We start from the raw sequence: 42542 nt of genomic DNA, 5'->3' as shown, positions 1-42542 counted from the left end.
CCCTCGAACGCCTCCACCACCGACCCCGCCGACACCGGCCGAGCCGCCCCACTCCCACCCTCCACCACCCGCGAACGCTCAACCCCCGCCAACACATCCAACTCACTGAGCCTTAGCTGCGGATCCGCCGCAGCTTGGCCCAGGAGAGTCAGAAATGAGCGATGGGATGCCTGGATCCAGTCACGGTCGTACATCGTGGAGTTGGCTTCAAGGGATATCCGCATTCCGTCGTCCGCTGACCAGCCACTCACCATCACGCCGAAATCCTCGACGCGCCGACTCGACAGGTCTCGGACGATTCCCCGGTGCTCTCCGAACCGGAGAATCCCCCCAGCCATCGGCATGACATTCACCGAGGGGCCGAAATGCCATCGGTCACCGCTCGGCCAGTTGAGCTCGCGGCGCAGCCGCTCCCCTCGAAAACCCTGGTGATCGAGCAGGCTCTCAATCTCTCGCCCCGCATCCTGAGCCAGATCCAGAAAGGTCATGCCAGCGGTCACCGGCAGTCGGAACGGCAGTATGTTCGCCATGGTGCAGGGTGTCCGTCGCGCCTGGTCGCTCATGCGTCCGGCGACCGGGAGGCTCAGGACCGCCTCGTCCGACCCGGTCATGCGGGCCGTCAAGGCCGCTGCCGCCGCGACGACGATCCTGGGCCAGCTCACCTGCGCGCGGGCCGCGGTAGCACGCAGGGCCGCTACCGCGGAGGGGGGCAGATGACCTGCCTCACGCAGAATTCCGCCGGTTCCGCCAGTTCCGCCAGTTCCGCCACTTTCATCAGCTCCGTCAGCTCCGTCAGCTCCGCCGGTTCCATTGGCTTCATCGCCCGCGGCTGACCCATGACCGGGGATACCGGCCAGATCCGGCCGGTCCGCGAAGTGCTCGTGCCAGTACCGCCGGTCGTGCGCGTACTGTTCCGAGGCTCGATAGGCGGACTCCTGCTCCATCAGCTCGTGAAGTGACGCGTGTCCCGCGGGCGCGTAGGGCCGCCCGTGCAGAAGCGCCGTATAGATCGCTGCCACACGCCGCCCCACCAGCGAGCATCCGTAGGCGTCCATCAGCAGATGGTCATAGCTCTGGTACCAGATGTAGTGGTCGGGCGCCAGCCGGAAGAGCGCATAGGAGAAGAGCCGACCGGACTGGGTGCCGATCTCCCGTCGCGCGTCAGCTCGCATCCAGGCTTCGGCGACCGCCCTCGGGTCGCCTTCGGCACCGAGAGCACCGTGTTCGCTGAGTGCACGAAGGCCGTGGGGGTCCTGGAGATCTATGATCGGCAGATCCCATTCCAAGGCCGGAACGACGATCTGCGACACCTTGTCGCCGTCTTCCACGAATCGCATATGCAGGATCTCCGTCTCGGCGACGGCCTGCCTCAGCGCACGCTCGAACACGGAAGTGTCAATCGGCCCATGGATGTCGATGTACTGGCCGGCGCTGTACAGCCGGCGGGATCCTTCGAAACGTTGCGCCAGCCAGATTCCCTCTTGGGCATCGAACAGGGGCAGCGTGCTCACAGATTTGCCGTTCATTATTCCCCCTAGTCGAGCAATCCACATCGACTGTTTTCACCGGCTTCACCCGCACGGATACACATCAGGACCCTACTCATGCGGCTCCCCGATACCCACTGACTGGGGTATCGGATGAGTAGGCTGGAGAGAGTGCCGTTCTCAGATGAACGGCCGAATTGGTGAACGCACGGCCATGAGCATGGAAACGCATGGCTATTTCCATGCTAAGTGCGACAACGCAATCGACGCGACTGTCTGCCGTATGCGTTACCCGAAACGCGCTATCGCCGTCCAGTCGTGCGGGACTGACGCTTCCTCCGAAGCCGAAGGCCGCCGAGGGGCGAGGCATCGTGCGCGGCTGTCGCGGGGCCCGAAAGCTGCTCGTGCTGGCATGGCTCCGTGGTGAACCGGTCCGCCGTCCGCAGCGGGAAGGCGACCTCCACGACGAAACCGCCCTCCGGTCGGGCGTACACGCTCAAGGTCGCGTCATGGGCGGCGGCGATGGAGCGCACGATCGACAGTCCCAGACCGTGATGTCCGTCGCCGGCGGTACGACCGAGCCGCTGGAACGGCTCCAGCAACTGGCTCACCCGCTCCGCCGGAATCCTGGGGCCCGTGTTGGCCACCCGGACGACGGCGTGTCCCCCCTTGGCCCAGGTCGTGACCTCCACCCAGCCATCCGGCGCGTTGTACCCCATGGCGTTGTTCAGGAGGTTGGCCAGCAGCCGCTCGACCAGCGCACTGTCGCCCCAGATGCCCGCCGGCTCGATCGCCCGCTTCAGCCGCAGCCCCCGTCGCTCGGCCTCCTGGCGGCAGCCCAGCGCCAGCTGCCCGGCCAGCTCGTCCAGCTCCAGGGGCTCCCGGCGGTCCAGACCGCGTTCGCTGCTGGACAGGGTGAGCAGCGACTCCAGGAGCCGCGCCTGCTGCTCGCTGAGCACCAACAGCCGCTCGAAATTCGACCGGAACGAGTCCACGGTGGCGTCACGGTCGATCAGCGCCTCCTCCAGCAGCGCGTGTTCCACGGTCAGCGGTGTACGCAGCTCATGTGCGGCGTTGGCCACGAACCGCTTATGGGAATCGAGCGACTTCTCCAGCCGGCCGAGCAGCCCGTCGACGGTGTCCGCCAGATCCGTCAGCTCATCGCCCGGGCCCTTCATGGCCAGCCGCTCATGCACATTGTGCGCGGAGATCCGCTGAATGGTGGTGGTCATGGTGCGCAGCGGTCGCAGTACGCGCCCCGCGACCACCCACCCCAGTCCGATCGCGATCACCGACATGATCGCCAGCGCCGTCCCGGAGTCCATCAGCAGATCCTGTACTTCGGCCGCGCGAGCGCGCATCGCCCGCCGCTGCTCCTCCTGGGCGAAGCCGGGCGTACCGCTCGGGATCTGGGTGCCCGCGGACAGATGGACTCCGCTGTCCGGTGTCGGTCCGGCTGTCGGGCCTCTGACGATGACCTTGCTGTTACGGCTGCTCACCAGCAGATAGGTGATCGTCAGCAGGACGGCGCCCAACGCGACGAAGAGCGACCCGTACAGCAGGGTGAGCCGCATGCGCACCCGCCGGGGCATCAGACGGGACAGCCACCGCAGACAGAATCGGGCCGCACGGGCCGGGCTGGGCAGGCGCATCGGCATCTCACATCACGTCATCAGATCCGGTATCCGCCGCGGGGGACGGTCTCGATCACCGGCGGGGAGCCCAGCTTCGACCGCAGACGGTTGATCGTCGCCTTGACCGTCGTGGTGAACGGGTCGGCCGCCTCGTCCCACACCCGCTCCAGGAGCTCTTCGGCGGACACCACTCGGCCCTGGGCCGCCATCAGATACTCCAGCACCCCGAACTCCTTGGGGGTGAGCGCCAGCCGCTCCCCGGCCCGGGTGGCGATCCGCCGTGCCGGGTCCAGCCTCAGATCGGCGTGTTCCAGGACCGGTGGCACCGCCCGGTGGGAGCGGCGGGCGACCGCGCGGATGCGCGCCACCAGCTCGGCGTACGCGAAGGGCTTCGGCAGATAGTCGTCCGCGCCGATGCTGAGCCCCTCCACCCGGTCGGAGATCGTCCCCGACGCCGTCAGCATCAGCACCCGGGCGTGGATCGGCTCGGCCACCAGCGCTCCGCAGACTTCGTCGCCGTGGACTCCGGGGAGGTCGCGGTCGAGGACGACCACGTCGTAATCCACCACCGCGGTGCGCTCCAGCGCGCCCTCGCCGTCGTAGACGACATCGACCGCCATGCCTTCTCTGCGCAACACCCTGACCACGGAATCCGCCAACTCGGCGTGGTCTTCGACCACCAGTACCCTCACCGCTCACCCCCAACATGGCGTACTGCGGCCGGCATGAGCGGGCGACAGATTCGGATCGCGTCGACCAGAATGCCCTCGTCGGGGTCACTTGCTGGTCACAGCCCGCCACGGCCCTGTGTGAGGCTCGTACGGCCCCAGTCTACCGGCGTCGGTCGTGGATTCTCAGGGCCCTGGGCAGAACCGGATCGGTGCCGCGGATGCCGCCCATCCGGATCCGTAAGGGCCTCGGGTGTACGGGCTCTCTGCACGTACGTATGGGTTCCGGGGTCACCCGTGTCTCGGCGGCGGCGGACCGCCGGGGCCGGGACCACCGGGACCAGGGCCGGGACCGGAGGTGAGACCACCAGGGCCGGGACCGGGACCGGGACCGAGGAAGATGCCCGGGCCGCCCGGGCCGCCGCCGGGGAAGGGACCGCCCGGGCCTCCGGTCAGAACCGGGCCGGGGCCATGGAGCCCTGCGGCCGGCTCCGGACCGGGTTCCGGAGCGCCGCCGTTCCCGGACGGCCGGCGGGAGAACTGTGTGCGGTACAACTCCGCGTAGAGTCCGTCCTGTCGCAGCAGCTCCTCGTGGGTTCCGCGTTCCTGGACGCGGCCCTTGTCGATGACGAGGATCTGGTCGGCCTCCCGGATGGTGGACAGCCGGTGGGCGATCACCAGCGAGGTCCGCCCCTTCAGCGCGGTCTTCAGGGCCTGTTGGAGGGCGGCCTCGGATTCCGAGTCGAGGTGCGCCGTCGCCTCGTCCAGAACGACGATCGGCGGGGCCTTGAGGAGCAGCCGCGCCATGGCGAGGCGCTGTTTCTCGCCGCCGGACATCCGGTAGCCGCGGTCACCGACCACGGTGTCGAAGCCGTCGGGCAGTGATTCGATCAGGTCCCAGATCTGGGCCGCTCTGCAGGCGTCGATCAGTTCCCGCTCGGTGGCGCCGGGCCGTGCGTAGGTGAGATTGTCGCGGATGGTCGCATGGAAGAGATGGGCGTCCTGGGTGACCATGCCGACGGTGTCGTTCAGCGATGCCAGCGTCACGTCGCGAAGGTCGCGGCCGTCGATTCTGATGACGCCCTCTACCGGGTCGTAGAGCCGTGGCACCAGATGGGTGATGGTCGTCTTGCCCGCGCCGGACGGGCCGACCAGCGCGGTCAGCTTCCCGGCGGGCACGGTGAAGCTCAGATCCCGCAGGGTCCAGGTGTTCTGGGCACGCTCCGGCATGGGCAGGGCGATCGATTCCAGCGAGGCGAGCGAGACCTCAGCGGCTGCCGGATAGCGGAACGACACTCCCGCGAACTCGATCCCGGGCGCCGCCCCTCTCCCGTCCGCGGCGCTCGGAAGGGGCGCCGCGTCGGGCTTCTCCGAGATCAGCGGCTTGAGATCGAGAATCTCGAACAGTCGGTCGAAGCTGACGAGTGCGGTCAGCACACTCGTGTGGGCGCTGGAGAGCTGGTTGATCGGCCCCGTCAGGCGGGTGAGCAGCGTGGCGAGCGCCACCAGGGTGCCGATCTGGAAGGCGCCCTCGATGACGAGGCCGCCGCCGAGGCCGTACACCAGCGCGATGGCCAGGGAGCCCACGAGCGTCATCGTGAGGAAGAGCGACTTCCCGTAGACGGAGGTCAGGATGCCGAGGTCACGTCCCTTGCCCGCCAGCCGGGAGAACGTGCCCGTCTCCGTCGCCGGGCGGCCGTAGAGCTTGGCGAGCAGCGCCCCGGTGACATTGAACCGCTCGTTCATGAACGAGCCGATCTCGGCGTTCACCTGCATGTGTTCCCGCATGATCCGCTGTAGCCGTTTGCCGACGATCCGGCCCGGCAGGATGAAGAGCGGGATCACCACCACGGATATCAGGGTGACTGTCCAGGACAGATAGAACATCGCGGCCAGTACCAGTATCAGGGTGAGCCCGGCGGACACCACGGTGGACAGCAGGGAGGTCAGCGCCTGTTGCGCGCCGACGACGTCGGTGTTCAGCCTGCTGACGAGGGACCCGGTCTGCGCACGGGTGAAGAACGCGAGCGGCTGGCGCTGCACATGGTCGAAGATCCGGGTCCGCACGTCGTAGATGAGTCCCTCGCTGATGCGGCCGGAGTGCCATGCCTCCGCGAACCCCAGAAAGGTGCTCAGCAGGGCCAGTCCGGCGACCGCCACGGCGACCCACACGACCACCGAGGTGTCGCCGACGGCGATGCCGCTGTCGATGAGGTACTTGAACAGGAAGGGCGTGGCCACCACATTGCCGACGTTCAGCGTGGTGGCGACCAGGAGAAGAATGATGTTGCGTCGGTACGGTCTGGTGTAGGGGAGGATTCGCTTCGCCGTGCCGGGCTTTATCTGCTGCCTGGTCATCGACTCATCCGGCCCCGCCCCGCGCATTAACACTGGTCCCGGGCCGCTGATTATGGCCACGAAATCCTCCTGTTTCCTTGTCGTTGCCGGGCGGGACGGGTCTAACTGATGGCTTCGTACTTATCCATCTCCTCGATGAGGCTCTTGGGGCGCATGTCCGTCCAGTGCTCCTCGATGTACTCCAGGCAGGCTTTACGTGTGTCCTCTCCGAACACGACCTTCCAGCCGGCCGCGACCTCGGCGAAGGCGGGCCAGAGCGAATGCTGGTTCTCGTGGTTGACGAGCACCAGGAAGGATCCGTTTTCGTCGTCGAATGGGTTCGACATCTTCACTCCAATGGTTTTCGCGGGCAGGACGGTGTCACGCTAGCCGGGCGTATCAGGGCCGACAAGGCCGTCCAGGCGAGGTGTCGTACGGGACGGAATTCGCCCCGGCGGGCTGTTTGCCAGGTGCTCGGATTCTTGTGGGCGCGGCTTTTATAAGGACGTCCAACTGGACGAGCAAACCACTTGGTCGGGCATGGACGCGATGGGCACGGTCCGGTTCAGGCGGAGGATGTCACCGTCGTTCGCTTCGGAAGGGCCAGGCGCCGCCGGGCGGCAGGGGGAGCCGACCGGCGGCGCCGTGTCTTTCCTCTACGCGCTCTCGGCGACCTTGCGTTCCAGCCTCAGGGCGAACTCCGTCCACACTCCCCCGCATTCGCGGGCGAGCCGGGCGACGGTGGCTCGCACGTGCGGTGGCACATTGTCGATGATCTCCTCCCAGCCCTTCGCGCTGATCGTGTGGATGGTGAGCAGTCGCAGCAGGGTGCGCCCGGTGTTGCTGAACCGCAGCGCCGGATCGGCTTTGAGTCGTGCCATGATCTCGGCGCGGTGCCGCACCGTCGCCCGGTCGAGCAGCGTTCCCGCCTCTTCCGCGGCAGAGCCGTTCGGCCGCTCCGCGGGTCCGTTCGCATGCTCGGTCCGTTTCCTGGAGCGTGGCTTCGGCAACGGGTCCTCACCCCGGCGCAGGCGGTTTCTGACGTCGCGCGCCGTCTCCGGGGATATCGCTGCCGCGCGGGCTATCTGCCGCAGCGAGAGGCCGGGGTTCTCGCTGATGAGCTCGCTGGCCAGCCTGCGTCCTTCGACGGCGATGTTGATAGGGCGGACCCGGCCGTCCTGACCGGTCCTGCTGACCTCGGCGGCCGGCCCGCCCGGAGCGCGCCTGCGGATCTCCGCGACGGTCCCATGGGCGATGCCGGCGACCGAGGCGATCATCCGGTCCGACCACTGCGGGTGGGAGTCGATGATGCGTCGGGCGGCGTGCTTCCGCTCCGCCAGCGTCAGCGGCAGGCCGTGCGTGATGTTCGACTCCACGGCGAGCACAAAGGCTTCGGCCTCGTTGCCGTCGAAGAATCGGACCGCGACTTTGTCCAGCCCTCGGATTTCCGCTGCCCGCAATCTGTGCAGACCGTCGATGACACGCATCGTCGGACGGTGCACGATGATGGGCGGCAGCGGCGCCTGGGCCGCTGCGAGTGACTCCACATGGTCCGGGTCGGACCCGGAGATACGTGGCGAGTCGGCCGTCGAAAGAGAATTGATCTCGACTTCGACTACCAGGTTCTGATCAATTTGTGCATACCCGAGTTGCAATTCCAGTTCCCCCTGCGTCAGTGATGTGACCGGTGCGCGGGCATGCCCCATGACGTTGGCCGGCGCACGGTACGGCTCATACCGTGCCGCCGGACCCCGCCCAGCGATCCGCGGCCACTGGAAGGCCGCTCCACACCCGCTCGGCCGGATGTCCACCCATCCCCGCTTCTCGGCGCGGACTCCAGCACGCACTGGCTCATCCGCACCGTCCGGCCGCCGGTCGGGCCCGGTGCGGTCGCCAGCAGGAGCTCGATGTCCCGCCTTCGAAATCGACTCGCGAGACCGCGTCGCACACCCCGCCTCAACGGCCGGCTCACCGGCGATACGGTTCCGTACCGTCCTGAGTGCGCCCGGCATGAGGCCGAAGCCGCGTATCTCGTCGAATTTCAGAAGTCTGCCCTGTGCCGGTGTTATGAACTTTCCGCACCTGACCCCACGACACCACGATGCAGAAAATAAATAACAACCGCCGACCGAGCACCAACCCTAACAACGCATTTTATCGACAGGTACCCCTATCAACGGCATCACGCGTGATGAGGCACCCTTAGCGACCCCTATTCGCCGTCCCCTGACGGTCTCTCCGTCCGCCGGGTCACGGGTCGTCCGTCGAAGGGGAGTCACGCGAGCGGGGCGGGCCGGTGACGGAGTGCGGCGACCGGCCGGCGGAGCCCGGTCACACCACAGCACCGTGCCCGGACCGAGGTCACGGGATGGTCATGGACGCCGGTGTGACGCGGACCGTGGTGTGACCATCCGGCCCCTACCGTGCGATGTCCAATGTCCACTCCGACATCGCTCCGCACCAGGGACACCGCTGACATGGACGGCTTCAGCCGGCGACGGCACAACGGCCCGGCGGACCCACGCTTCCCCGCCCTCCGGGAGGACGGGGAAGGGTCCTGCTCGCGAGGCCGCCTGTCCCGCCTATCCCGCGCGGAGGTGGCCCCGGGCGGTTCCGCCGCGGCTCCCTGCGGGCCCCTGCGGACCCCTGGCGCCGAGCCCGTACATGGGCGCCAGGTCCGTACGGCGCCGGACGTCGAGCTTGCGGTACACCCGGGTCAGATGCTGCTCGACGGTGCTGACCGTGATGAACAGCTTGGCGGCGATCTGCCGGTTGGTGTGCCCCCGGGCGGCGAGCGTGGCCACGCGCAGTTCCGCGTCGCTGAGTTCATCGATCACGTGGGGGCGGGTGCCGGACAGCGGCCAGGGCCGTTCGGACGCGGAGCGCTGCCTGGTCCCCTCCTCGGCCGTGCCGGTGCCGACGCCGATATCGGCGTACGCGTCCGTGTCCGTGTCCGTACCCGTATCCGTATCCGTGTCCGTATCGGCTGAGGAGGTCTCATGGACCGGTGGGGGCACATCGTGGGCCGACGGCTCGATCCCGCACTCCCTCATCAGCCGCTGTGCCGTGCGTGCCAGTCTCCGGGCCCGGCTGCCGTCGCCGAGTTCGTGGTGGGCGCGGGCCAGTTCTTCGGTCGCCCGGGCCAGTTCGAACCGGTGACCGCGCTCCCCGTGGATCTCCATGGCCTCGCCGAGGAGCCTCGGCCGGTCCTGGGGCTCGGCCGTGGCCGCGAGCACGCGCAGCGTGACGCCGCGCGCCCAGGAACCGCCGGCGCGGAGCCGGGTCAGCTGCTCCTCCGCCAGACTCCGGGCGCGGCGCTCGTCGCCCAGCGACAGACAGACCCGGGCGGCGTCGCTCCGCCAGGGGATGAACTCGGGCAGGTCGAGACCGCACGCGGCCGTCAGCTCCCCGCACACCAGGAAGTCGTCGAGCGCGGCGTGCGGGCGGCCGGCGGCGAGGTGATGGTGGCCACGCGCCCAGAGATAGAGCGGTCCCCCGGAGGTATGGCGGGCCGCGTCCGGGATCGGGACGCTGAGCTGGGCGGCGGCATGGTCGAGTCGCCCCAGCGCGGTCTCGGCGCGGAGCAGAGCGGCGACCGGGGAGGCGACGGCCACTCCCCATCCTTCGGGAGCGATGAGGGTGAGCGCGGCACGGGCGGAGTCCGCCGCCGCGGCCAGCGCCCCCCGTCTGAACTCGACCAGCGCCTTGAGCAGCGCGAACAGCGACTGCCACATGGGGGCATGGCGCTCCGCGGCCTCCTGGCGGAGGGCATCGCACCAGAAGGCGGCCTTGTCCAGTTCGTCGGTGAGGACGAGGGAGGACAGTGCGGCCAGAATCTCCGTGAGCGAGCGGTCGTCCAGCCGGGCTCCCTGGAGAGCCCGCTCCGCCCGGACCACAACACTCTCGCCGCCGCTGTCACCGTCGTCGTTCCCCGTCGGGTCCAGGACCGTGGCCAGCAGGGCCAGCGCCCCCTGTTCGGTGCCGCGGGCGGCGGGGAGGAGCCGTCTCAGGGCGTCGATGACGCCGGGCGGCCCCGCAAGGCCGAGGGGCGTGCTCTGCCGTACGGAGTCGAACCGCTGGGGCTTCCGGGGCCCGTGGGGCTTGCCGGCACGCGTCACCGGCCCACGGAGCGATTCCGGTCCGGGTTCCCCGGCACCGGGTCCCGCCGCGGCGTCGAGTACGGCGAGGGCCTGGTCCACCTGGCCGAACCACAGGAGATGTCCGATCAGCGTCCTGGTGTCACGCATGCCGAGACGCCCCGCGCGTGCGGCGGCGGTGAGCTCGGGCAGATGCCCGTACCCCGCTGCCGGATTGACCCGCCAGCCCGCCTGGATGAGCGCCACCCTGATCGACAGGGCCTGGCGCTCGTCGGGGCAGCTGTCACGGGCGGCGCGCAGACAGTCGAGGGCCAGAGCCACCTCGTCGTCGGCCAGCGCCCGTTCGGCGGCCTCCAGCAGGGTGGGCAGCGTCCAGGGAGCGTCAATGGGATCCGCCGCGATCAGATGCCGCACCAGCACGGTCGCCGGCTCGCCGTGTTCGTGCAGCACTCGGGCGACCCGGGCTTCGAGCCGGGTGCGGTACGCCGGGTCCATGCTCCGCAGCACCGCGGTGCGCCCGGCCTCGTGGCGGAACCGGTCGGCGCTGAGCAGCCCCGTCTCGTTCAGGGCGTGCAGGCTCCGGTGGGCCTCCTCGGCGGTGGTTTCGAGTACGGCCGCGAGTGCCGCGCGCGATGCGTGCGGGCCGAGTACCGCCAGCGCCCACGCCGTGTGCCGGATCGCGACATCGCCGCGGTACAGGCAGGTGGTGACGGCCTGTTCGAAGGCGGGCCCCGGCACCGGCCGCCCATCGGTTTCATCCGGCTCGGCCGTTCCGTCCGGCCCGGTCGCGGGCCCGGCCCCGGCTGTGGCGCGGCCGGCCCGGCAGTCCTCCAGCAGCGCGCACATCAGCAGCGGGTTCCCGCCGCTCAGCCGGTGGAGGTCCGGGGCGAGCGAGCGCGCCCGCCGCCCCGACCGGCGGGCGGTGATCATCTCGGTCACGCCGCGGCGCGAGAGAAGGCCGAGCCTCATGTGGCGACAGCCCGGCAGCCGGAGCAACTCGACCCGAAAGCGGGGATTCTCGGACAGAAAGCTACTGCTTTCGCCGAGCACCACCAGAATGCGACCGGCCTCGATTCGGCGTGCTAAATACAGTACGCATTCCAGCGAATAGGCATCGACATGCTGCACCTCGTCGATGCACAGCACCATCGGCTTTTCCCTGGCCTTTGCGAGGAGAATCCCGCAGAGTCCGGCGAGTACATTCGCCACTGCCGCGGGCAGCGCGCCCTCGTCCCGTCGTACCGGCGTGGCCGCGGCCTCAGGGTCCTGTAGACCGGCCGCCAGTTCGACGTCCGCACCCGGCAGATCCGCACCCAGCAGCAGCTGCTCCATCACCCCAAGTGGCAGATCACGCTCGGCTCCTGAGCCTGTGGCCTGCAGAAACAGTGCCCCTGCGGCGACCACACGAGTCCCGAACGCCCGTAACAGCGCGGTCTTCCCACTCGCCGCCGGGCCACTGATCAAGGCCACTCCACCACGCCCCGCCATGCAGGCGTCGAGCATGCCGTTCAAGATCGATATTTCCGCGTTCCGTTCCATCAATTCCATGAGTCAGTTTCCCCCGTGCCCTGACAGGTGATCCTTCTCCCGGAGAGGATGGGTCCAGGCCAAAACCGCCCGGCCTGGCCACCGTACTCTGCTCGATACTGCCATACGTGAAAAGCATTCACCACGCAAACACGGTCACCAGTCCCTCACAATTCAGCCCGCCCATCGCTTGGTTGGATTTCTCCGATCCACCCCGGGGATAGCGAGGCGCCCTTCGGGCGGCCCATCCGCTGCGGGGCCGCCGCCGCATCTCGCCGTGATACTCCGGCGCGTACCGCTCCCACGTCCAAGGACGCGGCGGGAGGGACACGGCGGCGTCGGGCCGGGCCAGGGCAGGTGGCGCCGACAGCGCACCAGCGTGTACGCCGACAGGGCGAACAGCGGTCATACCCCCGGCGCCCCGGGGCTGACACCGTGACCACCGGTGCCTGGGCCGGATGCCACGGGGCCGCGATCGCGGGAGCGCGCGGTGTGTCGACCGCGCGCTCCATCAGCTGGTTGAGCCGGTCCGGCGGCAGCGGCGCCCCGACCAGGCGGTCGACGGGCGGCGGCGCCCCGCACCAGGACGCCGGATTCCGTACGGGGCTGTGCGTCATTCTCCTTATGCCAGACGGCGGGCGGGACCCTCCGGCGCAGTGAGCGGGGCGGACCGCCGCCGCGTGACGGCGGTCCGGGACGAGCCGTCACCCGGCCCGGATAGGGGTCGCTGGGTGCGAGCGGCCCGAGGATCCGGTCGCCGACCCAGAGGCTGTCGTAGCCATGTCCTCCAGGGCCCGGCTGAGGTCGGGGACGAGATCCGGATCGGCGAAGACACCGAACTGGGGAACAGCGAATCCGATACGCATCAGAAATCCTCAGATCTTCCTCGAAATGCGGTGGACTGCGCGCTCTGCACTGTGGCACGCCCGGAGCACCGCGGGACGTTCAGGGGGCATGCCCCGGATACGCCGGAAACCCGCCACGGGGTGATCTCGAATGCCTGACCGGTCGTCTCCGACTCCGCGACCGCGTCGGTCTGTTCACATCCCGTCAGTGGTGCCTGCGCCGCCGATGCGGCGGATACCCGGTGCGGGCGGGCAGTTCGCCGATCGCGTGGCGGATCGCGGTGAGGAAGGTCTGGATCAGGGGGTGCTCACCGGCTCCGGCGCGTATGGTCGCGAGCACGGTACGGGTGTGGCCGGCGGAGCCGTCGAGGAGAGGGCCGGGGGCGCGGTCGAGGAGGAGGCCGGGGGCGCGGTCGAACCACAGCATGTCGGGCAGGAAGGCCACCGCGTGGCCCTGCTCGACCAGCCGTGCGTGGACCAGCATGTCCGCGGACACATAGGCGACGTCCGGCTCGAAGTCGGCGGCGTGACAGATGGCCGTCGCCCATGCCCGGGCGGGTGTGCCGGCGGGTTCCATCACCCAGGGGCGCTCGGCCAGATCGGCGAGCGACCCCACAGGTGCGGGGGTCGCCAGCCGCATGGCGTCCTCGCACAGCAGATGGTGCTCGAACTCGGAGGCGCGGACCGGCCGTACGTGCCCGGGGAACGTCTCGGCGATCACAAGGTCGAAGTCCCGGGTGAGCAGACCGGGCAGCGAGGTGTCGGGCTCGGCCTGCGTGGCCTCCACCCTGATCCGGGCATGGTTCTCCCTCAGCCAGGTCAACGCGGTGGGCATCAGTGCGAGCATCGCGGTCTGGAAGGCCGCCACCCTGATCGTCCCGGATACCTCATACAGCGAGGCCGCGATCTCCGCCTCGGCGCGTTCCAGCTCCCGCAGCGCCTTCTCCGTGCGGGCGACGAGGATCTCAGCCTGCGGAGTCAGCCGGACCCCTCGGCCTTCCCGCTCCAGCAGCGGTGCGCCGACCTCGGACTCCAGCAGCGACAGCTGCTGGGAGACGGCCGAGGGGCTGTAGGACATGGCCGAGGCGACAGCGGCCAGCGTGCCGCGGTACTTCAGCTCCCGCAGGACCTCCAGGCGACGCAGGTTGTACACGCCCCTCACTCCATTCATCAGTTTCCGTGACCTGTCTCCTCCATAAACATTCACTTTACTGAAGGGACTCGCTTTGGGACCGTGAAGGCAGAGCAGCACCGCACAAGTGGGAGATAAAGACCATGGATATCGAAGCGCTCCGCCAGGACACGCCGGGCACCGCGAACCGGATTCACCTCAACAACGCGGGCGCGGGCCTGCTGTCACGGCAGACGCTCAAGGCCGTGACCTCCCACCTGGAGCTGGAGGCCGCGATCGGCGGCTACGAGGCCGCCGACCAGGAACGGGACCGCATCGACGCCGCCTACGGGCACATCGCCCGGCTGGTGGGCGGTCAGGCGGACGAGATCGCGCTGTTCGACAACTCCACCCACGCCTGGAACGCCGCGTTCTACTCCATGACGTTCAAGCCGGGCGATCGCATCCTCACCGGCCGGGCCGAGTACGGCAGCAGCGTCCTCGCCTACCTTCAGACGGCTCAGCGCACCGGAGCCGAGGTCGTCGTCGTCCCCAACGACGAGTCCGGCCAGCTCGACACCACCGCCCTGGCGAACCTGATCGACGACCGCACCAGGCTGGTGGGCATCGCCCACGTCCCCACCAGCGGCGGCCTGGTCAACCCGGCCGCCGAGATCGGACGCGTCACCCGCGCCGCCGGCGTTCCCTTCCTCCTCGACGCCACCCAGTCCGTCGGCCAGTTCCCCGTGGACGTCGCCGAACTCGGCTGCGACATGCTCACCGCCACCGGCCGCAAGTTCCTGCGCGGCCCGCGCGGCACGGGCTTCCTCTGGGTACGCCCCGAGGCACTCGCCTACCTGGAGCCGCATGTGGCCGAGATCGCCGCTGCCACCTGGGACGGCAGGCGCGGCTTCACCTGGCACGACGGCGCGCGGCGTTTCGAGACATGGGAGGTCTGCTACGCCAACGTGCTGGGGCTGAGCGCCGCCGTCCAGCAAGCCCTGGACCTCGGCATGGACGAGATCGGCCGGCGCACCCTCGCCCTCGGCGCCTGTCTGCGCGACCGGCTGGACGCCGTGCCCGGCATCACCACGTACGACCTCGGCCGGCAGCGGTGCGCGATCGTCACCTGCACGGTCGACGACATGGCCACGGCCGCTGTCGCGACCGCCCTCGCCGGGCACGGCGTCAACGTCAGCATCACCGACCCGGTGCAGACCCAGTTCGACACCGAGGACCGGGGCGTCCACCCGCTGGTACGGCTCTCGCCGCACTACTACAACACCGAGGCCGAGATCGACCGGGCCGTCGAGGTTCTCGCGGAACGCGCCAGGGCAATACAGGACAGTTCTTCTGCTTCTTCCCGCACAAGGCGTCGTTGACGAGCTGATTGACACGGACGTCGCGGTCGTCCAGGGCGAGGCTGGTGGATCGCAGCACGACGACCCCCGCTTGCCCTTGTCGACGAAGCCGTCGGCGTTCACCCTCGACGGCGAGTACCCGCCCACCAAGCCCTTCCGACCCCGTCGGCAGGACAGCCCTCCCCTCCGCGCGCCGAAGGGCGCCTCACCCCCGCGTGGCCAGGGCCAGCCCGGCCCAGGCCGTGGTGATCCGCCCCCGGTCCTGGCTGTGGTGGAACAGCCGCCGGCCGTCCGGGAAGTCGAACCAGAAGTAGAGCACCGGCTCACCCCGCCAGCGCCCTCCTCCCTCGTCGCGGCGGAGCAGCCAATGGAGCCCCCGCTCCCGCCGCCGCGGATCGCGCCCCAGCAGCGCGAGGGAGAGCACGGCCGCCGCCGTGGAGATGACGCCGCCCTCCCAGGAGCCGTCCGCGCGCTGCTCCGCCCCGATCCAGTCGGCCGCCCGCTTCAGCTCATGCTCATACGCGCCCGCCGGTCCGGACAGCAGCCTGGCGCAGTAGTACGTGGCGACGTACGGCGACGGATACCAGCGGCTGAGCCAGCTCCCGTTCTCCCGCTGCCGGGCGGCGACCGCCGCCCGGCAGGCCGCGATCTGCCGGGGATAGGCGTCCGCCGCGATGCGCTGGAGCGCCCAGCCGGCCTGCGCGGTGGCGTCGAGGCCGGGCCCCTCCCAGTACGCCGCCCGGCCCCGGGCCAGGGACGGCCGGCCGTGCCGGTGCTCCGACAGACTGCGGAAGGCCCCGGCCCCGGGATCGTAGAAGAGATCCACCAGACGCGCGGCGCTCGCCCGCAGCCGCCGCGCGGGCACACCCGCCGCCAGCAGCCCGTCCAGCACCAGACAGCTGTCCTCCGGGGTCACCCCGTACCCTCGGTCGTACTCCCAGAGCGAGTCCACCGCACGGTCCAGCAGTGCGGACGCGAGGGCGCCGTCGTCCGGCCGCGACTGGAGGACGAGTCCGTAGAACGCCACCGTTCCCTCGGCACGCGTTCTGACCAGCCGGGGCCGTTCGCCGCCTATCTCGTAGACGCTCGCCTCGGTCAGCGGTTCGGCGTCAGACACGGGGGCTCCTGTCGGGGAGATCGGGGAGAGGGGAGGCGTGGAGGTACGCGCGAACGTCGGCCGCCGCCTCCCGTCCGGAGGCGATCGCGGCGGTCATCCCGTACGGAAGCGGACAGCCGGACCGTACGTCGACGTAGTCACCGGCGAGGAAGACCCCGGGCAGCGGACGGCGGACGGCGGGATTCCATGACCGGTAGCTCTCCGGCGCGATGATGACCCCGGCGGCGGGCCAGCGCCGGACGCCGTGGGCGAGAACGCCGTCGCCGTCGCCATCGCCGTCGCCGTCCCAGAGGCCGAGGCCGCGCAGCAGACCGGCGGTGCGGTCGCGGAGCTCGTCATCGTCCAGGGCGGCGGCCGGGGCCGACTTGTGCGCCATGAAGTACGCCTGGAACACGGTTCCCGCCCCGGGCCCCATGTCCCGCTGGAGCACCATCGTGGCAGGCAGCTCGGGGGTGACGGCGTATGCCCAGGGCAGCCGGGGCCGGGCGCGGACGGCGAGCGCGCAGACGGTCGCCGGCCCGTAGCGCAGCGAGGCGAGGAAGGCGCGGGAGACCTCGGTCGGCGCGGCCCGCGCCAGGAGGTCGCGTGCCGTCAGGCCGGTGGTGGCCACCACCGCGGCCCTGGCGCGCACCGTCCGCGGTACTCCGGCGGCGTCACGGCAGTGGACGCGGACGAGGCCGCCGCGTCGGTCCACCCGCTCGGCGGCGGCGCCGTACACGATCGGCGTCCGCGCCGCGCCGTGCAGCTGCGCCCGTACCAGTTCCCCGTTGCCCGCCCGGCGGAATCCGGTGGAGTACGGGAGGAAGGCGTCCCGGGTCCGGCAGGGCAGGTACGCGGCCGGCGACCCCACATGGATCCGCTGGAAGAGCGCTTCGAGGACGGGCGGCGACGGCTTCTCCTGGCCGCAGGCGCTCAGACACCGCCGTGGGTCGGCCCCGAGGTGCGGACGGCCGGCGAGGACCAGCGCGAGCCGGGAGAACCCCGGCCGGACGGGGCCGGGGGTGAAACCGGACGGCGCGTCGGCGGCCCGGTACGGCAGGACGGCGCCGAGGTCGAAGACGTATCCGCCGTGGTGCTCGGTCAGGACCCGGCCGCCCGGGCGGTCCTCCCGTTCGAGGACCGCCACATCCAGGTCGCGGAGCGCGTGGGCCGCGCGCAGGCCCGCCAGCCCCGCGCCGACGACGACCGCATCGAGGATCCGGCCCTCGTCGAGCGCCGCGGCGCGGTGCGCCGTCATCCCGTCACCCGGTCGGCGGGCCAGGAGAGATGACGTACCGACAGATACGCTTTCGCCGAACAGCCGCCGTCCGGGCGGAGCGTGAGCTTGAGATGGTTCAGCCCCCGGGCGAGGACCTCGATCCGGCCGCCGGGCCCGGCGGCCGGCGACGGCTCGATCCTGTCGTGCCCGGCGAAGCCGAGGAGCGCGTCGCCCGCGGGCCGGGTGGACAGGCCCGTACGCACCAGCTCGTCGACCAGACGCGCCCACCGCGGCTCGCGCCCGGGCCGTCTCTTGGGGACGAACGACAGCTCCAGCCCCAGTGTGGGCCCCACCTCCTCGGTCAGATCGAGATCCACGTCGATCCGGTCGGTGGCCGCGCCGGCCCCGGCCACCAGCCGTCCGGCCCGCGCGGAGTCGCCGGGCCAGCCCGCCGCACGCGCATAGGGGACGATGTCCTGGTGACGGAGCCCGGTCACACAGATCCGCAGCGCCGAGGGCGTACGGGAGCTCATCAGACCGGCCTGGAAGATCCCGGCGCCGGCTGGCAGCGGGGCCAGACACCGGGCGAGACAGGCGCGGGTGCCGGGGGCGAGGCGCGAGCGGGTGAGCTCCTCCAGCCGCCCGGCCAGCAGATGTGCCGCCGGCTTCTGGTCCGCCCCCAGGACGCCGCGTGCCCCGAGGAAGGCGCTGGGCGTCCGGCAGACGGCGGCGCCTTCGAGATCGAACTCCAGCCACAGGTTGAGCACGGACCGGTGGTGCGGCGAGCCCGGACGGTCCCACTCCGCCGCGAACCGCCGCAGCGCCGCCCAGGTCCGCGCACCCGCGTCGTCCAGTGCGGGCGGAATGGGGGTCCGTGCCAGTGCCGCGCCCTCCCCCCGGGAGACGCAGGCCAGAAAGCCCAGCCGCTCCGCACCCGCCCCCAGCCCGCACTCCAGGCCGAAGAACCGGCTCGCCGCCTCGGGGAGCAGCCCGGCGGCGGTGCGGGCGGCCTGGTATGCCGGGCGGGGCAGCAGCGCGTCCGGCAGGTGGGGGGCGATCGCGGCGAGCCGACCGGCCAGGGTGGCGGCGGTACGCCCGGTCACCCCGCGGCCTCCGCGCGCCGGACCCGATCCCGACTCCGACTCCGGGTCCAGGTCCGGCTCCAGGTCCGGCTCCGACTCCAGGTCCCTGACGGTCTCATCGGCGGGGCTCCAGCCGGACGCGTATCCCGTGCCGGGGGCGCAGGGTGCCCAGCGGCACCGGCCGCACCCGGTGCGCGGGGTCCGCGACCAGCCGGAAGCGCTGCGCCAGCTTCGACAGCACGATCCGTGCCTCCAGATTCGCCAGCTCACGGCCTACGCAGTGGTCGCGCCCCAGCCCGAACGGCATCCACTCCCCCTGGGGGCGGCGGCGTATCCCGCGCGCGGCGGCGACCCGGTCCGGATCGAAGCGGTGCGGTCGCTCCCACACCTCGGGGTGGCGCTGCGCCACGAAGGCGAGCGGCGTCACCGCGGTCCCGGCCGGGATGGGATATCCGTCGATCTCGTCGTCCTCGACCGCCCACCGGGGGTTCCACCAGATCGGCGGGGTCAGCCGCAGCGTCTCGTCCCACACCGCCCCGGTGTACGGGAGCCGGTGTGCGTCGAAGGCGCCGCCCCCGCCCGCGCCACCGGCGAGGTCCGCCTCCTCACCGACTCTGGCCATGCTCGCCGGATGGGTGGAGAGGAAGTGCGCGGCCCAGGTCAGCGCCAGCGCGGTGGTCTCGTACCCGGCGAGGAAGAGCGTCATGGTCTCATCGCGGACCTGACGGGCGGTCATACGCTCTCCCGCGTCGTCCTCGCTCGCCGTCAGCATCGCGATCAGATCTCCGGGATCCCGCTCCCCGGCCCGTCTGCGTTCGGCGACGACCTGGGTGAGCAGGGCGTCCAGCCGCTGTATCGCCTGCTCGAACCGCCGGTCGCCGGGGCGGGGGGCCCAGCGCGGCAGCGGGCTCATCAGCGTCGCCAGGACGACGTAGGAGACGGCGTACTCCATGTCCGGGCAGATCCGGTCGACGGTGGCGTCGGGGATGCCCGAGCCGAAGACCGCCCGCACGGTCATCTTCATGGTCGTACGCGCCAGCAGCGGGCCGAGGGCCACCGGGGTTCCGGTGCGGGCGGCCCGTTCGAACAGCGGCATCTGCTCGTCGGCCGCCGTATCCAGCAGTCGGTGGACAGCCGCCAGCCGGTCATGGTGGAAGAGCGGCTGGACCCGCCGTCGCTGGGTCCGCCAGATCTCGCCCTGGCTGACCGCCAGACCGTTGCCGGTGACGCGGCGCATCTGCTCGAAGAGAGGGCCCTGTCGGTGATACGCGGCGGCGCGGTCGAGGTGGACATGGCGCAGCTGGCGGGGGTGGTTGAGCACCACGGTGCGCAGTCCGCCGATGTCGAGCCGGTAGACGTCGCCGTATCGCCGGCGTGCTTCGAGCAGATAGCCGAAGCCGTCGCGCAGCAGCTGCGGCAGGGGGCCGAGCCAGGGCAGTCCTGTAGCCCGGGGGATGCGGGGGTGCGGCCGTGGGCCCGGTTGCTCGGACCGCGCTGTCATCGCTGGGTCCCTCCGTATCGTCATCGTCGGGTGTACGGATGCCGGTGTGCGGGCCGTGGCTCGGCGGTGTGGTCGGTACGGACAGTGCGGTCGGCGCGGCCGGCGCGATCGGTATGGTCGGCGCAGACGGTACGGTCGGTACGGACGGATGCGCTGGTCCGCAGCCGGTCCGCAGCCGGTCCGGTCCGGTCAGAACGTCACGGGCAGTTCGGCGAGTTCACGGGTGAGCAGACCCTCCCGCCATCGGGCGGGCGCGTCGCCGGCCCGCAGACCGGGCAGCCGGCGCAGCAGGGCCGAGAAGGCCGCCCGTCCCTCGACCCGTGCCAGCATCGCCCCGAGACAGGTGTGGACGCCCGTGCCGAAGGCCGCGTGCCGCAGATCGCTCCGGGTGATGTCGAAGCGGTCCGGTGCGCTGAAGACTCTCTCGTCGCGGTTGGCGGACCCCAGTACCGGCATCACCCGGTCGCCCGGCAGCAGTGTTCTGCCGCCGAGGGTGAACGGCTCGCGGACATGCCCGATGCTCACGGTCTGGACCGGGCTCTCGTAGCGCAGCATCTCCTCGACGGCGGACTCCATCAGCCCGGGGCGCTCCCGTAGAAGCCTCAGTTGGCCGGGGTGGCTCAGCAGGGTGTGCACGCCGTTGCCGATGAGATTCGCGGTGGTCTCATGGCCCGCGAAGAGCAGCAGCATGAGGGTGCCGACGGCGTCGTCCTCGGTCAGGGCGCCCCGCCGGCGTGCGTCGAGCACCCGGCCGAGGGCGTCGTCGCGGCGCGGCCCCCGGCGGCGGTGGCCGAGCAGCTCGCGGAGATAGGCGTCGAAGGCGTCGATCGCGTCGCCGGCCTCCGTGTAGAGGGCGAGCGTGGGCCGCCGGTTCTCCAATTCGGAGAACGCCCGCGACCAGCGCAGAAGCGTCGGCCAGTCCTCCCTCGGCAGGCCGATGACCTCGCTGATGACCAGGAGCGGAAGCGGGAAGGCGAACGCCGTCATCAGATCGGCGCGGCCCAGCGGGACGATGCCGTCGAGGAGTTCGTCGGCGATTTCACCGGTCCGGGCGGCGAGTGCGCGGGCCGCGTCGGGCGCGAACACCTCGGCGACGGCGGCGCGCAGCCGCGCGTGGTCGGGGGCGTCGCGCTCGACCATCCAGTGGCTGAGCTTCTCGGAGTAGCGGAACAGACTGTCGGGCGCGGGCCCGGCACAGAGGCGGCGGTGGCGCGCGGCCCGGCTCAGTCCTCTGCTCCGGCGCACCTTCAGCACATCGGCGTGCCGGAACACGTACCAGACCCCCGGTTCCCCGGGGGCCGACCGCACACAGTGCACGGGGTCGGCGGCCCGGAACCGGGCGTACACGGGGTAGGGGTCGGTCCAGACGGCGGGGTCCCGCTGGTCGAAGGTCCCGATGCCGGGGGACGCTGGTACGGCGTTCATCGTGCGCTCCCGTCCGGACGGCCCATGGGTACGCGGCGGGCCGTGCGCCGCCGGAACGGCGCTCGGCCGTGACGGACCGGCGGTCCCGGCCCGGAAGCACGGTCCGTCACGGCCGCGCGCATCAGCGGGAGAGACCTGCGATTACCACCTGGCGTCCTCGTACATCATGTCTTCCGCCTGATCCACGTGGGCGGCCACGGACTCATCCGAGGGGCTCTCGGGTGTGTCGGCATCCCTCGGTTCGATGTCATCGCGCATGGCAGTGTCCTCTCCTGAGCGGAATGGAGAACTCGCGGTGAACTGAGCGCCGGCAGGAGTACTCCACTGCCGCGCATCCCTATTAGGAGTCCGATCCGGCTTTCCGTCAAGACGATACGGGTCAGCGCATTCGCCGGCCTCGGTCATCGGAATATCCCCGGGCCCCGGAGAGAGCTTCGCGTACGGCCATTCCGTGCACGGCAGTTCCGTGCACGACGAATCCGCCGGCGACAGGTCCGTGTGCGGCGGTTCCGTGGACAGCCGTACCGACCCGCCGTGTGCGGCGGTTCCGTGGACGGCGGTTCCACCCGCCGTGTGCGGCGGTTCGGGATCTGCCAGCCGTGCGCCGGCGAAGCGGCGGGAGGCCGGGCCGGACTCGCCGTATCTCGGCCAAACTCGGGAGGGCCACTTGTGCGGACCCGTGTTCCTGGCACCCTGTTGCTGAGCCGAGAACGCTGCACGGCACCTTCCCGCGCTGGAGAGACCGCCCCTTCGAGCCGAGGACGGACACCATCACCGATAAGCGTTCCACCACGCCCGGAATATCTCTCAGGACCGGAATCGCGGGCGGCGCTCTCCCTGTCCTGGGGCATATTCCGATGTTCCATCGCAAGCCGCTTGAATTCCTGTCCTCGCTGCCCGCATACGGCGATCTGGTCGGGATTCGGCTGGGCCGGCGGCGGGCCTATGTCCTCTGTCATCCGCATCTTGTCCAGCAAGTCCTCCTCGACGGGCGCTCTTTCGACAAAGGCGGTCCCTTCTACGAGAAGCTCCGCCCCCTCGGAGGGGACGGCCTCGGCACCTCCCCACGCGATGAGCACCGTGAGCAGCGGCGGCTGATGCAGCGGGCCTTCCAGCGCCATCGCATGGCCGAATACGCCACGGTCATGGGCGATGTGGTCGAAGAGCAGATGGATCGCTGGCACGACGGCCAGGAGGTGGATCTCCACGACGACCTGCATCAGATCACGGTGCAGGTGGTCGCCAGAAGCCTCTTCAGCCAGGGGATACCCCCCGCTGTGATCACCGAGATGCGGGCGTCGCTCGCGGTCTTCGTCCGGGGTTTCTACCGGAATATGATCGCGCCGTTCGGCATCCGGGAGAGGCTCCCGTTCCCGGCCACCCGCCGCTATCGAAGGGCGCTGCGGCATCTGCACTCGATCGCCGAGGACCTCATCGCCGAACGGCTTCGGGACGAGGCGGCGCACGACGATCTGCTCTCCACCTTGCTGGCCGCCCGGGACGGGGACGGCGCCGTGACCCCGCGCCTCATCCACGACCAGGTCGTCACCCTGCTCACCGCGGGAGGGGAGAGCAATGCCGCCGTGCTGTCCTGGGCCTTCCATCTGCTGAGCGCGCATCCGGAGGCGGAGCGGCGGGTGCACGCGGAAGTGGACTCCGTCCTCGGAGGGAGGCTCGCCCGGTGGGAGGACCTGCCGCGTCTGGAGCACACGGCCCGGGTGGTCACCGAGACGCTGCGCATCTACCCTCCCGGCTGGCTGCTCACCAGGACCGCGGTCCGGCGGGCTGAGATCGCCGGAACCGTCGTCGAGCCGGGGACGGCCATCCTGTTCAGCCCGTACATCATCCACCACCGCCCGGACCTCTTCGCGGAGCCGGAACGCTTCCTGCCGGACCGGTGGGCGGCCGGCGGCTCGACCGCGGGGCTCCCCCCGGGGGCCTGTGTCCCCTTCGGGGTGGGGGCACGCAAATGCATCGGGGACGACTTCGCCACCACGGAGGCCGTTCTCGCGCTGGCGTCGATCGCCGGGCGCTGGCGGCTGCGCTCGGTGCCGGGCGTGCCGGTGCGGCCCGCGGCCGAGCAGATCCTCCACCCGGAACGCATGCCGATGCGCCTCCACCGGCGCTCGCCCCAAAGCTAGGAAGTGCCCAACCCCGGTCCGCCCGTGTCCCATGTCACGGACCCGAATCGGACCGAAAACGGACCGGAATGTGAACGGTGCTGTCCGAACGCGCATGATCCCTCTACGCTGAGGAGCGCAGCTGGTTCGCCCTGTCCGCCAGACAGACGCGTCGTAAGAGGGAACCCGGTGGGAATCCGGGACTGCCCCGCAGCGGTGAGCGGGAACGACCGCCGTCATACGCACTGGATCCGGGAAACGGGTCTGGGAAGCGACGGCCAGTAGGTGTCTGCCTCGGCAGATGTGCCCGCGAGTCCGAAGACCTGCCCGCTGTCCGCGTACGACCGATCGTGCGCGGATATCCCGGTGACCTCGTGGGCGGGTCGGCGACTCATATCAGGCGGACGACCGCGCCCTGCGCGGCATCGGTCCGTCCGGTCCGTCACCCCTTCGCGCTCTCGTCCCGTCCCGGGATCTCAGGAGGCTTCTCGCGAAGGAGAGTTCCGTGACAGCGAAGTCCGCAGCCGCGGCAGCACGGTCCACCGTGTACGGCTACCCCCGCCAGGGACAGCACCGGGAACTGAAGAAGGCCATCGAGGGCTACTGGAAGGGCCGCGTCACCGCCGACGCCCTCCGGGAGACCGCCGCGGGCCTTCGCCGGACGAACTGGCGGCAGCTGGCCGACGCCGGTATCGACGAGGTGCCGACCGGCGATTTCTCGTACTACGACCACATGCTGGACACCAGTGTCATGGTCGGCGCCGTACCCGACCGGCACCGCGACGCCGTCGCGGCGGACGCGCTCGACGGCTACTTCGCCATGGCGCGCGGCACCCAGGACATCGCGCCGCTGGAGATGACCAAGTGGTTCGACACCAACTACCACTACCTGGTGCCCGAACTCGGCCCCGCCACCGTCTTCACGGCCGACCCGGCCAAGCAGGTCGCCGAGGTGGGAGAAGCGCTCGCTCTCGGGCTCACCGCCCGCCCGGTCCTCGTCGGCCCCCTCACCTATCTGCTGCTGGCCAAGCCCGCCCCCGGTGTCGCCGCCGACTTCGAGCCGCTGACGCTGCTGGACCGGCTGCTGCCCGTGTACGCGGAGATCGTCGCCGACCTGCGGGCCGCCGGCGCCGAGTGGGTGCAGCTCGACGAACCCGCCCTGGTCCAGGACCGCACCCCGGCCGAACTGAACGCCGCCGCCCGGGCCTACCGGGACCTCGGCGCACTCACGGACCGGCCCAAGCTGCTCGTCGCCTCCTACTTCGACCGCCTCGGCGAGGCCCTGCCCGTCCTGGCCAAGGCCCCCGTCGACGGCCTCGCCCTCGACTTCACCGAACGGGCCGCCGGCAATCTCGACGACCTCGCCGCCGTCGGCGGCCTGCGCGGCAAGCGTCTGGTCGCGGGCGTGGTCAACGGCCGCAACATCTGGATCAACGACTACGAGAAGTCCCTGACCACCCTCGGCACGCTGCTCGGCCTCGCCGACCAGGTCGATGTGGCCGCCTCCTGCTCCCTGCTGCACGTCCCTCTCGACGCCGCCGCCGAACGCGACGTCGACCCGCAGATCGCCCGCTGGCTCGCCTTCGCCCGGCAGAAGACGGCCGAGATCGTCACCCTCACCAAGGGGCTCGCCCAGGGCACCGGCGCCATCGCCGCCGAACTCGCCGCCAACCGCGCCGATCTGGCCTCCCGCGCCGGGTCCGCTCTCACCCACGACCCGGCGGTACGGGCCCGTACCGCCGCCGTCACCGACGCCGACGGCCGCCGCTCCCACCGCTACCCCGAGCGGACCGCCGCCCAGCGCGCCCGCCTCGCACTGCCCCTCCTGCCCACCACGACCATCGGCTCGTTCCCCCAGACGAACGAACTGCGTACCGCCCGCGCCGACCTGCGCGCCGGACGCATCGACACCGCCGGATACGAGGAGCGCATCAAGGGCGAGATCCGCGATGTCCTCGCCTTCCAGGAGAGTGCGGGGATCGATGTCCTGGTCCACGGCGAGCCCGAGCGCAACGACATGGTGCAGTACTTCGCCGAGCAGCTCACCGGCTATCTCGCGACCCAGCACGGCTGGGTCCAGTCGTACGGCACCCGCTATGTCCGGCCGCCGGTCCTGGCCGGGGACATCTCCCGCCCCGAGCCGATGACGGTCCGCTGGACCTCCTACGCCCAGTCGCTCACCGAACGGCCCGTCAAAGGCATGCTCACCGGCCCGGTCACGATGCTCGCCTGGTCCTTCGTCCGCGACGACCAGCCGCTCGGCGACACCGCCCGCCAGGTTGCCCTCGCCCTGCGCGACGAGGTGAACGACCTGGAGGCGGGCGGCGCCTCCGTCATCCAGGTCGACGAACCGGCCCTGCGCGAAACCCTTCCGCTGCGCGCCGCCGACCACGCCGACTACCTGGACTGGGCCACCGAGTCGTTCCGCCTCACCACCAGCGGCGTACGCCCGGACACCCAGATCCACACCCATATGTGCTACGCCGAGTTCGGTGACATCGTCCAGGCCATCGACGACCTCGACGCCGATGTCATCAGCCTGGAGGCGGCCCGCTCCCATATGCAGGTCGCCGCCGAGCTCGCCGTACACGGCTACCCGCGCGAGGCGGGACCCGGCGTCTACGACATCCACTCCCCGCGCGTCCCCAGCGCCGGGGAAGCGGTCGCCCTGCTGCGCAAGGGACTTGAGGCCATCCCCGCCGAACGCCTCTGGGTCAACCCCGACTGCGGACTCAAGACCCGCGGCTGGCCCGAGACCAGGGCCGCGCTGGAGAACCTGGTGACCGCCGCCCGGGAAGTCCGCTCAGGGCTGACGGCCGGGGGCGTCTGACCGTACCGGCCGGGGCGGGTACTCGCGTACGCGCCCCGGCCCGGGGAGCCGTCGGGCCGTGCCGGAGTGTGCCTGGCGCGGCCCGGGGTCGGACGTCGGCCGCGCGCGGCGGCTCGGGCACGACGTACGATCTCGCATGTGACCAGCAGAACCACCCCGGAGCAGCAGCTGCGCAACCTGGCGACGCTGCGCCGTGTCCGCGACCGGATCGACCGGGAGTACGCGCAGCCGCTGGATGTCGAGGCGCTCGCCCGCGGCGTACACATGTCGGCCGGACACCTCAGCCGGGAGTTCCGGGCCGCCTACGGCGAGTCACCGTACAGCTACCTGATGACGCGGCGCGTCGAGCGCGCGATGACGCTGCTGCGCCGTGGCGACCTCAGCGTCACCGAGGTCTGTTTCGCGGTCGGCTGCGCGTCGCTGGGCACCTTCAGCAGCCGCTTCACCGAACTCGTCGGCATGCCGCCCAGCGCCTACCGGCGCCTCGCGGCGAGCGCGACGGCGGGGATGCCGCCGTGCGTGGCGAAACAGGTCACCAGACCGGTCAGGAATCAAGAAGCACGATGACGGAGCCGCGGCTAGCGTGACGGGCATGGACCTCACCATTCACGCAAGCTTCCTCCCGCACGACGACCCGGAGGCCGCTCTGGCCTTCTACCGCGACACCCTCGGCTTCGAGGTCCGCAAAGACATCGGGTACCAGGGGATGCGCTGGATCACCGTCGGCCCCGCCGACCAGCCCGGCACGTCCATCGTCCTGACGCCGCCGGCCGCCGACCCCGGCGTCACCGACGACGAGCGCCGCACCGTCGTCGAGATGATGGCCAAGGGCACCTACGCCGGCATCCTCCTGGCGACCTCCGACCTCGACGGCGCCTTCGACCGGCTACAGGCCGGCGATGCCGAGATCGTCCAGGAGCCGACCGAGCAGCCGTACGGCATTCGCGACTGCGCGGTCCGCGATCCCGCGGGCAACCTGATCCGCATCCAGGAGCTGCGCTGAGTCACCCGGCGATCACAGCCATGACCCGCGCGGACGGCACAGTGGAGGGGCTCGCGCACAGCTCCGGTGACGGCCGCGCGGCGACCACCGTCACCGACCTCGACGGCCATGTCGCCGAGCTCCTTCACACCCGATGAGAGCCGGTCCCCGCTCCGGTGCCCGGCGTCGTCGCGACGCCGGGCACCGGCTCACCGACGACGCCGGTGCGCGGGCAGCCGGCACCCCGGCGGACGGTGTGCCCTACCTGGTACGGTTTCCCTTCGGCTGGGGCGGCGAGCCGCTGCCGGCGGCCGTGGCGACAGCCCGACCGGCAGGAACCCGACCGCCGCCCGGGCCGTTCGGCTGAGGTCGGACCGCATCCGCGACACGTCCGTGATCGAGGGCGAAGCCGAGGTCCTTGAGATCGACGCGCTGCCCCAGGCCCCAGGAGCGGGACGACCGGTCCGCCGCGCGCACCGGCCACACCGTACCGCTGGTCCCGCGATCTCCCGAGCCGCGTCCAGGTTCGGCACGAGGCGAGCGAGACGCCTGCCCGCGAGCCGATGCCCGACGGCCGCTGACCGCTGACCGCTGACCGCTGACCGCTGACCGCTGACCGATCTTGACGCCTCGGCCGAACCGCTGCCCATGTGGACAGCGGACCACTGCCGCGACCGCACCCGACGAACGAGAGCCATACGCACTGCCCGAAGCCGGGCAGATCACACCAGGCGACGCCGACGGAGGCCGCGAGAGCGGCCCCGCCAACAGATGGAGACACGATCAGCATGGCCCCGAGGACGGACACGCAGTCGCCCGAGCCGCGCGACGCCGACAGCCACGGTCTGATCCGCGTGCACGGCGCGCGCGTGAACAACCTCAAGGACGTCAGCGTCGACATCCCGAAGCACCGGCTGACGGTGTTCACCGGCGTCTCCGGCTCGGGCAAGAGCTCGCTGGTGTTCGACACGATCGCCGCGGAGTCTCAGCGGCTGATCAATGAGACGTACAGCGCCTTCGTGCAGGGCTTCATGCCGACGCTGGCACGCCCCGAGGTCGACGTGCTCGAAGGGCTGACGACCGCGATCATCGTCGACCAGCAGCGGATGGGGGCCGACGCCCGCTCCACGGTCGGCACCGCGACCGACGCCAACGCGATGCTGCGCATCCTCTTCAGCCGGCTCGGGCAGCCGCACATCGGCTCGCCCAACGCGTTCGCCTTCAACGTTCCCTCGGTCCGGGCGAGCGGTGCGATCACCGTCGAGCGCGGTGCCGGCAGCAAGACGGTGAAGCAGACCTTCACCCGCACCGGCGGCATGTGTCCGCGCTGCGAAGGCCGGGGCACCGTCTCCGACATCGACCTCACCCAGCTCTACGACGACTCCAAGTCGATCGCCGAGGGCGCGTTCACCATCCCCGGCTGGAAGTCGGACAGCTGGTGGACCGTGCGGACCTACGCCGAGTCGGGCTTCCTCGACCCCGACAAGCCGATCCGCGATTTCACCGAGAAGGAGATGCACGACTTCCTCCACCGGGAGCCGACCAAGGTGAAGGTCGAGGGGGTGAACCTCACCTACGAGGGGCTGATCCCCAAGATCCAGAAGTCGTTCCTGTCCAAGGACAAGGAGGCGCTGCAGCCGCACATCCGGGCGTTCGTGGACCGGGCGGTCGCCTTCACCGCCTGCCCCGAGTGCGGCGGCACCCGGCTCAGCGAGGCGGCCCGGTCGTCACGGATCGGCGGGATCAACATCGCCGACGCCTGCGCCATGCAGATCAGCGACCTGGCCGCCTGGGTCGGCGGCCTCGACGAGCCGGCGGTGTCGCCGCTGCTCGCGACCCTGCGGCAGACCCTCGACTCGTTTGTGAAGATCGGCCTCGGCTATCTCTCGCTCGACCGGCCGTCGGGCACGCTGTCGGGCGGCGAGGCGCAGCGCGTCAAGATGATCCGCCACCTCGGCTCCTCGCTCACCGATGTCACCTACGTCTTCGACGAGCCCACCACCGGCCTGCACCCCCATGACATCCAGCGGATGAACGAGCTGCTGCTGCGGCTGCGGGACAAGGGCAACACGGTGCTCGTCGTGGAGCACAAGCCGGAGACGATCGCGATCGCCGACCATGTCGTCGACCTCGGCCCGGGCGCGGGCGCGGATGGCGGCACCGTCTGCTTCGAGGGCACCGTCGAGGGGCTGCGGGCCGGCGGCACCCTCACCGGCCGCCATTTCGACGACCGGGCCGCGCTCAAGAAGACGGTGCGGAAGCCCACCGGCGCGCTGGAGATCCGCGGCGCGACGGCGCACAACCTGCGCGATGTCGACGTCGACATCCCGCTCGGGGTGCTCGCCGTCGTCACCGGCGTCGCCGGCTCCGGCAAGAGCTCGCTCGTGCACAGGTCGCTGCCCCAGCAGCCGGGAGTCGCCGACGCGGGTGTGGTCTCGATCGACCAGGGCGCGATCCGCGGCTCGCGGCGGAGCAACCCGGCGACGTACACCGGACTGCTCGACCCGATCCGCAAGGCGTTCGCGAAAGCCAACGGCGTGAAGCCGGCGCTGTTCAGCGCCAACTCCGAGGGCGCCTGTCTCGACTGCAAGGGCGCCGGCGTCGTCTACACCGACCTGGCGATGATGGCGGGGGTCGCCACCACCTGCGAGGAGTGCGAGGGGAAGCGGTTCCAGGCATCGGTGCTGGAGCACCGCCTCGGCGGCCGTGACATCAGCGAGGTGCTCGCGATGTCGGTGACGGAGGCCGAGGAGTTCTTCGGCGCCGGCGAGGCGCGCACGCCGGCCGCGCACCGCGTCCTCGGCCGGCTCGCCGACGTCGGGCTCGGCTATCTCAGCCTCGGCCAGCCGCTCACCACGCTCTCCGGCGGTGAGCGGCAGCGGCTCAAGCTGGCGACCCACATGGCCGAGAAGGGCGGCGTCTACGTCCTCGACGAGCCGACCACCGGTCTCCACCTCGCCGATGTCGAGCAGCTGCTCGGCCTGCTCGACCGGCTCGTCGACTCCGGTAAATCGGTCATCGTCGTCGAGCACCACCAGGCGGTCATGGCGCACGCCGACTGGATCATCGACCTCGGCCCCGGTGCGGGCCACGACGGCGGTCGCATCGTCTTCGAAGGCACGCCCGCCGACCTCGTAGCCGCCCGCTCGACCCTCACCGGAGAGCATCTCGCGGCCTACGTCGGCGCCTGACCGGGGCGGTGCCGCGACCGGGCGATCGCCTCGGTCGCGGCACCGGTCTAGGCTGGATATGGACTCGGGGCCGTTCCCAGCCGGGAGGCGGTTGATCATGGCTGGACTGGTGATCCGGAGTTTCGACTCCGCTGATGAGACAAGGCCATTCGAGGACGGCAAGGGCAAGCTGGATCTGCTCCGGACGGATGGCGGGCCGGTCGGCCGGGCAGTCTTCGAGCCCGGCTGGCGCTGGTCTGAGCACATCAAACCGCTGGCCGGCACCGCCAGCTGCCAGGAGGCCCACACCGGATATGTGGTGAGCGGCCGTATCAAGATCGTCATGGACGACGGCGAGAGCTCCGAGGCAGGCCCAGGCGACTTCCTCCAGATCGCACCCGGGCATGACGCCTGGGTGGTGGGAGAGGAACCCTGCGTGGCGGTGGACTGGACCGGATACGGCGACTACGCGAAGCCGTCGTCCTCATAGCAGCCCTGCCGGACAGCAGCCCTGCCCGGCCGTCCCGTGGAACCGCCCGGTGGGGCGAGAAGGCCGAGCCGCCGGTGTGGTGCGCTGCGGACGCCGTACCGGGGGCGCGTCGCGGGTACGCCCTCCTCAGTGCCGGAGGCCCGGAAGCGCACCCCCTTGACGGGACCTGGTCAGGCCCGCTGTTCCACGGGCCCCTCCGCCGTCCCAGCCCTGTCCGTCTCGTCGGGCAGCGGCTTGCGGTAGACGGAGACGAACTCGAAGCTTCTCGGGGTGACGGTTCCGCCGGTCCAGTCCTCGCCGTGGTAGACGCGTTCGAGACCGGCCATCCGGGCCATCAGATCGAGTTCCGAGGGCCAGATCCAGCGGACGTGGGACGGCATGAACGTCAGTCCGTCCCGGCCGAACCGCACGTCCTGGAAGGTCACCGTCTGCCGGGCGGGGTCGACGACGGTGGCGGAGACCGCCAGATGGTCGTCGCTCATGTCCCGGATCTTCAGCTCCTTGCCCCGGAGCCGTCGCACGAACACTTGGGGGTGCTGGGCCGAGACCGCCAGCCGCCCGCCGGGCAGCAGGGCCCGGGCGGCGTTCCGTACGCAGCGCAGCTGTTCCTCCTGGGTCTGGAGCAGGGTGAGCGCGCTGTGCACGGCGATCACGAGCGAGTAGCGGTCGACGGCGTCGAGTTCGGTCATATCGCCGACGAGCACCGACAGGGGCAGTCCGGCCGCCTTGCTCCGCAGCTTGGCGGCCATCGCCTCCGAGAAGTCGAGACCGTCGACGTGGACACCGGTCTCCGCGAGGGGGACGGCGATGCGTCCGGTGCCGACACCGAGCTCCAACACCGGTCCAGACCCCGCGAGTTCGGCGAGACCCGCGACGGTCGGGGCGGGGTCGACCGCGCCGAGGAAGCTGCTGTCGTAGCGGTCGGCCCAGTCGTCCCACAGCCTCTGCTCATTCTCCCGGGCCGTCCGGCCGGTGGAGTCTGTCATGTCGGTCGCTCCTCGTGAGGGGCCGGGTGGCCCGGGTGGTGGGTGTGCCGCGGGGTACGCCCGGTCAGCCCGGGCGCCCGTAGCGGGGACGGGGGATCACATGCCGCTCGCTGTTGCGGACGCCGGGGGCGACGACCTTGACCACGGCGAACTCGTCGCGCGTGCTGAGGTCCACCAGCAGCGGTTCGTTCCCGGTGACCTCAAGGCACCGGCCCGCCGCCCACGTCACTTCGGCGCCCAGGTCGTCGAAGTGGGGGTACGCGGGCCCCGGGGCGGGCAGTTCGGCGTACGGTATGGCCGTGGGGTCGGGGAGCGGTCGGCCGGGCGCTCCCCGCAGCACATGGGCGTAGACCGGCGCGAGGTCGTCCCGGCTGCCGCTGATCGCCGTGAGCCTGCTCTGCGCCGCTTCGGTGATCGCCCGCGACAGCGCCACACCCGGCGAGGAGTGGGCGCCCGATCCCCCGCACAGGACCGGGAAGTCCTCACTCCACACGAACGCCACGAAGCACGGCAGCCCCCATCGGTTGGGCACGGACGCCAGATCGACCTGGACGCCCCGGCTCAGCATCCGCTCGATCAGCGGGCCGCACACAGGGTCGTCGACAGTGCCGGGGAGCACGCTGATCCGGCCGTCGTCCGGTTCCTCGGTGAGCGTGCTGAGGGCGTCCCGCTCCACCGCCTCGTACAGGGCGTGCAGGGCGGCCTCGTCCCGGGTGTTGCCGGAGGCGAGTCCGTTGCTGACCGGGCGCAGGCCGCGGACGCTCCAGGCGTCCTCGGCGGGGAAGGCCAGCCGTACGGCGTCGGCCGGCACGGGCACGGCGGCGCCCGACAGCATGCCCCGGGCCTCGATCCAGTCGAGCGGGGTGTGGTCGCCGACGAGGCTTCCGCTGTGGTGGTCGAGGGCCCGCAACGGGTAGGGCAGGCCGAGTCCGGCAGCGGGATGGCCGCGCAGGACAGCGGGCGGGCAGGCGTACCCCGCATGCCACAGTTCGATCGCCTCCATCGCCGCGGAGATCCGGGCGAGCAGCAGATCGTGCCCCTTGCCCTGGGAGACCGCGAGGGTGCGGGAGAGCGGGCGGAAGGCGACGGCGACCGGGAGGCCGATGACGTCGAGGCCCGTCACATCGGCCACCCGGGAGATCCCGAAGCGGGGCAGCAGCGGGCGGATGGTGTCCCAGGTCTCCGTGGGCAGCCGGGCCCGGTGCGTACCCGTGACATAGACCTTCTTTCCGGAGACTTCGGGGGTTCCGGGGGTTCCGGGGAATCCGGGGAATCCGGGGGTTCCGGGGGCTCCCGGAGCGGGGGTCACGGGGTCTCCTTCGGCGTGCTGCGGCGGGTGGCGTACCAGCGGAGGAAGAACGGCCGGGCGGCCTCAGCGGCCTCGGCGACGGAGGCGAAGCCCCGGTCGCGGGCCGCGGCCGTCGTCTGCCGTTCACCGGCGTCGGGGCCCAGCCCCCACACGGCCGTCAGATGACCGCACAACACGGCCGGCTTGAGGCAGTCGACATGTCTGGCGTGGCCGCCGGCGGCGATCTTCTCGTTCACCGCCAGGCAGTGAGAGATCTCCCGGCCGCGGTCCTCGCCGACCAGACGGGCCCGCAGCCGCGGGTCATCGAGATCAACCGTGGGCCGGGCGGAGCGGACCATGATCGTGAGGACGGCCGCAGCGGGCGGAAGGGCCGCGATCTCGTCGTCGGTGAGCCAGCTCGACAGCTGCTCCTCGGTCAGCTGTTCGTACGTGAGTCCTTGCCGGGCAGCCGCGTCGAGAGCGGCAGGCTCCGTCGTGGGGTGCGGGTCCCCGGCGGTCCCGGCAGCGGTGCGGAGGACGTGCTCTCTCCAGCGGGCCGGGAATCCAGGGTCGTACAGACGGGCGTGGTCGAACCGGGCGGCGTGGCTGACGAACCGACCGTCCACCAGGGAGCCGGTGAACTGCCGCCGCCACTGCCGGAGATACGCCGTTCGCCAGCCCGAGGGCCACGCGCCGGAGGCGTGGCGAGTGCGCGGGCTGCTCGCGGCGGTGGCGCCGAGCCCACGCAGGGCGGTGACCGCGTCTTGGCGCTTGAGGTCGCACCGCTCCGGCTCGGCCTCCCGGAACAGCCGGATCCGCTCGGCGGCGCGGATCACGGCGGCATCGGCACCGCCGCCATCGCACTGCCGGTCGCCATCCCACCGCCCGCCGCCATCGCACTGCCGGTCGCCGCCCCACTGCCGGTCGTCGTCCCACCGCCCGCCGCCGCCCCACTGCCGGCCGTCCGCCGGCTGCCCGCCGGGTTCGCGCAGTTGCCGGATGACGGCATTCCAGGAGCGCCGGGTGTAGTGGAGCCCGGTGGCGACGGCGAGCAGCCGGTCGGCCGTGGCGCGGTCGCTCAACCCGGCGGCGACGGCGAGATCGAGCGTGTGACGGATGTTCACCAGCGCGTCGGTGAGCACTCGCCACTCGCTGTCGGCGGTATGGACGACCGCCACCTCGTCGTCGGCGTCGATGCGGCCGTCGCGGTACGCCTCGAAGACCCGGCCCACCCCGTCCATCCCCCACGGGTGCAGCTCCGCGGCGCGCAGAGCGCCCATGCTCGCCGTCCCGGTCACCGCGGTGCCACGGTCGATCACGTCAAGGATTTCCTTGTGCCGTACCGGCGGATGACTGTGGTAAAGCCCGTCGATAATCAGCGCGATATCTCCGCGGTCGATGCCCGCTCGAAAGAGGTCACCGTGCTTCACAGGGCCGTGGACAATGGCCGAGGGAACCAGTTCGGCGACCTCTCGACCACTTATCGTCGGACCCGCAAAAACATGTATGGCCACGTATCGCCCCGCCCGTCGTTCCACTCCGGCAAAAGGCCGCCACTTGCCGTACGGCGGCGGACAGTCCATGACTCCCCTGCTGGGGAGGGTTCGGGGCATGACGGAATCACATCGGAGAACGCAGCGTCAAGATCTTTCCGGGAGAGAGCGCCGGCGTCGATGGCGGTAGATAACACGCGGCATCGGCCATTTCAAGTGCGTGTATCCGGTAGACAGGATGTAACCAACTCCCGTCGCAAAAGCATCGGTTGACGCTGATCGACGATGCGTCTACGTTCCATGAAAGGGGCCGTCAGGGTGTGCTCGTGACCTGGGCTCTCAGTAATTGCCCACAGGCGGGCCGAATGGTTCCACCACGCCTGCCGTTTCTTTTACCGAGGAGAAAGAATGACGGAGAACGCCGAATTCTACGTGCCCGAGGACCTCTTCGAGGAGACCACCCCGAGCGCGGCCGCCCACATGGAGCACAGCGACGACTTCTGAGACCGCCTCCGTGGGGCCCGCCGCTGAAGCCGTCGTGACGACGGCTGCTCCGGACCCCCACCGGACCCCGCGTGCCCGGATCCGCTTCTCTGCGGATCCGGGCACGTCCGCGTCGCGCCGTCCCGGAGGCGCGTTATCGCGCGGTGATCATCTCGGTGCCGGGCCCCGGACCGCGATGGTCTACGCCGGGCCCGCAGGACCGGATCTCACCGTCCGGTCGAGGGGCGGCACTCCCCTGTACCTCATGTTCCTGGCGGCGTTCTCCGGAGAGCAGGTCGCGGAGTCCACGGTGAAATCACATGTACGAGCGTCTTCAGCAAGCTGGAGGTGCGGGAATGGATCCAGGCGGTGATATACGCCTACGAGGCCGGAAGCCCTGCCGCACGTCGATCACGGAAATATTCTCCGCGCTGATCTCGCGCACGATGTATCCTTCCGGATACCGTATCTCGGCTCCTGTCAAAGGACGCAGGAATGAATCAGGCGGTCCATGTCCGATACCTTCCGGCGGGCTCGGCTCAGCGCCTCCCGGACGGCTGAGGACTCCACATCCTGCGGATGGTTCTCGAAGACGGTGGTGGTGTCGAAGAGTTCTCCGACTCCGGCGATCTGCTGGATCTCCGCAAGACTCAGCTACTGATGATCCAGCGACTCCGCCTGCTCACTCCGCACCCGAGCCGAAAACTCCGCCGACGACTCCGCTGGAGGCAGTGACCGGGGCGGCGCTGGCCACCGTCACGACGGCCGACCGCTGTTGGTCCGTCCACTCCAGCAGCCGGAGGCCGTCCTGGCCTGCCTTCAGCAGGGCCTCTCGGCGCACCCACAGCCGGAGCAGCGCCGCGCCGGGGTCCGGCTGGGCGGCGGCCTCGCGCAGTTCGGCTTCGGGCAGCAGCCGCCTCAGCACCGGCAGCGGACCGGGCCGGCGCGTCGCGGGCTCCACATCGACGCCGACCGCGCCGGGCCCGACGGCCGTCGCGACCAGCCCGTCGGCATGGCTCAGGCTGACGCCCACGCCGGGGTGGCCGCGCAGATACGGGCGGCCGTGCCCGTGCCGCCCGCACTCGGCGCAGAACTGGGCCGGGGCCGATTCACGCAGCGCCCACCCGGTGAACCGGGCGACGCACAGCCGCAGCAGCAGCCGCGCCGCCACCACGTCGTCGCGGCGGCTCGGCAGTCGTATCCGAGCCAGCCGCCGCAGCTCCCATGATTCGAGCAGGCCCTCGTGCAGCTCCGGGTGGGCCAGGACCTCCCCGGTGGTCGCGACGACGGCCATGGCCGTCCGGCCCGCTCCGGCCGGTGCCGGGCCGCCGGTCACGGGCGAGCGCTCACCCGGCCGCCGCCGATGCGGCGGCGGCCGGTCCGGAGACGCTCAGAAAGCGCTGCTGAACGCGGCCGAGCGTACGGAAGTCGTCGATGGTGACTTCCTGGAGGTCGATCATGCTGCCGGAGATGTCCTCCAGAAGGTCGATGAACTCCAGAAAGTCCATGGAGTCGATGAGGCGGGCCTCGATGAGATCCTCGTCGACGTCGATCGGGCCGTCGAGACCGGGGTTCTTCTCATGGAGCCACGCGGCGATACGTTCCATGGGGCGGGGTCGCTCCTTACTGTTACGGGAATTCCTGCGGGCCTTGCTTTTACGGGGATCGCTGAGAACCGAGCGGCCGGAATGCCGGGAAGCGGGCTCAGACCCGGGCGTCGCGGAGTCTTTCCAGCGCCTGCTCGGGGGTGCCGTGGGCGAGGATCATCGCGTGGACCCAGCGTTCGACGCCGAAGGCGACGCAGGCGCTGTACGCCGGACCCTCGGCGCCCGCGCGGATGTCCAGCCGCTCGCCGAAGAAGTTACGGTGCCGGTTCACGGAGGCGATGGCCGTGCCGTCGGGTGCGCTGAACTCGTGCTTGACCGGGTCCAGCGCCATCAGCCGGGCCCGGGAGCCGCCCTTGTCGTAGAACGGGTCGTCGGCCGCGGCCCGGGTCAGGACCAGGCCCAGGCGTCCGGCCACCTCCTGGACGAACTCGGCGCCCTGCTCCAGGTGTTCGACCGAGCCCTGCTTGGTGCCGAGGTAGAGGACCTCGCGCATATGGAAGCCCCACAGACGCCGCAGCCCGTCGTAGTGGGTCTCGTTGCGGAAGCAGCGGCCGGCCGCGGAGAGCCGCAGCCCGCCCTCGCCGACGTCCCGGCCCTCCAGGGAGAGCAGCAGTCCGTAGCAGGTGGCGGACGGAAGCAGATGGCCGGTCGGCCGGAGCGGCAGCTCTCCCGGCGATTCGCCGACCGCCAGGCCGTCGAGCGCGTCCGGGGCGAACCGCCCTGCGGAGACGCCGAGATGGGGGAAGTTGCGGAAGTAGTCCAGCCGCGCGAGTCCCTCCACGGACAGCAGCGGCGGACCCACCACCTCGGGGGCGGCGAGCCGTGCGGCCAGACCGGTGAGCAGATCGTCCAGACCGTGCAGCAGGGCGGTGTGGACCGGGTCCAGTGTGATCAGGCCCGGACCGGGGTTCTTCAGACCGCCGTCCGGCAAGGCTGTGGTGCTGGATGTACTCATGGAACCGCTCCCTCTCAACGTGGGCGAACAGTCAAGGGCGTCGGCCGGGTGGGCAGGGTGAGTCGGCCGCGGCGTGATCGCGACGGTGCGAACGGCCATGAACGTGGTCGCCGTTGACCGCAGCGCAGCGAGATGCCGGCCGATGCTCCATCAGGGACCGGAACTGCGCATGGGGACAGTAAGCCAGCCACTCAAGCGTTGTCTAGACCAAAGTGAACAGATCGGCGGTCATCCGCGGCGAGGCGTTTCTGGCTTGAAGGCGACACAACCCCGGATGTCAAGACAGCACTTGACAGCGGCTACGGTCTGGACCAATTCTGCTGAGCAACGTGGCTACAGCACCCCAGCCACGGCGTAGCCATCCATCCATGCTGTCTGCCGTCGGCCCTCCGCCGAGGGTTCCCGCGTGCTGTCCGCTGGCCGAGGAGGAGCGCTTGTCATCGCTGCCTCTCGTCCTCCGCGCCCTGTCCCTCGTCCGCTTACGCGGTCGCCCGGTCGGGAGAGAGCAGCGCGTGCAGGAGCTTCCTGGTCGAGCAGCGGTGCGGGATGCGCCGATCCGCCGCGAGCGACCGGCTCCTCGCCTGGCGGGCGCTCCATGAGGAGAGTTCTTCGCGCCCCAGGCCCGCGCCTACCGCTGAACGCCTCCCCCGATCCCCGTTTTGGAGGGACCATATGATGTCATCCGCTCCACACCATCGCCCCCGCCGCCCCTATCTGCATCGAGCGGCATCGGATCTTCCGTATTTCAGCGCGGACGGCGAGTCCTATCTGGCGCAGACCACCTTGCGGGAGCTGAGCAAGTCACGGCCGCTGCGGGTGCTGTCCGAGGAGGACTTCGCCCACTGGCAGACATACGGTTACGTCGTCGTCCGGGAGGCGATCCCGGCGGAAGCGGCCCGGCGGCTGCTGGACTTCACCTGGGAGTTCCAGGGTCTCGACCCGGACCGGCCGGACAGCTGGCACGAGGACCGGCCGTTCCGTTCCGAGCTGGACCAGCAGCTGCACGTCTACGGCTTCGTGGAGGCGTACCACCACCAGCTGCTCTGGGACAGCCGCCAGGCCCAGCGGGTGTACGACGCCTTCGTCGATGTGTGGGACTGCGAGGAGCTGTGGGTCACCCAGGACCGGCTCAACCTCAACCCGCCCAACGTCAAGAACCGTGACCGCGCTCTGATCGAGCCCACGGACCGGGGTTTCGACATCGAGCTGCACTGGGACATCGACACCACGCTCGGCGTCCCGCCGCAGCGGGTGCAGGGGATCATCGCGCTCAACGACACCCGGCCGGAGACGGGCGGATTCCAGTGCAACCCGGAGCTGTTCCGGCAGTTCGAGGAGTGGAAGGTGAGCCAGCCGGCCGGCCGGGACCCCCTCCGCCCCGCCGTGGACCGGTCGGAGTTCCCCGTCGTACGGCCCGAGCTGCACCCCGGGGACCTGCTGATCTGGAACGGCCTTCTCGCCCACGGGGTGGCGCGCAACACCTCGAAGGACGAGGTGCGGGCGGTCCAGTATCTGTCGATGATGCCGGCGCTGGAGGAGCACGAGAAGCTCAGGCGGTCCCGTGTCGACTCCTGGCGGCATCTGCGCACCCCGCGCTGGAACCGCACCCTGGTCGGCGACCCGGTGCTGCACGAGTCCAAGCGGTACCCCACCGCCACCCTGAGCGAACTCGGCAGCCGGCTGCTGGGGCTCACCTCATGGCAGGAGACGGACACGGACGCGGCGGCCGACGCGCAGAGCGGAGAGCCGTCGTGCGCCGTGTCTGTCTGACCCTCCCCACCAACCGGGCCTGCACCGCGACCATCCGGGCCGTCGGCGAGGAGGCCGCCTACGGCGCCCGCCACTTCGGCGTCGAGGTGCATCTGCTGATCCTGGACTCCTCCGACGCCCCGGTGCTCGCCGAGCACCGGGCGGCGGTGGGAGCGCTACCACCCGTGCCCGGAGTGGTCGTCCACCACTTCGACGAAGCCGAGCAGCGGGCCTTTCTGCGGGAGGTGATCGCCCGTTCCGGCGTCGCCGCGCCGGAGCGGGTGCTCGACCTGATGCTGCCGTCCCGTGTGTCCTACGGCGCCTGCACCAACCGCGCCTTCCTGATCGCTGAGGCCCTGGGCTGCGCGTCGGTGCACCGCCGGGACTCCGACAGCCGCTACCAGTACCTGGACGGCGAGCCGGTCTTCCCCTTCCACCACGAGCTCATGGCACTGGGGCGGCAGGCCGCCGAGGTGGCGGGGCTGGTGTCCCGGAGCAGGCTCGACCCCGCGTGCGCGGACCGGCCGGTGGCCATGGTCGGCGGCTCCTTCGTCGGCGAGATGTCCGTGGACGTCGGGGAGATCCGCCGGCTCGACCCCGGCGTGTACCACGACGTCATCGGCCTGTCGGTCCCGGCGGGTTATCCGGAGATCTGGCGCAGGAACCTGATCGAGGAGTCCTTCCGCGGCGCCGGGACCGCCTCCTTCACCGGCGACCGCACGACGCTCACCGCCGTCAGCCCCATGCGGGTGGACATGTGCAACATCGGCTTCGATCACGAGGTCTACGGCCGGGTGCCGCTACCGCCTGCCACCGACACCATCGGCAGCGACTACTTCCTCATCCATCTGGTCCACGACGCCGGGCTGCCCGGCGTCCTGCACAACCGCCACATCGACAACTACTACACCGGCGAACGCCGCTCGGACAGCGGGTTCCTCGCCTACCAGCTGCGGCTCGCGAAGTATCTGCTGTCGACGCTGTACGTCAACGCCGTGTACGCCCGGACAGCGGCGGCCGGCGCGGCGCTGCTCGACGCCGGGGGCCGTCTCCGCGCGTCGGCCGTCGCCGGGTTCGTCAGGGACAGCACACGGCTGGACCGGGCGGAGAACGGCGAACGGCTCGACGTCGTCGACCGCTCCTACCGCAGACTGGGCGGCCGATACGCCGCGGCTGCGGACGTCTTCGCCGCCCGGCGCGATCAGCTTCTCGACGAGGCCCGGACCGACATGGAGGAGTTCGCCCTCCTGATCGACGCCTGGGAACCCCTGACCCGCACCAGCAGGAGCGAGGGCCTCCGCCTGAGCGGTGAACTCCGGGGCTCCGGGCCGGCGTTCGAGCTCATCGGCTCCCCGGCGCGGGGGCTGACCCCCTGAACGACAGGACCGCGACCGCGCCGACGGCGTACGCCCTGAAAACCCGCTCCAAGAAGTCCGTGAAAGGCAGCATATGAACCATCGCCCAAAGTCCATACCCCCACGTCGGGCTGTGCTGGTTCACGCCGGTGAGTGAACAGGATTCCTTGCGACCGAAGCGACCGAAGAGCACGCGCACCGTCACCGTCCCGTACTCGGGAGGTGTGGAGCGCCGGGGCCCCGCCACCATGGGGCAGACCAATATGATCCGCTGCATTCTGCGGGACGATCCCGTGCAGATCAACATCCACGATGTGTGGCCGGTGCCCGCAGGGACCCGGCTGGAGTCGGCGGTCGACGCCCTGCGCGCACTGGTGGTACGGCACGAAGCACTGCGCACCGTCTTCCCCCATGCCTCGGGCACCGCGCCGTGCGAGCAGATGGTGTCGGCCGAGGGAGAGTTCACGGTCACCGTCCTCGACCATGAGCACCTCCCCCGGGAACCCGCGCGGTACGCCGAGTCGGTGGCCCGTCAGGCCCGCGCCGACCGCTTCCTCCTGGACCGGGAGTTCCCTCTCCGCATATCCCTCGTCGCCCTGGCCGGTGCTCCGGTCCACGTCGCCCTGGCGGCCAGCCATGCGGCGACGGACGGCAGCGCCCTCGCCGTCCTGCGAGAGGAATGGCTCCTTCTGCTGGCCGGCGAGCCGCTCCCGCCCCTGACGGCCCTCGCCCCGCTCGACCTCGCTGCCGAGGAGGCGGCTCCGGCCGGGCTCCGGAAGTCCGAGGCGTCGCTGAGGTACTGGGAGCGGATCATCCGCACCGGGCCCCAGGCCATGTTCGCGGAACCCGGTGCCACGGGCACCGACGTCCGGGTGCCGCAGCTCACCCTCCGGTCGCGGCGGGGCGCCCGCGCGCTGGCCCTGGTGGCGGAGCGCACCGGCAGTCTGCCGTCCACCGTGCTGCTGACGGCTTGGTGCGCGCTCATCGCCCACCGTACCGACCAGACCGCCTGCGTCGCCGCCGTTCCGACCTCCAACCGGTATACGCCCCGCCTCGCCCGCTCGGTGAACACCGTGTCCCAGGACGCGCTGCTCTCCCTCGACGTGCAGGTCCCGTCCTTCGACGCGCTCCTCAGCAAGGCGTGGGGGGCGGCGCTCAACGCCTACCGGCACAGCCAGTTCGACTCGCTGAGCCTGTGGGAGATGATCGGGAGGACTACCGTCGAACGCGGCAGTCACTTCGCGCGCGACATCGTCTTCAACGATGTGAGCACGCTCCCCGCCACCCTCGCCACCGCGACCGCGCAGGACGCCGCCGGGCCCGAACCGGAGCTGTGCTGGGGCCAGGAGCAGGTGCTGCCGACCCGCGTCCTGACCTTCGTCTATCAGACGGCGCCCATGCTCCACCTGAGCATCTGGGCCGACCCCGCGCTCTTCACCCGGGACGAGGCCGAGGGCTTCCTCACCGGTCTGGTACAGCTGCTGGAGGCGGTCGGCGAGGAGGATGTGAAGCTCACCTCGCTCACCGAGGTGACGGGGGTCCGGCCGGTCGAGCGTGGCGCCGACTGGAGGCGGGTGGACGGCTGCTGGATCTCCCCGCCCGCGGTGGCGGACGCCCTGAGCCAGGCCCTTGAGGGCCTGCCCG

29 protein-coding genes and 1 riboswitch are annotated in these 42542 nt (G+C 70.7%); of the genes, 10 read left to right on the top strand and 19 right to left on the bottom strand.

Annotation, left to right across the window (positions count from 1 at the left end; all coding sequences use genetic code 11):
- The 8 genes from FF041_RS18465 to FF041_RS18430 form a co-directional block, all read right to left on the bottom strand.
- The coding region (locus FF041_RS18465; RefSeq protein ID WP_323392065.1) for a condensation domain-containing protein at nucleotides 1–1511 on the bottom strand (1511 nt) is incomplete at its 3' end.
- 278 nt (nucleotides 1512–1789) lie between these two features.
- A complete protein-coding gene (locus tag FF041_RS18460; protein WP_228388319.1) occupies nucleotides 1790–3139 on the bottom strand; it encodes a HAMP domain-containing sensor histidine kinase in 1350 nt (449 codons plus the stop codon).
- Nucleotides 3140–3159: 20 nt separating this feature from the next.
- Nucleotides 3160–3813, bottom strand: coding sequence for a response regulator transcription factor (locus tag FF041_RS18455; protein WP_323392063.1), 654 nt, complete (start codon nucleotides 3811–3813; stop codon nucleotides 3160–3162).
- Between the two features lie 267 nt (nucleotides 3814–4080).
- Nucleotides 4081–6147, bottom strand: coding sequence for an ABC transporter ATP-binding protein (locus FF041_RS18450; protein ID WP_228388318.1), 2067 nt, complete (start codon nucleotides 6145–6147; stop codon nucleotides 4081–4083).
- A 101-nt stretch (nucleotides 6148–6248) separates the two neighbouring features.
- A complete protein-coding gene (locus tag FF041_RS18445; RefSeq protein WP_153523823.1) occupies nucleotides 6249–6473 on the bottom strand; it encodes an MbtH family protein in 225 nt (74 codons plus the stop codon).
- Between the two features lie 309 nt (nucleotides 6474–6782).
- A complete protein-coding gene (locus FF041_RS18440; RefSeq protein WP_456154182.1) occupies nucleotides 6783–7613 on the bottom strand; it encodes a hypothetical protein in 831 nt (276 codons plus the stop codon).
- 1095 nt (nucleotides 7614–8708) lie between these two features.
- Complete coding sequence (locus FF041_RS18435) at nucleotides 8709–11762, bottom strand: helix-turn-helix transcriptional regulator (protein ID WP_228388356.1); 3054 nt, start codon at nucleotides 11760–11762, stop codon at nucleotides 8709–8711.
- Between the two features lie 1038 nt (nucleotides 11763–12800).
- Nucleotides 12801–13748: a LysR family transcriptional regulator gene (locus tag FF041_RS18430; protein ID WP_323392061.1), complete on the bottom strand. Its 948-nt coding sequence runs from the start codon at nucleotides 13746–13748 to the stop codon at nucleotides 12801–12803.
- 122 nt (nucleotides 13749–13870) lie between these two features.
- Here FF041_RS18430 and FF041_RS18425 point away from each other — a divergent pair, with 122 nt between their 5' ends.
- A complete protein-coding gene (locus FF041_RS18425) occupies nucleotides 13871–15088 on the top strand; it encodes an aminotransferase class V-fold PLP-dependent enzyme (protein WP_153523819.1) in 1218 nt (405 codons plus the stop codon).
- A gap of 184 nt (nucleotides 15089–15272) precedes the next feature.
- Here the strand turns inward: FF041_RS18425 and FF041_RS18420 are convergent, their stop codons facing one another.
- The 5 genes from FF041_RS18420 to FF041_RS18400 all read right to left on the bottom strand — a co-directional run bounded on the left by FF041_RS18420 (nucleotide 15273) and on the right by FF041_RS18400 (nucleotide 21390).
- On the bottom strand, nucleotides 15273–16184 hold the full coding sequence (locus tag FF041_RS18420; protein WP_153523818.1) for a hypothetical protein: 912 nt from the start codon (nucleotides 16182–16184) through the stop codon (nucleotides 15273–15275).
- Entirely contained in the window at nucleotides 16177–17421 is a 1245-nt protein-coding gene (locus tag FF041_RS18415) for an FAD-dependent oxidoreductase (RefSeq protein ID WP_153523817.1), read from the bottom strand. The genes FF041_RS18420 and FF041_RS18415 overlap by 8 nt, the downstream gene beginning before the upstream one ends.
- On the bottom strand, nucleotides 17418–18485 hold the full coding sequence (locus FF041_RS18410; protein ID WP_153523816.1) for a hypothetical protein: 1068 nt from the start codon (nucleotides 18483–18485) through the stop codon (nucleotides 17418–17420). Before FF041_RS18410 ends, FF041_RS18415 begins: the two co-directional genes overlap by 4 nt.
- A 94-nt stretch (nucleotides 18486–18579) precedes the next feature.
- The gene (locus FF041_RS18405; RefSeq protein ID WP_194292080.1) at nucleotides 18580–19965 is read right to left on the bottom strand and encodes a cytochrome P450; all 1386 of its coding nucleotides are present in this window, start codon (nucleotides 19963–19965) and stop codon (nucleotides 18580–18582) included.
- Between the two features lie 189 nt (nucleotides 19966–20154).
- A complete protein-coding gene (locus FF041_RS18400; RefSeq protein ID WP_153523814.1) occupies nucleotides 20155–21390 on the bottom strand; it encodes a cytochrome P450 in 1236 nt (411 codons plus the stop codon).
- Nucleotides 21391–21926: 536 nt separating this feature from the next.
- Here FF041_RS18400 and FF041_RS18395 point away from each other — a divergent pair.
- The 6 genes from FF041_RS18395 (at nucleotide 21927) to FF041_RS18370 (ending at nucleotide 30982) form a co-directional block, all read left to right on the top strand.
- Nucleotides 21927–23531: a cytochrome P450 gene (locus FF041_RS18395; RefSeq protein ID WP_323392059.1), complete on the top strand. Its 1605-nt coding sequence runs from the start codon at nucleotides 21927–21929 to the stop codon at nucleotides 23529–23531.
- Nucleotides 23532–23636: 105 nt separating this feature from the next.
- A riboswitch (cobalamin riboswitch) is annotated at nucleotides 23637–23855 on the top strand.
- Between the two features lie 160 nt (nucleotides 23856–24015).
- Complete coding sequence (gene metE, locus FF041_RS18390) at nucleotides 24016–26340, top strand: 5-methyltetrahydropteroyltriglutamate--homocysteine S-methyltransferase (RefSeq protein ID WP_323392057.1); 2325 nt, start codon at nucleotides 24016–24018, stop codon at nucleotides 26338–26340.
- A 138-nt stretch (nucleotides 26341–26478) separates the two neighbouring features.
- A complete protein-coding gene (locus tag FF041_RS18385; RefSeq protein ID WP_323392055.1) occupies nucleotides 26479–26907 on the top strand; it encodes a helix-turn-helix transcriptional regulator in 429 nt (142 codons plus the stop codon).
- A gap of 25 nt (nucleotides 26908–26932) precedes the next feature.
- Entirely contained in the window at nucleotides 26933–27343 is a 411-nt protein-coding gene (locus FF041_RS18380; protein WP_153523811.1) for a VOC family protein, read from the top strand.
- A 767-nt stretch (nucleotides 27344–28110) separates the two neighbouring features.
- Nucleotides 28111–30513 carry an ATP-binding cassette domain-containing protein gene (locus tag FF041_RS18375; protein WP_153523810.1) on the top strand — a complete coding sequence of 801 codons (2403 nt, stop codon included), beginning with the start codon at nucleotides 28111–28113 and terminating at the stop codon, nucleotides 30511–30513.
- A gap of 97 nt (nucleotides 30514–30610) precedes the next feature.
- A complete protein-coding gene (locus tag FF041_RS18370) occupies nucleotides 30611–30982 on the top strand; it encodes a cupin domain-containing protein (protein WP_153523809.1) in 372 nt (123 codons plus the stop codon).
- Between the two features lie 170 nt (nucleotides 30983–31152).
- Here FF041_RS18370 and FF041_RS18365 read toward each other — a convergent pair whose 3' ends face one another.
- From FF041_RS18365 to FF041_RS18340, 6 genes are all read right to left on the bottom strand, one after another.
- A complete protein-coding gene (locus tag FF041_RS18365) occupies nucleotides 31153–31968 on the bottom strand; it encodes a class I SAM-dependent DNA methyltransferase (RefSeq protein ID WP_153523808.1) in 816 nt (271 codons plus the stop codon).
- Between the two features lie 64 nt (nucleotides 31969–32032).
- Nucleotides 32033–33277 carry a YcaO-like family protein gene (locus FF041_RS18360; RefSeq protein WP_323392051.1) on the bottom strand — a complete coding sequence of 415 codons (1245 nt, stop codon included), beginning with the start codon at nucleotides 33275–33277 and terminating at the stop codon, nucleotides 32033–32035.
- The gene (locus FF041_RS40345) at nucleotides 33274–34839 is read right to left on the bottom strand and encodes a TfuA-like protein (RefSeq protein WP_323392077.1); all 1566 of its coding nucleotides are present in this window, start codon (nucleotides 34837–34839) and stop codon (nucleotides 33274–33276) included. Before FF041_RS40345 ends, FF041_RS18360 begins: the two co-directional genes overlap by 4 nt.
- A gap of 1075 nt (nucleotides 34840–35914) precedes the next feature.
- Nucleotides 35915–36568 carry a 4'-phosphopantetheinyl transferase family protein gene (locus FF041_RS18350; RefSeq protein ID WP_407698169.1) on the bottom strand — a complete coding sequence of 218 codons (654 nt, stop codon included), beginning with the start codon at nucleotides 36566–36568 and terminating at the stop codon, nucleotides 35915–35917.
- A 10-nt stretch (nucleotides 36569–36578) separates the two neighbouring features.
- Nucleotides 36579–36839, bottom strand: a complete 261-nt coding sequence (locus FF041_RS18345; RefSeq protein WP_153523805.1) for an acyl carrier protein — start codon at nucleotides 36837–36839, stop codon at nucleotides 36579–36581.
- A gap of 97 nt (nucleotides 36840–36936) precedes the next feature.
- On the bottom strand, nucleotides 36937–37794 hold the full coding sequence (locus tag FF041_RS18340; protein ID WP_153523804.1) for a class-II aminoacyl-tRNA synthetase family protein: 858 nt from the start codon (nucleotides 37792–37794) through the stop codon (nucleotides 36937–36939).
- Between the two features lie 672 nt (nucleotides 37795–38466).
- On the opposite strand from FF041_RS18340, the gene FF041_RS18335 reads away from it, so the two are divergent.
- From FF041_RS18335 to FF041_RS18325, 3 genes are all read left to right on the top strand, one after another.
- A complete protein-coding gene (locus FF041_RS18335; RefSeq protein ID WP_153523803.1) occupies nucleotides 38467–39564 on the top strand; it encodes a phytanoyl-CoA dioxygenase family protein in 1098 nt (365 codons plus the stop codon).
- Nucleotides 39546–40919 carry a DUF6271 family protein gene (locus tag FF041_RS18330; RefSeq protein WP_323392048.1) on the top strand — a complete coding sequence of 458 codons (1374 nt, stop codon included), beginning with the start codon at nucleotides 39546–39548 and terminating at the stop codon, nucleotides 40917–40919. The genes FF041_RS18335 and FF041_RS18330 overlap by 19 nt, the downstream gene beginning before the upstream one ends.
- 146 nt (nucleotides 40920–41065) lie before the next feature.
- The coding region (locus FF041_RS18325) for a condensation domain-containing protein (protein WP_407698168.1) at nucleotides 41066–42542 on the top strand (1477 nt) is incomplete at its 3' end.

The organism is Streptomyces jumonjinensis (genome assembly GCF_009600885.1).
Classification (GTDB): Bacteria; Actinomycetota; Actinomycetes; order Streptomycetales; family Streptomycetaceae; genus Streptomyces; species Streptomyces jumonjinensis.
Note: the sequence above shows the minus strand (reverse complement) of the source record. Positions and strands in the feature narration are given on the sequence as shown.

Excerpts from the sequence above, each read along its gene's own strand:
- FF041_RS18450 (WP_228388318.1), bottom strand. The coding sequence starts at position 6,147 with ATGACCAGGCAGCAGATAAAGCCCGGCACGGCGAAGCGAATCCTCCCC.
- FF041_RS18445 (WP_153523823.1), bottom strand. The coding sequence starts at position 6,473 with ATGTCGAACCCATTCGACGACGAAAACGGATCCTTCCTGGTGCTCGTC.
- FF041_RS18415 (WP_153523817.1), bottom strand. The coding sequence starts at position 17,421 with ATGACGGCGCACCGCGCCGCGGCGCTCGACGAGGGCCGGATCCTCGAT.
- FF041_RS18460 (WP_228388319.1), bottom strand. The coding sequence starts at position 3,139 with ATGCGCCTGCCCAGCCCGGCCCGTGCGGCCCGATTCTGTCTGCGGTGG.
- FF041_RS18400 (WP_153523814.1), bottom strand. The coding sequence starts at position 21,390 with ATGAACGCCGTACCAGCGTCCCCCGGCATCGGGACCTTCGACCAGCGG.
- FF041_RS18375 (WP_153523810.1), top strand. The coding sequence starts at position 28,111 with ATGGCCCCGAGGACGGACACGCAGTCGCCCGAGCCGCGCGACGCCGAC.
- FF041_RS18335 (WP_153523803.1), top strand. The coding sequence starts at position 38,467 with ATGATGTCATCCGCTCCACACCATCGCCCCCGCCGCCCCTATCTGCAT.
- FF041_RS18440 (WP_456154182.1), bottom strand. The coding sequence starts at position 7,613 with ATGCGTGTCATCGACGGTCTGCACAGATTGCGGGCAGCGGAAATCCGA.
- FF041_RS18435 (WP_228388356.1), bottom strand. The coding sequence starts at position 11,762 with ATGGAACGGAACGCGGAAATATCGATCTTGAACGGCATGCTCGACGCC.
- FF041_RS18405 (WP_194292080.1), bottom strand. The coding sequence starts at position 19,965 with ATGACAGCGCGGTCCGAGCAACCGGGCCCACGGCCGCACCCCCGCATC.
- FF041_RS40345 (WP_323392077.1), bottom strand. The coding sequence starts at position 34,839 with ATGGACTGTCCGCCGCCGTACGGCAAGTGGCGGCCTTTTGCCGGAGTG.
- FF041_RS18380 (WP_153523811.1), top strand. The coding sequence starts at position 26,933 with ATGGACCTCACCATTCACGCAAGCTTCCTCCCGCACGACGACCCGGAG.
- FF041_RS18345 (WP_153523805.1), bottom strand. The coding sequence starts at position 36,839 with ATGGAACGTATCGCCGCGTGGCTCCATGAGAAGAACCCCGGTCTCGAC.
- FF041_RS18425 (WP_153523819.1), top strand. The coding sequence starts at position 13,871 with ATGGATATCGAAGCGCTCCGCCAGGACACGCCGGGCACCGCGAACCGG.
- FF041_RS18365 (WP_153523808.1), bottom strand. The coding sequence starts at position 31,968 with ATGACAGACTCCACCGGCCGGACGGCCCGGGAGAATGAGCAGAGGCTG.
- FF041_RS18340 (WP_153523804.1), bottom strand. The coding sequence starts at position 37,794 with ATGAGTACATCCAGCACCACAGCCTTGCCGGACGGCGGTCTGAAGAAC.
- FF041_RS18370 (WP_153523809.1), top strand. The coding sequence starts at position 30,611 with ATGGCTGGACTGGTGATCCGGAGTTTCGACTCCGCTGATGAGACAAGG.